Annotated in this window: 45 protein-coding genes and 2 pseudogenes; 21 read left to right on the forward strand and 26 right to left on the reverse strand. The window is 50.1% G+C overall.

Annotated features, from left to right (window positions below; all coding sequences use genetic code 11):
* Window positions 1-46 precede the first annotated feature (46 nt).
* The 8 genes from P304_RS0108755 (at window position 47) to P304_RS0108790 (ending at window position 7,990) form a co-directional block, all read left to right on the forward strand.
* On the forward strand, window positions 47-1,138 hold the full coding sequence (locus tag P304_RS0108755) for a potassium channel family protein (RefSeq protein WP_027390239.1): 1,092 nt from the start codon (window positions 47-49) through the stop codon (window positions 1,136-1,138).
* A gap of 2 nt (window positions 1,139-1,140) precedes the next feature.
* Window positions 1,141-1,500 (forward strand): DUF6394 family protein, encoded by a 360-nt coding sequence (locus P304_RS0108760; RefSeq protein ID WP_027390240.1) that lies wholly within the window; start codon window positions 1,141-1,143, stop codon window positions 1,498-1,500.
* 110 nt (window positions 1,501-1,610) lie between these two features.
* On the forward strand, window positions 1,611-2,573 hold the full coding sequence (gene hemH, locus P304_RS0108765; RefSeq protein WP_027390241.1) for a ferrochelatase: 963 nt from the start codon (window positions 1,611-1,613) through the stop codon (window positions 2,571-2,573).
* Window positions 2,560-3,939, forward strand: a complete 1,380-nt coding sequence (gene hemG / locus P304_RS0108770; RefSeq protein ID WP_027390242.1) for a protoporphyrinogen oxidase — start codon at window positions 2,560-2,562, stop codon at window positions 3,937-3,939. The genes hemH and hemG overlap by 14 nt, the downstream gene beginning before the upstream one ends.
* Before the next feature lie 23 nt (window positions 3,940-3,962).
* Window positions 3,963-5,306 carry an exodeoxyribonuclease VII large subunit gene (gene xseA / locus P304_RS16250; RefSeq protein ID WP_269077605.1) on the forward strand — a complete coding sequence of 448 codons (1,344 nt, stop codon included), beginning with the start codon at window positions 3,963-3,965 and terminating at the stop codon, window positions 5,304-5,306.
* Window positions 5,257-5,730, forward strand: a complete 474-nt coding sequence (gene greA / locus P304_RS0108780) for a transcription elongation factor GreA (RefSeq protein WP_027390243.1) — start codon at window positions 5,257-5,259, stop codon at window positions 5,728-5,730. Before xseA ends, greA begins: the two co-directional genes overlap by 50 nt.
* A gap of 15 nt (window positions 5,731-5,745) precedes the next feature.
* On the forward strand, window positions 5,746-7,110 hold the full coding sequence (locus P304_RS0108785; RefSeq protein ID WP_027390244.1) for a dipeptidase: 1,365 nt from the start codon (window positions 5,746-5,748) through the stop codon (window positions 7,108-7,110).
* 37 nt (window positions 7,111-7,147) lie between these two features.
* Entirely contained in the window at window positions 7,148-7,990 is an 843-nt protein-coding gene (locus P304_RS0108790) for a hypothetical protein (RefSeq protein WP_027390245.1), read from the forward strand.
* Window position 7,991: 1 nt separating this feature from the next.
* Here P304_RS0108790 and ilvA read toward each other — a convergent pair whose 3' ends face one another.
* Genes ilvA through P304_RS14815 form a run of 4 tightly spaced genes read right to left on the reverse strand, consistent with a single transcriptional unit; the run spans window position 7,992 to window position 12,118 of the window.
* Complete coding sequence (gene ilvA, locus P304_RS0108795; protein ID WP_027390246.1) at window positions 7,992-9,233, reverse strand: threonine ammonia-lyase; 1,242 nt, start codon at window positions 9,231-9,233, stop codon at window positions 7,992-7,994.
* A 9-nt stretch (window positions 9,234-9,242) separates the two neighbouring features.
* Window positions 9,243-10,478 (reverse strand): CinA family nicotinamide mononucleotide deamidase-related protein, encoded by a 1,236-nt coding sequence (locus P304_RS0108800; protein ID WP_027390247.1) that lies wholly within the window; start codon window positions 10,476-10,478, stop codon window positions 9,243-9,245.
* A gap of 15 nt (window positions 10,479-10,493) precedes the next feature.
* On the reverse strand, window positions 10,494-10,946 hold the full coding sequence (locus P304_RS0108805; RefSeq protein ID WP_027390248.1) for a phosphatidylglycerophosphatase A family protein: 453 nt from the start codon (window positions 10,944-10,946) through the stop codon (window positions 10,494-10,496).
* The gene (locus P304_RS14815) at window positions 10,943-12,118 is read right to left on the reverse strand and encodes an HD-GYP domain-containing protein (protein ID WP_051321552.1); all 1,176 of its coding nucleotides are present in this window, start codon (window positions 12,116-12,118) and stop codon (window positions 10,943-10,945) included. Before P304_RS14815 ends, P304_RS0108805 begins: the two co-directional genes overlap by 4 nt.
* Window positions 12,119-12,487: 369 nt before the next feature.
* Between P304_RS14815 and P304_RS0108815 the strand changes: the two genes are divergently transcribed.
* The 3 genes from P304_RS0108815 (at window position 12,488) to P304_RS0108825 (ending at window position 17,623) form a co-directional block, all read left to right on the forward strand.
* Window positions 12,488-16,681 carry a P-loop NTPase family protein gene (locus P304_RS0108815; protein WP_027390249.1) on the forward strand — a complete coding sequence of 1,398 codons (4,194 nt, stop codon included), beginning with the start codon at window positions 12,488-12,490 and terminating at the stop codon, window positions 16,679-16,681.
* A 238-nt stretch (window positions 16,682-16,919) separates the two neighbouring features.
* Window positions 16,920-17,444 (forward strand): ATPase, encoded by a 525-nt coding sequence (locus P304_RS0108820; protein ID WP_027390250.1) that lies wholly within the window; start codon window positions 16,920-16,922, stop codon window positions 17,442-17,444.
* Window positions 17,441-17,623 carry a hypothetical protein gene (locus tag P304_RS0108825; protein ID WP_027390251.1) on the forward strand — a complete coding sequence of 61 codons (183 nt, stop codon included), beginning with the start codon at window positions 17,441-17,443 and terminating at the stop codon, window positions 17,621-17,623. Before P304_RS0108820 ends, P304_RS0108825 begins: the two co-directional genes overlap by 4 nt.
* Before the next feature lie 48 nt (window positions 17,624-17,671).
* Here P304_RS0108825 and P304_RS0108830 read toward each other — a convergent pair whose 3' ends face one another.
* The 19 genes from P304_RS0108830 to P304_RS14820 form a co-directional block, all read right to left on the reverse strand.
* On the reverse strand, window positions 17,672-18,307 hold the full coding sequence (locus P304_RS0108830) for a lysophospholipid acyltransferase family protein (protein WP_034764856.1): 636 nt from the start codon (window positions 18,305-18,307) through the stop codon (window positions 17,672-17,674).
* A 4-nt stretch (window positions 18,308-18,311) separates the two neighbouring features.
* The gene (locus P304_RS0108835) at window positions 18,312-18,701 is read right to left on the reverse strand and encodes a flagellar basal body protein (protein WP_027390253.1); all 390 of its coding nucleotides are present in this window, start codon (window positions 18,699-18,701) and stop codon (window positions 18,312-18,314) included.
* Between the two features lie 38 nt (window positions 18,702-18,739).
* On the reverse strand, window positions 18,740-19,438 hold the full coding sequence (locus P304_RS0108840) for an outer membrane protein assembly factor BamD (RefSeq protein WP_027390254.1): 699 nt from the start codon (window positions 19,436-19,438) through the stop codon (window positions 18,740-18,742).
* A 94-nt stretch (window positions 19,439-19,532) separates the two neighbouring features.
* Window positions 19,533-20,138, reverse strand: coding sequence for an L-threonylcarbamoyladenylate synthase (locus P304_RS0108845; RefSeq protein ID WP_034764859.1), 606 nt, complete (start codon window positions 20,136-20,138; stop codon window positions 19,533-19,535).
* Window positions 20,139-20,165: 27 nt separating this feature from the next.
* A complete protein-coding gene (locus P304_RS0108850) occupies window positions 20,166-21,116 on the reverse strand; it encodes a sigma-70 family RNA polymerase sigma factor (protein WP_027390256.1) in 951 nt (316 codons plus the stop codon).
* Complete coding sequence (locus P304_RS0108855) at window positions 21,113-21,793, reverse strand: O-methyltransferase (RefSeq protein ID WP_027390257.1); 681 nt, start codon at window positions 21,791-21,793, stop codon at window positions 21,113-21,115. The genes P304_RS0108850 and P304_RS0108855 overlap by 4 nt, the downstream gene beginning before the upstream one ends.
* Window positions 21,774-22,472 (reverse strand): 23S rRNA (guanosine(2251)-2'-O)-methyltransferase RlmB, encoded by a 699-nt coding sequence (rlmB, locus tag P304_RS0108860; protein ID WP_027390258.1) that lies wholly within the window; start codon window positions 22,470-22,472, stop codon window positions 21,774-21,776. The genes P304_RS0108855 and rlmB overlap by 20 nt, the downstream gene beginning before the upstream one ends.
* Entirely contained in the window at window positions 22,469-23,356 is an 888-nt protein-coding gene (locus P304_RS0108865) for a 1,4-dihydroxy-6-naphtoate synthase (RefSeq protein ID WP_152514513.1), read from the reverse strand. The genes rlmB and P304_RS0108865 overlap by 4 nt, the downstream gene beginning before the upstream one ends.
* Window positions 23,311-24,336 carry a rod shape-determining protein MreB gene (locus P304_RS0108870; RefSeq protein ID WP_027390260.1) on the reverse strand — a complete coding sequence of 342 codons (1,026 nt, stop codon included), beginning with the start codon at window positions 24,334-24,336 and terminating at the stop codon, window positions 23,311-23,313. Before P304_RS0108870 ends, P304_RS0108865 begins: the two co-directional genes overlap by 46 nt.
* 96 nt (window positions 24,337-24,432) lie before the next feature.
* Window positions 24,433-24,993: an epoxyqueuosine reductase QueH gene (locus P304_RS0108875; protein ID WP_034764863.1), complete on the reverse strand. Its 561-nt coding sequence runs from the start codon at window positions 24,991-24,993 to the stop codon at window positions 24,433-24,435.
* On the reverse strand, window positions 24,990-26,042 hold the full coding sequence (gene mtnA / locus P304_RS0108880) for an S-methyl-5-thioribose-1-phosphate isomerase (protein WP_051321553.1): 1,053 nt from the start codon (window positions 26,040-26,042) through the stop codon (window positions 24,990-24,992). The genes P304_RS0108875 and mtnA overlap by 4 nt, the downstream gene beginning before the upstream one ends.
* Window positions 26,024-26,314: a DUF167 domain-containing protein gene (locus P304_RS0108885; RefSeq protein WP_051321554.1), complete on the reverse strand. Its 291-nt coding sequence runs from the start codon at window positions 26,312-26,314 to the stop codon at window positions 26,024-26,026. Before P304_RS0108885 ends, mtnA begins: the two co-directional genes overlap by 19 nt.
* Window positions 26,301-27,074, reverse strand: a complete 774-nt coding sequence (locus tag P304_RS0108890; RefSeq protein ID WP_027390264.1) for a DivIVA domain-containing protein — start codon at window positions 27,072-27,074, stop codon at window positions 26,301-26,303. The genes P304_RS0108885 and P304_RS0108890 overlap by 14 nt, the downstream gene beginning before the upstream one ends.
* A 24-nt stretch (window positions 27,075-27,098) precedes the next feature.
* Complete coding sequence (locus P304_RS0108895) at window positions 27,099-27,386, reverse strand: YggT family protein (protein WP_034764865.1); 288 nt, start codon at window positions 27,384-27,386, stop codon at window positions 27,099-27,101.
* A 3-nt stretch (window positions 27,387-27,389) separates the two neighbouring features.
* Window positions 27,390-28,193, reverse strand: a complete 804-nt coding sequence (proC, locus tag P304_RS0108900; protein ID WP_027390266.1) for a pyrroline-5-carboxylate reductase — start codon at window positions 28,191-28,193, stop codon at window positions 27,390-27,392.
* 17 nt (window positions 28,194-28,210) lie between these two features.
* Window positions 28,211-28,882 (reverse strand): YggS family pyridoxal phosphate-dependent enzyme, encoded by a 672-nt coding sequence (locus tag P304_RS0108905; RefSeq protein WP_027390267.1) that lies wholly within the window; start codon window positions 28,880-28,882, stop codon window positions 28,211-28,213.
* Entirely contained in the window at window positions 28,870-29,658 is a 789-nt protein-coding gene (locus P304_RS0108910; protein WP_027390268.1) for a purine nucleoside phosphorylase YfiH/LACC1 family protein, read from the reverse strand. Before P304_RS0108910 ends, P304_RS0108905 begins: the two co-directional genes overlap by 13 nt.
* Window positions 29,658-30,284, reverse strand: a complete 627-nt coding sequence (locus tag P304_RS0108915; protein ID WP_027390269.1) for a nitroreductase family protein — start codon at window positions 30,282-30,284, stop codon at window positions 29,658-29,660. Before P304_RS0108915 ends, P304_RS0108910 begins: the two co-directional genes overlap by 1 nt.
* Window positions 30,281-30,799 carry a peptidylprolyl isomerase gene (locus P304_RS14820; RefSeq protein ID WP_051321555.1) on the reverse strand — a complete coding sequence of 173 codons (519 nt, stop codon included), beginning with the start codon at window positions 30,797-30,799 and terminating at the stop codon, window positions 30,281-30,283. Before P304_RS14820 ends, P304_RS0108915 begins: the two co-directional genes overlap by 4 nt.
* A 234-nt stretch (window positions 30,800-31,033) precedes the next feature.
* Between P304_RS14820 and rnr the strand changes: the two genes are divergently transcribed.
* Together rnr and P304_RS0108930 are read left to right on the forward strand one after the other, a co-directional pair.
* A complete protein-coding gene (rnr, locus tag P304_RS14825; protein WP_051321556.1) occupies window positions 31,034-33,238 on the forward strand; it encodes a ribonuclease R in 2,205 nt (734 codons plus the stop codon).
* 185 nt (window positions 33,239-33,423) lie between these two features.
* Complete coding sequence (locus P304_RS0108930; protein ID WP_152514515.1) at window positions 33,424-33,627, forward strand: hypothetical protein; 204 nt, start codon at window positions 33,424-33,426, stop codon at window positions 33,625-33,627.
* Between the two features lie 76 nt (window positions 33,628-33,703).
* Here P304_RS0108930 and cydC read toward each other — a convergent pair whose 3' ends face one another.
* Together cydC and P304_RS14830 are read right to left on the reverse strand one after the other, a co-directional pair.
* A complete protein-coding gene (gene cydC / locus P304_RS0108935; protein WP_027390271.1) occupies window positions 33,704-35,353 on the reverse strand; it encodes a thiol reductant ABC exporter subunit CydC in 1,650 nt (549 codons plus the stop codon).
* On the reverse strand, window positions 35,346-36,311 hold the full coding sequence (locus P304_RS14830) for a cation diffusion facilitator family transporter (protein ID WP_051321557.1): 966 nt from the start codon (window positions 36,309-36,311) through the stop codon (window positions 35,346-35,348). Before P304_RS14830 ends, cydC begins: the two co-directional genes overlap by 8 nt.
* 134 nt (window positions 36,312-36,445) lie before the next feature.
* Between P304_RS14830 and ald the strand changes: the two genes are divergently transcribed.
* From ald to P304_RS17245, 7 genes and pseudogenes are all read left to right on the forward strand, one after another.
* Entirely contained in the window at window positions 36,446-37,582 is a 1,137-nt protein-coding gene (gene ald, locus P304_RS0108945) for an alanine dehydrogenase (protein WP_027390272.1), read from the forward strand.
* Window positions 37,583-37,851: 269 nt separating this feature from the next.
* Window positions 37,852-37,980 (forward strand): annotated as a pseudogene (locus P304_RS16680) (tyrosine-type recombinase/integrase); the annotation flags it as partial.
* A gap of 237 nt (window positions 37,981-38,217) precedes the next feature.
* Window positions 38,218-38,997, forward strand: a complete 780-nt coding sequence (locus P304_RS14835) for a hypothetical protein (RefSeq protein WP_034764867.1) — start codon at window positions 38,218-38,220, stop codon at window positions 38,995-38,997.
* 101 nt (window positions 38,998-39,098) lie between these two features.
* A complete protein-coding gene (locus P304_RS0108955; RefSeq protein ID WP_027390273.1) occupies window positions 39,099-39,497 on the forward strand; it encodes a nuclear transport factor 2 family protein in 399 nt (132 codons plus the stop codon).
* A gap of 86 nt (window positions 39,498-39,583) precedes the next feature.
* On the forward strand, window positions 39,584-40,567 hold the full coding sequence (locus P304_RS0108960) for a hypothetical protein (protein WP_027390274.1): 984 nt from the start codon (window positions 39,584-39,586) through the stop codon (window positions 40,565-40,567).
* Window positions 40,568-40,682: 115 nt separating this feature from the next.
* Window positions 40,683-41,339: a hypothetical protein gene (locus tag P304_RS0108965; protein WP_027390275.1), complete on the forward strand. Its 657-nt coding sequence runs from the start codon at window positions 40,683-40,685 to the stop codon at window positions 41,337-41,339.
* A gap of 81 nt (window positions 41,340-41,420) precedes the next feature.
* Complete coding sequence (locus tag P304_RS17245; protein ID WP_051321558.1) at window positions 41,421-42,170, forward strand: HNH endonuclease; 750 nt, start codon at window positions 41,421-41,423, stop codon at window positions 42,168-42,170.
* Between the two features lie 269 nt (window positions 42,171-42,439).
* Here P304_RS17245 and P304_RS17680 read toward each other — a convergent pair.
* Window positions 42,440-42,559 (reverse strand): annotated as a pseudogene (locus P304_RS17680) (IS91 family transposase); the annotation flags it as partial.
* Window positions 42,560-42,683: 124 nt separating this feature from the next.
* Here P304_RS17680 and P304_RS0108980 point away from each other — a divergent pair.
* Window positions 42,684-43,289: transposase (locus P304_RS0108980; RefSeq protein WP_169720915.1), on the forward strand; the 606-nt coding region annotated here is incomplete at its 3' end.

Here is a 43,289-nt window from a genome sequence, read left to right on the forward strand (position 1 = left end):
AGAAGCGTGTTAGATACTTCCATCCCACTGGCAAGGAATGGTTTGTATGGGTATTGCGGACAAGCGTCGTGAACAGATATTCGATACCGTTTCAAAAACCCGCTTCCCGATCATTATTCTGATCATGCTCTGCACGATTGGGACGCTGGGGTTTATGTTCATTGAAGATGCCCCGCCTTTTGATTCTCTGTATATGACCATCATTACGATTGCGACGGTTGGCTATGGCGAGGTTATCGACCTTTCCGATAGCGGCAGAGCCTTTGCGGCATTTCTGATAATTTCTGGTGCGGTCACGTATATCTATGCCATTACGCTGTTAATATCTCTGGTGTTCAATAACAATCTCATCGGCAACATTAAAGAGTTACGATTGGAGCGGTACGTGACAAAGCATTTAAAGGATCATTTTATTCTTGTCGGTTTTACAAAGACGAGTCGTGAAGTGGCGCGGAGCTTCCTGAATCGGGAAATCCCGTTTGTCGTGATCGAAGCCAATGAAGAGTTGGTGAAAATGGCGAATGCCTTTGGCTGCCCGCTGGTGTTGCATCTGGACCGCTTTTCGGTTGATTCGCTGCATCGTGCCAATATCGAAAAATGTCGGGGCGTGATTGTGGCGCTGGAGTCGGACGAAGAAAACATTTCGGTTACCGCCTCGGTGCGTGTTGTTGAGGAAGAACTTGGTCGTGAACTGATGGTCATTAGTACGGCGTTGCAAAGCAATGCGATCGCCAAGCTGCGCGCGGTGGGGGCAGACTATGTGTTATCACCCGCCAGTCTTATCGGAAAAAAAATCGCTGCCTTGGCGACCAATCCACCGGCCTCGGGACATACCAGCGGCTTGCTGGAATCAATTGTCGTTGGTGATCACCCGATGTACGAATCGCGTGAGGTGAAAGTTGATGAGCGTTCCCCTTTCTGGGGCAAGTCGCTCAAAGATTTACAGCTCAGGAATAAATTCGGCGTGACGGTGATCGCGGGGGTTCGCTCGGATGGCGAGCTCGATATGCTTCCGTATGGCGATTATATTTTCGATCGCACTGGATCTTTGGTCATTATGGGGCCGCGCGAAGCGATGCACGATTTTCTTTCCTTCTATCATGAAGGGCAGACGTGCGAACTCACTCAGGAGGCATAGGGATGGAATGGAACAAGGTTTTTTCGGTTTTCTTTATTCTAATGGCACTTACAACGCTGGTTGGGTATATCGTTGATCAGGATGTGTATGCGTTAGTCATTGGTATTTCCATGAATCTGGTGGCAACGACGATCAAGCTTGGCTCGCGCACGACATTGGGGAACGAGCTTTTGGCTGCATCACTGGTGGCCGACTTGCATTTGCTGCCAGCCGCCATGATCCATTTTCTTGCTCCAGAACGCGAAATGCTCGCGATTGCGATGGTGATGGGAGCGGTGGTTGCCAATGTTATCAGTGTGATTTTGGTGATCTGCGAAACCGTACTGGATACAGTAAAACAACAGAAAAAAACCTACTGGTAAGTTACCGCAAGAACGAAGAGCCTCCTATCGTGCTGGTTTTTTCGTGAATTTTGGTGCATGACGTGGTATTCAATCAGCCGAAGAACTTTTTGATAAATATAGGTGATCCCATGAAACTTGGCGTACTACTGCTCAATATGGGTGGTCCCGATTCGATTGAGTCGGTATTGCCATTTCTGCAAAATCTTTTCAATGACCCACGCATTCTTGGGATAAAAAATGGTGTACTTCGCCGCACGTTGGCGAGTTACATTATTTCTAAGCGAATCGCGGGGTCGATTGCAAATTATGAGAAAATTGGTGGGAAGAGTCCGATTTTAGAACATACTCAAGCGCTTGCCGTCACCTTGGAAGAGATCTTGCGCGCGAATGGCTGTGACGCGCTGGTGCGACCCGCTATGCGGTATACGCCGCCGCGCACCCCAGAAGTTGTTGCTGAACTGGTAGCGGCGGGCTGTGAGCATATCGTTGCGGTGAGTTTGTATCCGCAGGAATCAATGACGACCACTGGTAGCTCTATTGATGATGACTTCATGAGCGCGATGGTAGCCTATCCTGAGGTTTCGACCAGCACAGTGCGCCATTATCCTGACTATCCGGGCTATATCGCCGCTTTACAGCAACGGATTGACGAGGCGGTTGCCCCGCTTCCCGAAAAGCCGTTCTTCCTCTTTTCGGCGCACTCGCTGCCACGAAAGATCATTGATCGCGGCGATCCCTACCTCGCGCATATCCATCGGACAGTAAGTGCCGTGATGGCACTGTATCCGAACACATCGCACGAATTGGTATTTCAAAGTAAAGCGACGCGCGGCAAGTGGTTAGAGCCAGATATTGCGAAGGTGCTGCCGCAACTTATTGCTGGAGGGATGAAGCATATTTTGGTCATTCCCATCAGTTTTGTTTCTGACCACATTGAAACACTGTACGAACTTGATATGGAATATCGTGAAATTGCGGAACAGCATGACGTTGCCACGTATACTGTTATGCCGGGGCTGAATGGGAGCGAGTTGTTTGCTCAGGCGTTAGCGGAGATGATTCAGAAGGAGCTTTTGCATGACCGGGAATAAAATAGCGATTATCGGCGGAGGGTTGAGCGGACTTTGTTGTGCGTGGTATTTGAGCCGCAACCCTGAACGTCAATTGACGGTGTATGAATCAGCTCCCGAAGTCGGCGGTAAAATCCAGACTTTTCGCAATGGTGAATTTACCGTGGAATCTGGGCCAAATGGCTTTTTGGACAGCCGCAAAGAGATCCTGCAATTGGCGCATGAAATTGGTTTGGGCGAGCGGATTCTCCCCTCAAACAGCGCCAGTGCCCGTCGCTTTATCTGCTCAGAAGGGAAACTACGCGAAATTTTCGCGAACCCGATCAAGTTTATGACCAGTCCGCTTCTGAGTTGGCCAGCGAAGTTTCGTCTGGCGTTAGAACATTTTGCCAAACCACCACAGGGCGAAGACGAAACGCTAGAAACCTTTGGGACGCGCAAACTTGGCCGTCAAGCGTTTGAACGCTTGATAGATCCAATGGCCAGTGGCATCTATGCCGGCAATCCGGCTACGATGAGTGTCCGTTCCTGTTTTCCGAAAATCTACGAGATGGAGCGGAAGTACGGTTCACTCACTAAAGCATTGTTTTCCATCAAAAAAGAGCGGCGTCAACAAGGAGCGGCTGGTGGTGGCCCTGCTGGTCCGGCGGGTGTATTGACATCGTTTGTTGGCGGAATGAAGGATATGGCCGATGCGCTGCGCGATGGATCACGCGCGGAGTGGAAAACGAATGTGCCAATTCAGAAAGTTGAAAAAACCGCCGATGGCCGCTATTGCCTTACCCACGCCAATGGACAGGAACTCTACGATGCCGTCGTGATTGCGACGCCAGCATGGGATGCGGCGGATATAGTCGAACAGCTCGATCATGAAATGGCAGCGCACTTGCGCAACATTCTCCCTTCGCCTATCCATGTCGTTGCCGTGGCATTTAATGAGCATGAAGTGAACGCCGATACGAATGGCTTTGGTTTCTTGGTGCCCGGCACAGAGAATCGCAAATTGCTCGGATCGCTGTGGACGAGCGCGATCTTTCAACATCGTGCTCCCAAAGGGATTTTTATGACGCGCTGTATGGTTGGTGGAGCGCGCCAAGCCCACCTTGCCGAGCTGGATGATGAGGCGTTAGTCGCACTCGTTCGCCAGGAGTTGCAAGAGATTATGGGGATCGACGCCCATCCGGTTTTCACAAAAGTCTTCCGCTGGCAAAAAGGGATTCCACAATATACTCTTGGGCACCATCAGGTGGTTTCGTGGCTGGAAGAGCGCTGCCGCACCCAGCATCCCGGCTTGCTCTTAACGGGGAATTCGTACCGTGGCATTTCACTGAACGACTGCGTTGTCGATGCCGCTCGCGTGGCGTCAGCCATTGAGGCGACGACATAAGCGAAACGCACAGCGTTGCTTCCCTGCTGCTCAAGGTGCGTTTCGGGTTGCGGCGGGAATACGGCACGCTCAGCGTTCGGGGTGAAGTGTTCAGTGTGAGTCGCGCCCCTTCGGGTCACACCTACTTAACCCTGAAAGAGGGCGACGAAACGCTGAATGTTGCGTTTTTCAAGAATCGCAATTTTGGCGATCAGACGTTTAAGCGTGGCGATATGGTGGCCTGCTCTGGTGCGCTGGATGTGTACAACAGTGGCTTGCAGTTAATTGCTACAGCGATTGAGCCAATTGGTGATGGTGCTTTGTATGAAGAGTTTTTGCAGTTAAAAGCAGAGCTTGCCAATATTGGATATTTTGATACACTCAAGAAAAAAACGATTCCGCCTTTCGTGGAATCTATCGCACTGATTACCAGCGAATCGGGCGCGGCACTACAGGATATCCTGTCGACCGCGTCCGATGTTTTACATGTGCTCACGTGTACCATTTATCATACTTCGGTTCAGGGAAGTGGCGCGGCCATGGAGATTGCTCGTGCTATAAGTAGTGCTTCCCGCTCTGGAGTACAGGTGATTGCCGTCAGCCGTGGTGGTGGTTCGTTGAGTGACCTGCATCCGTTTAACAGCCGTATCGTCGCCGAAGCGATTTTTCGTTCTTCCGTCCCCGTCATTTCTGCCGTGGGACACGAAACCGATGTCACCATTGCTGACTTAGTTGCCGACCAGCGACTGGAAACTCCTACGGCGTTAGGCCACTTTTTGGCAACCCCGTATCGGCGTGCACGTGAGCAGTTACAGCAGGGTCGCCAGCGTTTAGAGCGGGCGATACAGAGCAAAGTGGCTCATGGAACGCAGCTGATTCAGCGTCGAGAAGAGGTGCTTCGGCACCGTTTAGAGCAGCGCCTCGCGAATGCAACGCTCCGCGCCAGCCAGTGTGGTCGCCGGATTGAAAGTATCGCCATGCACCAGTCGCGGCAACGCGAACAACACCTCGCTCACCTGCGGAGTCGCATTCTACCGCTTGACCCGGAAAGTACCATCGACCGGTATGTGTTTCGGATTGAGGGGATCGCCGCACGACTCGAGCGCGCGGCATTGTGGCAGTGGCAGCAACGGGCAAGTCGATTGGAGCGGTTGCGGACAACCATTACGCACCTTTCGCCACAGCGGACGTTAGAACGTGGATACGCGGTTTTACGAACCCCAGATCACAAGATCGTTCGCAGCGTGCAGCAGGCAACACCGGGGCAGGATTTAGAAGTGCTTTTTGCCGATGGAACCGTATCTATAACTATTAAGCAGAATAATAATGAGGTTAGACATGAACAGAATTCCCATGACAAAAAAAGGTCTCGAAAAACTCAAAAATGAGTTGGATCACTACAAAGCGGTGGAACGCCCCCGCGTCAAAGAAGAAGTGGCTGTGGCACGTGCGCATGGTGACTTAAAAGAAAATGCTGAATACCACGCGGCACGCGATAAACAGTCGTTTGTGGAAGGGCGCATCGAAGAGTTAGAAGACAAAATTGGCCGTGCCGAAGTGATAGACTCCAGCAAACTCGGCAACGACAAAGTTGTTTTTGGCGCGACCGTATCTTTGCTCAATTTGGAAACGGACGAAGAAATCCGGTACACCATCGTTGGTGACGATGAAGCGGACTACAAGAATAATATGCTTGCCGTCACCAGCCCCATTGCTCAGAGCCTTATAGGCAAGCGAGTTGGCGATGAAGCAGTTGTCCATGCCCCGAAAGGGAACGTGGAGTATGAAATTTTAGCGATTACTATCGAGTAGTACGAAGGGGGGTATATGCAAGACGCATTGACGTATCTGGCAACCAATCGGGAACGATTTCTCGAAGAGCTCCATCAGTTCCTTGCTATCCCCTCTGTTTCCAGCGACCCGGCGCATGTCGCTGATATGGTGCGCTGCGCAGAGTTTGCCGCCGAACTCCTGCGTCAGGCGGGCATCAACGATGCCGCCGTGCTGCCGACGGCAGGTCATCCCGTGGTGGTTGGGAGCTGGCGCGGTGTACCCGATGCGCCGACTGTCATGATCTATGGCCATTACGACGTGCAACCTGCCGACCCCTATGAACTGTGGCACAGCGATCCGTTTGCGCCATTCGTGGACGGCGAGTATATCATCGCGCGTGGTGCGACCGACAATAAAGGTCAGCTCTTTATGCACATCAAGGTGATTGAAGCCTTGCTGGCGACTACCGGAACCTTGCCTGTCAACGTCGTGTTTCTCCTGGAAGGGGAAGAAGAAGTTTCGAGCACCAATTTACCAGCATTTCTCCAAGAACATCAGGAAGCGCTGCGCGCCGATCTGGTGGTTATTTCTGACAGCGGCATGTATGCCAAAGGGCAGCCGACCATTACGACTGGGCTGCGCGGGTTGTGCTACCTCGAAGTCATTGTGCAGGGGCCGAACCGCGATTTGCACTCTGGCATTTACGGCGGTGCAGTCGCCAATCCCGCCGAAATCCTTTGCCGTCTGATTGCTCAGGCCAAAGATGCGGATGGACGGATACTGATTCCCGGCATCTATGATGACGTGGCGGAACTCAGCTACGCCGAGCGGCGCGACCTCGCACGTGTGCCGTTTGATGAAATGGAATATAAAGCCGATCTCGACGTCGCCGAACTTTGGGGCGAAGCGGGCTATACGCCACCGGAGCGCACCGGCATTCGCCCGACATTTGAAGTGAACGGTATCTGGGGCGGGTTTACTGGCGTAGGTGCCAAAACCGTGCTTCCTGCCGTGGCGACCGCCAAAGTGTCGTGCCGCCTCGTTCCCGACCAGCAGCCAGAAAAAATCGCGCAGTGCGTCGAAGCGTTTTTCCGTGCGCAGGCACCGCAAGCCGTAACGATTACAGTGGTGCACCATTCCGGTGGTTATCCGGTTGTGACACCGAACGACCTGCCTGCGCTGACGCACGCTCGCCGCGCCCTGACGGAAGCCTTCGGTAAAGAACCGTATCTGGTACGTGAAGGGGGATCGGTTCCGATTGTCGCCGATTTTCGCACTATCCTTGGGATGGAAAGCCTCTTGATTGGCTTTTGCTTGCCGGAAGCACGCATCCATTCGCCGAACGAATCGTTCCACCTGCCAACAGCGTGGACGGGCATGGAAGCGCTGGTACGACTGTATCAGTACATGGGGGAGTAGATCGCGAACGTTTTGGCGGAGAAAAAGGAAGGTTGCCATGCACCCATCAGCACTTATCCACGAAATCGAGTCATTCATTCGGCATCATCCGCTCAACCGTTTGCCAGACAGCGATAGCCCATGCGTGGAAACGCCGCTGGTCGGTTTTGCTGCCGCGAATGACCCTCTTTTTACCGAGTACAAGCAAGTGATTGGCGCTTTTCATCTCACGCCACAAGAATGTGTGGCTTCTGTGGGAGCGACGTGGCAAGCACAAACTGTGATGAGTTGGATTCTTCCGGCATCGAAAGCTGTGCGTTTGGCCAATCGTGCGGCAACAGAGTATCCCGCGCAGTATTGGGCTTATATGCGCAATTACGGCGAAGAAATGAATGGCGCACTGCGTCAGCACGTCGTAGCTTTTTTACAGCAGCATGGCGCTCAGGCGCTGGCACCGCAGCGGTTGGCCGCTTGGAAACAGTACAATGATACTCCGGTGGGGATTGCCTCCAGCTGGTCGGAACGTCACGCCGCACATGCGGCCGGACTTGGGACGTTTTCCATCAACGATGCTTTGATCACCGCCAAAGGGATCGCGCATCGCTGTGGCAGTGTCGTGACAGACCTCCCTTTCCCCATTTCCCCACGCCCATATCAAACTCACACGGAGTATTGCCTCTATGCCACGCAGGGGACGTGCTTGGCGTGTGCACAAAGATGCCCTGTCGCTGCCATCGGGCCGCACGGGCATGACAAAGTGAAATGCAGTCAATATGTCTATGGAACGGTTCCCGCTGCCGTTGCCGAAAAATATCAGGTCGCGCAAACGGGCTGCGGTTTATGTCAGACAAAAGTGCCGTGTGAAGCGCAGGTGCCGAAACCTGTTCAGGGCAAAGGGTAACCTACTCCCGCGTTGCCGGATGGTACACGCGATATCCTTGTCCGCGCAGAGCGGCGTAGATGGCTTCGATATGGTCATGTCCACGTGTTTCCAGCGTGAATTCCACAGCAGAGTCCAGTACGCGTAGCGAGTCGATGGAATAGGAATGGTCGTGCAGCGCTTGCACAATGCTGGCTCCCATTTCGCGGAGCACGCCGGTGACGCGGTGTAGTTCGCCGACACGATTTGGCAGGGCAACGATGATTTTCGTCTGGCGACCGGTTTTGGTGAGGCCAAGGTTGATAATCCGCGAAAGCAGGGTGACGTCGATATTGCCGCCACTGATGATCACCGCGGTGTTGGTTCCGCAGGGGATTTTCCCGCTGATGACGGCAGCGAGCGCCGCAACTCCCGCCCCTTCCACAACCATTTTTTCGATTTCGAGCATGTTCAAAATGGCTTTGGCAACTTCGTCGTCGTTCACGGTGAACATGTCGTCAAGGTACATGCCGAGCAAATAGTGGGTGAGATCGCCGGGAGTTTTGACGGCAATACCGTCGGCAATGGTTCCTTCCGACGCGATTTCGACGCGGTTTCCTTCTTTGAATGAGTGGTACATGGCGGGGGCATGCGCGCTTTGCACGCCGTAGATTTTGATGTGCGGAGCTGTTTCGCGTACCGCGATGCCGATGCCGGAAGCGAGCCCGCCGCCGCCAACGGGGATGACGACGGTGTCGATGTCGGGATTCGTGGCAAGAATCTCCAGCCCGATGGTCCCTTGTCCCGCAATGACACTCAGGTCATCAAAGGGATGGACGAAAGTGAGGTTCCGCTCGTCGCCGATGGTGGTCGCTTTCTGGTAGGCATCGTCGTAGCCGCCGCCATGCAGAATCACTTCGGCACCGTGGTAACGGACGTTGGAAACTTTGATGAGTGGTGTGTGTTCCGGCATAACAATGGTACACGGCAGGCCGAGCCGCTGGCAGTGGTAGGCGACGCCTTGGGCGTGATTGCCGGCGCTGGCGGCGATGATGCCGCGTTGCCGCTGGGCATCGTCAAGGGTTAGTATTTTGTTCAGCGCGCCCCGCTCTTTGAAGGCGCCAGTGTATTGCAGGTTTTCCAGTTTTAAGAAAACATTGGTGTGCGCCATGTGGGAAAAGGTTTTTGAGTGGAGCAGTGGCGTATTGATGATTTCGCCGCAGAGTCGTTTCTGCGCCTCGTGTACTAGGTCAAGGCGTGAAGGTTTTTGTGGTGTTTGTGTCATGCTGTCTGGCTACTTTTCCAAGGCATCGTAAAGTTCAAACAGTGCCGCTTGTGTGGCACGGCGACGGATAAGCTCGCGATTGCCCCGCAAAAGAACGTGTTTGACGCGCACGCCGCTTGGCGTGGCAATACCGATATAGACAGTTCCGACAGGTTTTTCTGCGCTACCGCCACTTGGCCCAGCGATCCCAGTTGTTGATACGCCGTAGTCGGCATTGGCCAGCCGTTGGATCGACTCCGCCATCGCTGCCGCCGTTTCGGCACTCACGGCACCGTAGGTTTCAAGGGTGTGTTGTGGGACACCAAGCAGTCGCTGTTTGGCTTCATTGGAATAAAACACCGCACCATACGGGAAAATGGCAGAAGCGCCTGGAACAGAAATGATGGCATCCGCGAGCTTGCCACCGCTGCATGATTCGGCCAGCGCCACCTGTTTTCCAGAGCGGATGAGGCGTTGAACAATCGTTTCGTTCAGATCAAGATTACTGCTCGAAAAAAGGTTCTCGCTAGGGAAAAGCGGAAGGATTTCGCCGACAACGGTTTGTCCAATTTCAGTGGCATCACCTTGTGAGAAGTCAGAACGGCTGACAATGCGTATTCGGACAATACCGTCATTGGGGAGGAGCCCAATCGTGTGGCGCGTTCCTTCCATCAGGTGGGGAATTTTATCCATGATGTCAGACTCGGGTATGCCGTAGTAGGAGAGGATTGTCGTGGCAATGTACGAGCTATCTTCTGGTAAATGCTCGCGGAAAAAGCGATCGGCAATGGCTTGCATTTCAACGGGAACGCCGGGCATGCAAAGGAAACAGCACTCGTTGATGGTGAAGTAAAATCCATCGGCTGCGCCGACGTCGTTGGGGACGATGGTGGCTCCCTGCGGGAAAAAAGTCATGAGCTTATGCGCTTCTTTGACGGCACGGTTGCGACTCGCCATCAGCGCTTCAAGGCGGTCGAGTGAGGCAAAGTCTTGCTGCAGTTCAACGCCGAGCGCCCACGCCACCCCTTCACGAGTTTTGTCGTCTGAGGTTGGGCCAAGACCGCCAGTCACCATGACCAAATGGTGATCCTGAGCGAGTTCGCGAAAAGCATTGGCAATGACGGTAATATCGTCACCGACGACCAAATGGCGCGTGACACTGTAGCCGTGGCTTTCAAGAAGTTCTGAGAGGTATTTTGCATTTCCATTCAGGACGTAGCCGCCCAGAAGTTCATTGCCGATGGCGAAAACGGCGGCATGTTTCATAATCAGCCTCTACCTTTAATACGTTAGGAAAAATGAAAGTAAAAAAAGTACGCCTGCCGCATAGATGCCGGCGACGATATCATCGGCCATAATGCCGAAAGCGCCGGGGAGCGCCTCGGCACGATTCACGGGCCAGGGTTTGAGGATATCAAAAAAGCGAAAAGCCAGAAATGCCAGTATCAGGACGAGCGCACTTGGCGGCCACCACATCCCAGCAACGTAGACGCCAGCAATTTCGTCGATTACGACTTGTTTTGGGTCTTCGTTGTTGTAATATTCAATCCCCTTTTGTGACAAGAAAACACCGACCAGAATGAGGAAAAGTGCCAGTGCAAGCTTGGCGGAGAGTAGCCACGAGCCGGTGAACCATAAAAGGGCAACGCCCGGAAGTGTTCCCCATGTGCCAGGTGCAAAGGGCATTTTGCCGGTATAGCCGCCCGTGGCAAGCATGTCCCACAGTGGTTTCATGCCTCGGGTGCCGTTTCTTTCGTGAAGATATCGCTGAATTTATCGCGGATGGCGACTATTTCTTCGAGACGATCAAAGAAAACATCAGTCAGATGTGGGTCAAAATGTTGGCCGCGCTCTTCGCGGAAGAGATTTAAAATTCTATCGAGCGGCCAAGCGGATTTATAGCAGCGATCACTTCCAAGGGCATCAAAGACATCGGCAATAGCGGTGATGCGTCCGTAGATATGGATTTCCTCACCCTTGGTGCCGTGTGGATAGCCACGCCCATTGTATTTTTCATGGTGTTCGCCAGCAACAATCGCGGCAGCTCGCAGTATCGGTCGGCGTGAGTTTTTCAGCATTTCGTAGCCGAGGCTGGCATGGGTTTTCATGATTTCAAACTCTTCTTCGGTGAGTTTGCCCGGCTTTTTCAGCACGGCATCGGGAATACCGATTTTGCCAATATCGTGCATGGGCGAGGCGAGACAGAGTATTTCCACTTCGCGATCCGGCAACCCGATTCCTTGGGCGAGCACGCGCGAGTACTCCGCAACCCGTTTAACGTGGTTGCCAGTTTCCTTCGAACGGCTTTCGCCGACTTCAGACATGGTAAATATAATTTCTCTTTGAGTGTCTTCAATTTCTTGGTAGAGGATGGCCGACTCCAGTGCCTTCCCAGAATACGAGGCTGCTAGCGCAATATATTCAAGATCTTTCGGGCTGAAGGCAGCGGCTTCGGTCATTTTGTTGATCGCCTGATATGCCCCGATAACTTCGCCATCGTTATTGTGAATCGGCAGCGCGAGAATGTTGCGGGTGCGATAGCCAGTTTTGCGGTCAACTTCCTGGTTAAAACGGGGGTCGGCATAGGCATCGTTCAGGATAATTGGTTCGCGATCAGTAATTGCGTGACCCACAATGCCAGCAGTAGCGGGGATGCGTATGGGAGGGATGCCGTGCGCGACTTTTGTCCACAACTCACCTTTGGCATCATCAAGCAGCCACAGCGTACAACGGTCAGCGACCACCAGCTGTCGGCCAAGGTCGGCCATCAGGACAAGCAGATTATCGACCTGCTTTTCATTCGAAATTTTGGCGACATACTCGAAAATAAGCTTGAGCATCTCATCGGGAGTGAGTTCACGACGAAACGTGCCGGTGGAATCAAATTCATCGTAATAGTCGTGCATGACGCAACCCCCTTATCTACACCCGAAAAAAAGCGGTTTGTGATTCGCAAAATGATGCCAATTTTCGTTGCCTCATCCGGAATAGTCAAGTGAAAAGGGTGCACGCTTTGACGGAAAGTATACTATTTAGTTGCTAGATGTTTCAATGAATCCATTGCGCTCGTAGAACCATGTGCAATCGACATCCATTCTGCGCTTATCGTGTATGCAGTTTCCGGTATAGCTTATGAAGACTACACGCTATCCAGTTGCAGTTTTAATTATCTTGAAAACTTCAGGGCTATCAAATACAAGAGGGCGTGCGGGATTGTACCGTTCTGTATAATAGTTTGTTATGCCTGAGAAGAAAAAATTACCCTGTGGAGTTATATGGCATTGAGATGGCAGGATATCAAATCATTCAATAACTCTCAGAATAATGCTTTTGAGGAGTTGGTCTGCCAATTAGCACGAGAAGAGTCTATTGAAGGTAGAAAAGAATTTTATCGTGTAGCGGCTCCTGATGGAGGGGTGGAAGCTTATTGTGTATTAGAAAATGGTGATGAGTATGGTTGGCAAGCAAAATATTTTTCTTCAATGGGTACTTCCCAATGGAATCAGGTAGAAGATTCCTTTAAAACAGCACTAAGTACACACCCAAGTCTCAAAAAATATTTCATTTGTATTCCATTAGATAGACAAGATCCAAGACGAGAGCAGCAAACTTGGTTTATGGATCGATGGAATGAAAAAACAAAAGCATGGGCAGATTACGTCAAATCACAAGGCGGAGATATTATCTTTGAATACTGGGGTAGTTCTGAACTAATTTATCGACTCTCACAAGAAAAACACGCTGGTAGAAAATTATTTTGGTTCTCTCAAGATGATTTTTCAGACAGTTGGTTCAAAAGCCAGGTTAATACAAGCATTGAGAATCTAGGTAAACGATATACACCTGAGCTTAACATTGAGTTAGAGATTGCAAAGTATTTTGATGCAATTTCTAAAAATGATATCTACCGAGAAGCTGTTAAACACAAATTTCATGAATTGATACTAAGTATAAACAAAGCAGTAAGTAGTTTAAGTAGCTTGGGAGTTGATAATGAAATCAAAGAAATAAAGCAGTCCATATCGGATATTGAGTATCAATTCGCGCTGTCTCAGAATAAAGAGTTGTCTTTAATTGATATTAATTCATTGGAAAGAAGTATAGATACTATAAAGAGGTCTTTAGCAAATTGCGACGATCAAACAAATAAAAATGAAGAAAAAAAGGAGTCCCGTGACTACATAAAACACCACATCAATGAAGCATGGGGAGCTATATATGACTTCATTAACTTTATCCACAGCCCAATATTAAAGCTATTGAATAATCCTTTTGCTCTTCTTTCTGGCACGGCGGGGATCGGTAAATCGCATTTGTTGGCTGATATTGCTTTAAACAGAATCAATTCCAACAAATCCTGCATTCTGCTTTTAGGTCAGCATTTCACATCTGAAGAGCCTCCATGGACACAAATCCTAAGAAGTTTACTCCGGCTTGATTGTAATGAAAAACAACTTCTGGGCGCGCTAAATGCCAAAGCTGAAGCACAAGGAGAAAGGCTGCTATTTATCATAGATGCGATTAATGAAGGAAGGGGTAAATATTTTTGGCGTGACCATATTAATGGGTTTGTATCTGCTTTCAAAAACTATCCATGGATAGGGCTGATTCTGAGTATTCGCTCTTCCTACAAAGAGTTATTGATACCAAAAGAAATTCTCACTAACGAGAAAATGACCATATTGAGGCATAATGGGTTTGAAAGCATTGAATATCAAGCATCCAGTTTTTTCTTTTCCCAATATGGTATCGAGCAGCCAAGCGTACCATTACTTAACCCTGAGTTTAGTAATCCGCTATTTCTTAAATTATTTTGTGAAGGATTAAACCGATCCAATTTAATAAAAATCCCTAAAGGATATGGTGGAATCAGCAGCGTCATTGAGTTTTTTATTAATAGCATTAATGAAAAACTATCCCATCCAAATTATTTTGATTTTCCGTCCACGCAAAACCTTATCAAAAAGGTCATTCATAAAATCATTGCATATAAACTTGAACAAAGTTTAGACCATATCAATTACGAGAATGCCTTCGAGATTGCAGACAATACATTGTCAAAATATAGTAGTAAACGCCGCTTTCTTGACGCACTTATTTCTGAAGGTGTTCTTTCAAAAAACTTATTCTGGAAAGGAAAGAACGAGTATGAAGAAGGTGTTTACTTGGCGTATGAACGATTTGATGATCATCTTACCGTGTCGTATCTGCTCGATAAATACTCGGAAGACGACCTGCAATCACTCTTTAAGGTAGGTGGTGGACTCTATCACTATGTTGAAAAATCATCCGCCAGCCAGGGAATTGTGGAAGCCTTTGCTATTCAAATACCAGAAAGAACTGGTTATGAGCTGTATGAATTGATTGATGATGAGCGTAAAGACAATCTAAATATTATTAACTCATTTATATATAGTCTGATTTGGAGAGACCCAGGAACCATAAAAGATAAGACAATTACATATGTCAATGAGCATGTTTTGCGTTATGTAGAATCTTTTGACCAATTCTTCCAGATGGTTTATTCCGTCGCATTAGATCCAGAACACTTTTACAATGCAGACAGGTTGCATAAGTATTTAATGCAGTTTTCATTACCTGACAGAGATAGTGTTTGGACAACCTATCTTCATAATCAAGATAGCCGTGAAACCTCAATGTTTAGGCTTATTGACTGGGGCGTGCTTGATGAGGACAAATCGTATTTATCAGATAAGTCACGCTTATTAGCAGCTAAAGCATTGGCATGGATTTTTACAAGTACAAATATTTCCTTTAGAGATTCAGCTACAAAGGCTCTTATCGTCTTACTCGAAAATAATATAAAAACAATAACTAGCCTTTTGTCAGAATTTGAAAAAGTTAATGATCCATATGTCTATGAACGCATCTTTGCTGCAGCATATGGGGCAGTTTTGCGCTCAGACGAACTTGGCGATATTGATACACTGTCTCAGTATATTGTAAAAACCATTTTTAGGGCTGAAAAAGTATATGTGAATGTATTGGTGAGGGATTATGCAAGAAACATTGTTGAGTTTGGAATCTACAAAGAACGGTTTTCGCTTGATGATATTTCAATAGTTCGTCCACCATATAAGAGTTCATTCCCTACGACCTTTCCAGCTAATGAGGAAATCGACGCTTATCGATACGACTATAACTCCAAAGAATTCAAAGATTATTATTGGGGACAAAATTCAATATTAAGTTCAATGGTCACTGAATATGGCCGTGGGATGTGTAGTTACGGAGATTTTGGTCGCTACACATTTCAAAGTGCTTTACATGCTTGGGGTGACTTCGACCCAAATGATTTAAGCAATTATGCTTGTAAACTAATTTTTGAAGAATATGGATATGATGTTGAGAAGCACGGAAAATTTGACAGGCGTGCGAGTAGTGGTGACCGACATAGAAATAAAACAGAAAGGATCGGAAAAAAATACCAATGGATTGCTCTATATGAGGTTTTAGCACGTATTTCTGATAATCATAAGATGATCGATGAATCAACACGCTGGGGTGATGACAAACAATATGTATGGTTCCAAGGCCCTTGGAATCCGTTTGTAAGAAATATTGATCCAACCGTAATAATTCGTCCTTTAGAAGATGCATGCAGTCCTATAACGGTTAAGCATAAATATAGTGATTGGAACTATAAGAACGAAGAGTGGTTAGTCCGCGACAGTGATTTACTCAATCCAGAAGATATAATTCCATTAACTGATTCAAAGTCTCATGAATGGATGGTTTTAGAGAATCATCTTTCGTGGGAAGAGCCTGTGCCCATAGGCCAAGATAAATACAACTATCCTCGAAAACATCTTTGGTATCAGATAAGAAGCTACTTTGTAAAAGAAGAGGATGAGGCAGAATTGCTTGCTTATTTGAATGCTCAACATTTCATGGGACGCTGGTTCCCTGAAAGCTATGATCGTTATCAGGTATTTAGTCGTGAATATTATTGGTCACCAGCTTACCAATATTTTGATAAGCCATATTACGGTGGTTATGGCTGGGAAGAGGTTCTTGACGAAAATAGAGATAATGTGATTGCGCATGTTTTGCCTACAGCAGAAAGGCATATCTGGGAATCGGGTGCGGATTATGAAAACCAACCATCGTATCTATCACCTCGAAGGTTAATGTTTTTAGAAATGAATTTGCAGTATTCAAATAATATTGGCGAATGGTTGAATGAAACTGGCGAAGTGACTGTGTTGGATCTATCCGTCATAGACGGTGGGTCTTCAAACTTGATTGTTAAGAAAGACGCTTTACAGAGATTTTTAAAGGAAAATAAGTTGTCAGTATTTTGGACTTGCCTAGGTGAAAAGAATATTTATGGAGCATCATTTAGTGGAATACATTTTTCGCAATGGCTTGAACTTTCTGGGGTCTATACTTTAAAAAATGGTCATATAAAAGGCGAAATTAGACCTGTAATTAAAGATATTCAGTAGGATTTATTGTTATAGGGTGCATGGATAATATTCACTTGACAAAATTAAGTCCCGTTTGGTTCTTCAGCGTTATTTTTTCCGGTTATCGTAAGCGCTATAGCCATACTTCATGGAGTTTGTAATGATATGTTGAGTAATCGGGTAGGTATCCTCACCACCGACCAGATATCTTTGGTCTGCGAATGCGTCGCCTGCAGGCGGTACATAGCCTATGCGAATGTTGACAAAGTTGAGTCACATGCTTGAAAGACCTGAAAAGAAGATTGTGATAATTGCTGGTCCGAATGGGGCGGGGAAGACGAGTTTTGCTCGGGAATTTCTTCCAAATGAAGCGGATTGTCCTATTTTTGTGAATGCGGATTTGATCGCGGCGGGTTTATCCCCGTTTGCGCCGGAGCGGGTGGCGGTGACGGCAGGTCGCCTGATGTTTAAAAGGATCACTAGCCTTGTCAACTCGGGTGAGAGTTTTGCTTTTGAGACGACTCTGGCAGGACGAGGCTACGCAAAATTGATCCCGCAGTGGAGAGCGCAAGGCTATCGGGTAAAACTGATTTTTCTGAAGCTCGCCAGCGTAGAGCTTGCCATTGAGCGAGTCGCCACCCGTGTCGCACAAGGTGGGCATGTAATTCCGGATCCTGTCATTCGGCGTCGCTTTGTTGCCGGTTGGCAGTATTTTGATAATCTCTATCGTCCCTTGTTGGATTGCTGGCAGGTGTATGACAACTCGGGCGAGGAGCCAATTCTCTTGGAGGAAAAACTATGAAAACAGATAAACGTAAAGGAGCAGATAGCGATTTGGCGCAAAGCGCAGCGGCTTTACGTAGGGCGGCTCAGCAAGCGCGCCGCGATGCCGAGCGCACCCGCACTCCACTTGTGACCTATGCTAATGGGATGGTTGTCAAACGGATGGTGGTAAGAGAAGGTGACGAGAAGAATTCATAGGGATATTTGAAAAGCTAGAAACGAAGTTTTGCGATAGCGCAAATTTTATCAGCGCAGGTGGGCATCGGCTTTTTGTGTTGCACGATTCAGCGCCGTTTCAAGGGCTTGGCAGAGTTGTGTTTCGTCTTCGGTTTCGCTGGGATAGAGTGGTGGTTCGACGACAAAATAAAGGGTGGCAAATGGGTATGGGAGGAGAAACGAATCCCAGCTTGCAAAGCGCTTTCCACGTGAAACACCGTAACTGATGGGAAGAATTGGTGTGCCAGTTGAGCGCGCGGCAGCGGCGGCACCGGGTTTAACGTGATGAACGGGTCCCCGGGGGCCATCAGGTGTGATGGCAATGTCGGCTCCTTCGCGCAATTTGCGGATCATCAGGCGAAGAACCGATGCGGCGCCATGGCTTGATGATCCGCGAATGCTCTGGTGGCCGAAGTACTCGATAACACGTGCGATCAGCTCTCCATCGCGATGGTTGCTGATAACGGCAAACACGTTGCCTCGGCGGTACAAAAACAGCGCCCCTAAAAGTCGCCCGTGCCACGAGGCAAGGGTGAAAGGGTGCGTTTCCTGTTCCAGCGCGTCAAGGTATTCAACCCCTTCATAACGCTTGGAGCAGGTGAGTAGGCAGATTTTTAAATAGGCCTGCAAAAGTAGTGGAACGAGAACCTGAGTCAGTCGTTTCATGCCATCAGGAAACGACGTCGAGAAGCGTCCCCACCATCGCGTTCTGGGTTGTCATTACGCTGGTGTTGGTTTTCATTGCGTACCCGAAGATGTTGTTTTGCACCAACTCTTTTGCCAGATCCACATTTGACGTTTCACGATATCCGGTTAGGTTCATGGCTTCTGAACTAAAACTTACTTTGTCTTCTGGAATGCCAGTGGGGCGCAGAGAACCCGGCGAAGTGTCGCGTTCGACACCCGTGAGTTGTGTTCCTCCACGAGGGCCTTCCGTTGCGTTTACGCGCTGCGATTTATACCCATCCGTATTGACGTTCGCCAGATTATTGGCGGTCGCGGAGTGTTGCACGCCGATGTTACGCAAAGCGGAAGCGGTGTTAAAAAATGCGTCTATCATGACAAATCTCCTACCGTTTGGGGAACCCGTTCATCTTGTTACCACGTATCGGAAATTTTCCCTTTTTCCTGCAGTACTTCAATGCGATTTTTTATTGTTTGGATTTTCGTATTGTGCGCGAGTTCGGGATAGGCGTCAAGGGCGGCGTTGAGTCTTTTTTGTGCGGGCAGGGTGCGATTGGTGCGTAGGTAGAAATCAAGCACATAGATTTCGTGGTTGGTAATGACTTCTAATGCTTCACGCTGGAGCTGTAGAACGTTTTCTTTGCGCGTGGAATACGAATAGTTTTCAAGGAACATGAAGGTTGCCGAGTAGGCTTTGCGCGCCTGTGTAATGTCAAGGTCAACCCGTTCGGACTGTTTGAGGAGCGAAATGATCAAGTGTTCGATCGCTTGATCGGCTCTGGGGTGATCGGGATAGCGTCCAAGGAACTGTTCGTATTCGAGCGAGGCTTCCAACCAGTTCTTTTCGAGTTCGTAGCTGCGCGCAATTTCAAGTAACGCTCCGGCGACAACCATTGGGTCGGTGGCGCTATTCGAGAGTGAACGCAATGTTGTGCGGGCATCTTCATATTTGCCGCGCTCCATCAGGCTGCGAGCTTGCTGGCTTTCTGAGCTGGCATCAATCAGGGTGTCGTCTTGTGGGCCGAAATTAAAGATACTAAGAACGTCGGAGAAACTAAATCCGCAGCCACTCAGGCTGAGTGCAAGAAAAAGGGTCAGTATACTGTGTTTCATGTTCCACCTTGTTCAGGATTTTGCGGGGCATTGTAAGGGAGCAATGTTGGTTTGTAAACGGCTGATGCAGTATGGCTGGTTTTTCAGCCAACGCTTACAGATCGACTTCGCCCAGCCCCTGACGGATCACTTCCACTTCGCCATTTTCAAACAGCAATACGGTGGTTTGTCCTTCTTCTATGTAGCCGCCGTCGATCAGTGCATCGAGCTGTCCATCGAATTCCTGATAGATATGCCACGGGTCGCCTGTCGGCTCACCGTCAATTTTGGCCGTGGTCGAAATGATTGGTCGGCCAAGTGTCTGTACGAGCGCGTGGCAAATGGGATTATCTGGGATGCGAATGCCGCACCGTTTCCGTTTGGGATTTTGCACGGCTTTCGGTGTGAGTTTGGTGGCATCGAGTAAAAAAGTATACGGGCCAGGGGTCAGGCGGCGAATAATGCGGTAGCTGGCATTATCGATAACCGCATATTCCGACGCGTCTGAAAGCGAGCTGCAGACAAATGTCAGCGGTTTTGTGTCGTGCAGCTGTTTAATGCGTCGTACTTTGGCGATAGCCTCTTTGTTCATGATGTCGCAACCAATACCGTAGGCGCTGTCGGTGGGGTAGGCGATGATGCCGCCGGATTTGAGTATTTCGACGACTTCATTGATATAGCGCTGATCGACGTTGTGGGGGTGAATAGAAAATGTTTTCACGCCAATGGCTCCTTGTCTGGGAATGTATTATTGTTGGAGATATTCTTCGAGGTGACGTTTTTTCGCGCGTCGGCGTAGCGTTGTCAATGCCCTTTCTTCCAGTTGCCGCACTCGCTCTTTTGAGAGGTGTAAAATCTGCCCGATCTCATCAAGTGTTTTGGGAACCCCTTCGGTAATTCCAAACCGGAGGTCGATCACGTGTGCATCACGCTCGTCGAGCCCTTTGAGGATATCGTGGATTTCTTGGGCGATCATGTGGCGTGAATAGCACTCTTCGGTTAATTGTTCTGGTGGGGCTTCAAGGTGATCTTTCAGAAAATAATCATCGCTATCGCCCACAGGGCTTTCAAGGCTCAGGTAGGTTCGAGTGGCGCGAAGGATATCTTCAATATGTGAAGTGTCCAAACCGTATTCGTCCTGCAGCTCTTTTTCGGTTGGTTCACGCCCGTTGTCGCGCAGGAAATCCCGTTTGGCATGATTGATTTTCGACGCCATGCGTGCTTGTTTACTTGGAAGTTTAACGGTGTTGTTGTTGGCAATAATGGCTTGAATAATCGCCTGCTTGATCCACCACACGGCGTAGGTGATAAAGCGGGTGCCACGTTCGGGGTCAAAGCGTTTGGTGGCTTCGATGAGCCCAACATTCCCTTCGTTAATGAGGTCGAGCAGGTTCATGTCGATATCGCGATATTTCATAGCGACTTTCACGACAAAGCGTAAATTTGATTCGACCAGACGGTGAAATGCTTTTTGGTCACCGGCCGCAATCTGGCGCGCCAGCGACTTTTCTTCGTCAGCGGTTAGGAGGTTTATCCGGCTGATTTTACGCAGATATTCTTTGAGGCTATCAACCGATGGGTTGGCGGCGCGATACACTTCCTCGCCAACGTCGCGGGTTGTGCTCTCTTCGTCGCTTGCCTCTGCGGCAACCTCTTCTTCGTTGACGTGGGTGTCGTCGCTTTGCTCGTTGCCGCTCATAGCTCTCTCCTTCGCGCGAGTATCATGCCATCACCAATAGGCAGCAGTGTGGTGGTATAGGCTGCGTGATGCGTCAAAAATTGAGTGAATTCTGCAATTTCGCTCACCCCTTGATGGTAGCGGGTGGGCAATTCGGCTTTTTCTTTCGCTACCATGCCGCGAAACAGCATGTTATCAAAAACGATAACGGCGTGTGGTGTGCACGGGAGCACGTGAAAGTAGCGCGGGTAGTCCCGTTTGATGGCATCAATGAACACAAAATCAAAAGGGTCGCCATTCAGTGTCGCGATCACATCCAAAGCTTTTCCGCAGCGCAAATCGAGTTTTTCACTGTGCGGTGTGCCATGCAAAAGGGTTTGCGCCAGCGCAAATCGCTGCGGATTGCTTTCGATGCTGAGTAGGGTTTCCAGCGAACTGCCCGCCCCTTGCAACATGGCATAGGTGGAATAGCCTGCGCCAGTTCCAATCTCAAGTATTCTTTTCGGACGTAATGCGGCTGTCATAAAGGTTAAAAATCGTGCTACGTCGGGACGAACTGAAGGGACGCCAGCGATTTGCGCCTGTTTGATGAAGTGCGCTTCGCTCTGGTTGACGGTTGTTTTCCAGAGCGTTTCCATATAGGCATCAACATGGGGCAGAAGGATTTCGTCGTGTCGTTCAAGTGGGTAGGTCTGCATGGGGCCATTGCCGTTCGAGTTCGTACAGTGCTATCGAAGTGGCCATAGCGGCGTTCAGGCTTTCGACTTTTGGTGCCATGGGGATGCGGCCGGTAAAATCAGCATTCTGTTTCAGGATTGGTTTGACGCCCGTCCCTTCGTTGCCGATAATCAGCCCGATTTTTCCGTCCAACTTGAGCGATGCTAGTGGTTTGCCACCCATATCAAGGCAAAGAATCCAAAAGCCGGCGGCTTTGGCCTGCTCGACAAAGCGGGTGAGGTTGGCGACCCGTGCCAGTGGAACGTGGTGAATCATCCCCGCGCTGGCTTTGGCAACCACGTCAGAAAGAGGGGCGGTCTCGTGTTCGCTCATCACTACGGCGGCACCAAAGGCGGCGGCACTGCGAATCAGAGCACCAAGATTGCCGGGATCTTGCACGCGGTCGACAATGACTAAACGACTTGCCTGCTTTAAGATGTCTGCCGGATGCATTTGAGGAATTTCGGCGATAAAGGCACCGACTCCTTGATGATTATCACCAAACAGCTCGTCAATTTTTACTCGTGGTAACACTTTACAAGGAACATTGATGGCTTTACAGGCGGCAGTCAACTCTTCAACATTGCGTGAGCAGAATACCTTTTCGACGCTTGATTCGCGTAAAGCGGCCATCACATTATTCAACCCTTTGATCTTCATTGTGTCACCCATATTTCGTCAGTCGTTGTTGTCGTGTTGCTGGCATGTTCTTGGCCGAGAAAGTGGCGAATCGCTTTTTCGCCATCTTCACCGATATCAAAAGAGAAGTCGTTGACGTAGAGTTGGATGTGACTTAGCATCACATGATCGTCGAGTTCTTGTGCATGTTGGCGGCAAAACGCCAGCGTTTCGCCCATGGTGCGTGTGGCGGTGATGATGCTCTGGCGAATATCGTTCTGCAGTGTTACCGCCAGCGCATGACCTAAGCTGCGGCGCATCACAATGCCGCCAAGTGGGATGGGAGCGCCCGTGGTTGTTTCCCACCACGTGCCAAGGTCGGCAATACGGTGGAGTTTCTGCTGTTCATACGTAAAACGACTTTCGTGGATCAAGATGCCGAAATCGGCTTCACCGTTGATGAGAGCGGGCATGATAGTTTTGAAAGGGCGATATTCGATACTCGTATCGATGGTACTGTAGGCGGAAAACAACTTTTGGGCGGTTGTCCGTGCGCCGGGCGAAAGGACGCGCGCGCCAGCAAAGAGTTGACGCGGCTGCGTGCTGACCAGTAGTGGGCCAACACCGTATCCGAGTGCGCCACCGCTGCGTAAGAGCACGTAGCGGTCGAGCAGGGAATCGAGTAACGCGTACGACACTTTTACGATATCAAATTTTCCCGCGCAGGCGAGTTCGTTCAGCGTTTCAATGTCGTGGTACTCCACTTCCAGATCATAGCCTCGCTCTTCGAGGCCATGAATCAGGTGGTGGAAGATATACGTGTCATTCGGGCATGGGCTAATGCCCAGCAACAGGGTTGGTTTCATGGTGTGGGTAACGGTTAATCGATAGCGATGGATTTCAGCAGAGCAATACTGTCTAAGCACCGCCCGACGCCACGCACGGCAGCGCGCAGTGGTTCTTCGGCAATCGAAACCGGCAGATTGGTCTCTTCACGAATCAGTTGGTCGAGTCCACGAATCAGCGCCCCGCCACCTGCCAGCATAATCCCTTTGTCAACGATGTCCGCTGCCAGTTCCGGTGGTGTTTTTTCAAGTGCCACCTTAATCGCATCAATGATGGTAGAGATGGTTTCGCGCAACGCTTCGCGGATATCGTCACTGCTGACATCAACATGCTTGGGGATGCCGGCAATCAAGTCGCGCCCTTTTACCTGCATAATCAGCGGTTCGGGGAAGACATCATAGGCCGAACCGAGTTCAATTTTAATTTTTTCAGCAGTCCGGTCGCCGATCAGCAGGTTATGCTTTTTGCGGATGTATTGAATGATCGCTTCGTCCATTTCGTCACCGGCCACCCGCACACTTTTGGCGTACACAATTCCAGAAAGCGAGATAACAGCGACTTCGGTGGTTCCGCCTCCGATATCGACGATCATATTGCCGTTTGGTTCTTGGACGGGCAGATCGGAGCCAATCGCAGCGGCCATCGGTTCTTCTATCAAGTACACTTCGCGCGCACCGGCTTGGCGTGCGCTATCTTTGACGGCGCGCTTTTCCACCTGTGTGATGCCACTGGGGACACAGATAACAACGCGAGGGCTAACGAGTGTTTTACGGTTGTGAACCTTTTGAATGAAGTATTTCAGCATCGCTTCGGTTACTTCAAAGTCAGCAATAACTCCGTCTTTCATCGGGCGAATGGCGGTAATCGATCCGGGGGTTCGCCCCAGCATTTCTTTGGCTTCTACCCCGACCGCAAGCACCGATTTCGTCCGTTCATCTATGGCTACAACGCTCGGTTCGCTGAGTATTTCGCCCCCGTTGTAATAGACAAGAGTGTTGGCTGTCCCTAAGTCAATAGCAAGATCTCGGGAAAAAACCCCGACTATGGCATCAAATATCAATGGAGTCCTCCAAGCGGATAATAGGAAAATGAAAGAGATACCGTTGGAAATTACCGTAGTTTACCCTATTTGGCAATTATTAAACCTGTGAATGATCTATCTTTGAGAATAAATGCATCCGCAATACGTTTGCCGATAGAAATTGTTTTCACGTGAGATGACCAAAGAGCGTTGAAATCCCCCTTCTTTTTTGAAGTTTGCTTGGTAAAAAGGAATTGTAAATTGTTCGCCGAGTGCTGTGCCAAGAGCATTGATACGCGTCGCATCTTTGTGTGGCGAAATAGAAAGCACCGTACTAAAGCTATCATACCCATGCTCAGCAGCATAACGCGCTGTTTCTTCAAGGCGTAGCGCGTAGCATTGCGTGCAGCGTTCCCCTTTTTCGGGTTCATGTTCCAGTCCGGCCACGCGTTGAAACCACTGGGTGGGATTGTACGGCGGGACGATAAGTGGAATGTTGATAGTGTCACGACACCATCGTTCAAGTTCGCCAAGTCGCTTGGTGTATTCGGCTGCTGGGTGGATGTTGGGGTTAGCGTAGTAAAGGGTGATAGATACCTGCTCTTTCAGTCGTTCTATCACCGTGCCGGAGCACGGTGCACAGCAGGAGTGGAGCAGCATTCGTCCCTTGGGCGGTGGTAGCGCGGTTGATTTCATAATGACTGATTGAGGTGTTCCCGCAGGCTTTCGTCAAAAGGGGCTTTTGCAATCCCATGTTGCGTGATTATGCCGCTGATATAACGCGCTGGTGTGACGTCAAAGGAAGGATTGAAAACCGCCACGTTGTGCGGTGCGATTTGGACACCACCGCAGTGTGTCACTTCGCGTGGGTCACGCTCTTCGATGACGATATCGGACTCATCGGCCGCCTGAGGGTCGATGGTCGAAACGGGCGCGGCAACGTAAAAAGGGATGTTATTTTCGCGAGCGAGCACGGCGACGGTGTAGGTTCCAATTTTGTTGGCGGTGTCGCCATTCATGGCGATGCGATCAGCACCAACAACAATGGCCTGTACTTTTCTCTGACGCATAACGACGCCTGCCATGTTATCGCAAATCAGTGTGACGGGGATGTTGTCTTCCATCAATTCAAAGGCGCTGAGGCGAGCTCCTTGAAGGAAAGGGCGCGTTTCATCAGTAAAAACATGAATCCGTTTGCCCTGCTCAACTGCTGCACGAATAACGCCTAGTGCGGTTCCATAGCCTGCTGTTGCCAGTGCGCCAGCATTGCAGTGCGTCAGTACGCCGCCATGATCCGGCAGCAGGGCGGCTCCATGCGCGCCAATGCGACGGTTGATGGCAATGTCCTCTTGATGGAGTTGACACGCGTGTTGCCAGAGCGCGTTCGCAACGGTTGCGGTGTTCGTTGCGGTTGGTATGAGCGCATTGCATGCCTTTTCCATTGCTTCCAGCGCCCAAAAAAGATTGACGGCGGTCGGGCGGGTGGCGGCCAGCGTAGTACGGACGGATTGCATGTGGTTGGCCAAGGTTTCAAGTGGGTGGCTGGTGACTTCGTGCGCGCCCAGTGCGTAGCCGTAGGCTGCACTGACACCGATAGCTGGAGCGCCGCGCACGACCATGGTACGGATGGCATCGGCGACATCATTGTGTGTGCGGCACGCGATATATTCGACCTTGAGTGGGAGAATGCGTTGATCGAGAAGTTGTAAAACAAAAGGGGCAGTAGTTACGATTGCGTCAGCCATGGGAAATATTCCTTTTTCTGGTTTGCGGTTATCCCCGTAATGCGGAGAGTTTTTTGTCGCCCGAGCTCACCGCGCAGAATGGTGATGCTCGATCGTGGGATGCGCAAAAGTGCCGCAAAGTAGGCGATCACCTGCTCGTTGGCTTTGCCATCAACGGGCGGCGCGGTGATTTTTAGTTTTACAAAACCCGCTTCATGCACAAGTTGTTCTTTGCGGGAGCGTGGTATAACCCGCAAGTCAAAGGTGACTTCTTCGTATTCATCCTTTGCCATCGCCACCTTCGCGCAAGGAACGGAGAAAGCGGTCGAGTTCTTCTTCGGAATACTCGCCATCATCACTTTGTTTTTCTACTTTTTTGCGATAGAGCGAAAATTCAGCATCGCTATCATTTGATTTCGGTGCGTTCGGTTGAGCCGTGTTGGCTGGCTGGGCATGAGCTTTATCGATTTTTGCGAGAACATCAGCAGCCTGATCCGCGACAGTTTTTTTGGCGCTCGCTTTGTTTTTTTGTGTGGCAGTGTTGGTTTTTGGGGCAGATGGGGGGATGGGATCCACCAGCGCAAAACGGGTTTCGTCATCAACACGTTCTTCCGTCTGGCTTTTTGCTACAAGCCGTTGGTATTTCCCTTCCATTTGTTCGGTAAAGACAATACCAGAGTTAAAGACAAACTTTATCTCTTTGAGCGCAGCGCTATAGCGATCCATCATCTCTTGCAAGCCCTGCTCTAAAAATGCACGCCGCTCCGCTATGTTGGCTTCAATTTCGGCGCGTTGTTGATTGGTTTCGGCCATCATTTCATCACGATGCTTTTCTGCTTCCTGGCGGGCGCTGTCAGCAAAAAGTTGTGCTTGGTACAGCGTGGCGTGTAGCATTTCTTCTTTGCCGGAAATCTGGTCGAGTCGGCTTTGTGCTGTGTCAGCACGCTCTTTGTGCGCCTCAATTTCGCTGAGCAGGTTCGCAATGTACGCATCGACCTGCTCTTTGTCGTACCCTCGAAATCCGGTATCAAAGCGTTGGGTCTCTTCTCCCATTTTTTACTCCTCCCTCACTGCCTGTCAAAAACCACGGAACAAATTTGCTAAAAGCCGCTGGAGAAACTGAATCGCTATAAAAACCACGATAGGCGAAAAATCAATCCCCGAAATAGGTGGGATGATCCGGCGAAACGGAGCCAGTACTGGCTCCGTAATGCGATAGATAAACTGGACGATAGGATTGCTGGGATCAGGGCTAATCCACGACATGAACATGCGAGCGATGAGTACCCATGTGTAGAGGTTAAGCAGAAACATCAGCGTGCCAAAGAGTGCACCAATAAAGCTTCCCGCGACAGTATGACCCATTTCTCAGCTCCTCCCGAGTTCTTTTGATCGTGCGCACGCCGTTTCCGCCGCCGCAATAAAGGCCGAACGGACGCCCGCTGCTTCCAGTGCGGCAAGGCCGGCAATCGTTGTCCCTCCCGGGCTGGTGACTTTTTCGCGGAGCAGTGCAGGGTGTTCGCCAGTTTCAAGAATCATTTTGCCTGTTCCATACACGGTTTGCGCAGCGAGTGTTTGTGCCAGTTGACGTGGGAGGCCAAGCTTGACACCCGCGTCGGAAAGGGCTTCTACTACAAGGCAGAGGTATCCAGGGCCGCTGCCAGAAAGAGCCGTAACGGCGTCAAGCTGTGATTCTTCAACTTCAAAAACGAGGCCAACGGCATGCAGTAGTTGTGTGACAGCGGTGCGATCGGCTGCTGTCGCAAGGGTGTTCGTGCTAAAACACGAGACACCCGCCTGCACGAGTGCCGGAGTGTTGGGCATAACGCGGACAATTCTGGCCAGCGGGAGCGCATGTGTGAGTGTGCTGAGGCTGACGCCAGCAGCGATAGAAACAATCAGACTGTTTTCGCGGCACTCCTCAGGCAACTGACGGGCAACATCGATGATTTGCCCTGGCTTCACGCAGAGGATAACGACCTGACTTGGCGCTATCTTGCTTGCCGATACAGCGGTTTCTATGCCCTGAAAACGCGCGCTCACACTTTGAAGTCGCTCTTTGTTGGTATCGCAGCAGAGTATTTCAGCAGGCGTCGCAGTGCCAGACGTTATTAGCCCTGTGATTATTGCTTCAGCCATGTTACCAGTGCCGATAAAAGCGTATTTGAACATAGAGTCTTTTCTCCTTTTTATCGTGCTCCAAAAAGAGCAGAACCAATCCGTACCATCGTCGCTCCGTGAGCGATAGCGGCTTTAAAGTCGTCGCTCATCCCCATAGAAAGAGTCGTTCCGGCAAGTAGCCCTTGCGTGTGCCATTCCCGTGCCATCGAACTCAGTAACGCAAAGGCGCGATCACTTTCCCAGGCTTGTGGTGGAATGCACATCAACCCTGCGGTATGGATATGGGGCATGGTGCTTTGAATCTCGCAAAGCAGTTGTGGCGCATCGGCGGGTGAAATTCCCCCTTTTTGGGGTTCATCGCCGAGGTTTATCTCAACAAGGCAAGGTTGGATAACGTTGCGCTTGGTTGCCTGTTTTTCGATCTCCTGCGCCAGCGAAAGGCGGTCAAGCGTATGAATCAGGGCAACGTTGCCAATCAGGTATTTTACTTTATTACGCTGCAGTTGACCAATAAAGTGCCAGCGAATATCGGATGGCAGTGCGGGTATTTTATCAAGTAATTCTTGTACGCGATTTTCGCCGAAGTCACGACATCCGGCATCGTAAACCAGCTGAATATCAGCCGTAGGAAAAGTTTTTGAGACCGCAATCAGCGTAGGTATTTGTGGCGCTTCACTATGCTGTGCGGCCTGAGCGAGCGCTTGAAGTAAGGCATGGTAGCGTTCTTTCAGGGCATACATACCAGCGACAGGTTCCTTCCGGTTTGTGGCGAACGTCGATACGAAAAATACCCCGCATCGTGCCGAGTACAGTGCCCTACTGTTGCAATATGGTGTGTTTGCAACGAGCAAGCGCGCAATTGTAGACTGGTAAGCGCCCAGAGATCAAGCGAATAAACGCCGTTATGAAGATGGATAATGGCGTCATAGCCTTTTTCTCGAAATTGATCAGCCACGTCGGCGCCGACTTCAAAACATGTGGTACAGATCGAAGCGCCAATAAGTGCACGACTGGTGTGAGGCGAAAGTTCCGGTAATGCTGCGCGCATTTGTGCAAGAGTTTGCCCAACGATATTTGCCAATGCGCCGCGCCAACCAGCATGAATAGCCGCAACGGCACAGACAGTGTTTGCGTCATCACGCATTTCCAGCAGTATAGGGACGCAATCGGCGGTCAAGATGCCGACTGCCATGCCAGATGTTCTTGTCCACAGCGCGTCGGCTTCTGGTGCTTCGCTTGGGGTGACCTCGGCGATTTCTTGACAGTCGCATCCATGGACTTGGCGCGGAATGGCGAGTTGGGTGTAGCCTACAGCTCGTTTGAGTGCGGCATAATTTGCATCAACGGCTTTGGGATCATCTTCCACGCGATAAGAGAAGTTCCCCTGCGCAAACGCTCCTTGGCTTGCGCCATGGGTTGCTTGTGTCAGCGCGTGGCTCGTTGACGGCGAGAAGAGCGGGCTTGTGAGGTAGGCCAATCCATCGTGCTGGTGTTGAAGAAATGGTTTGCTCTGCATCAGTGAAGGTAGGTAACGATATCGTCGAGTAAAAGGCGGTGGCGTGCGGGCTGCCCCTTGGAGCGATAGCCAAACGGGAGTAGCATTGCGATGGTGTAATCATCATCTGTGTTGATTTCGAGCGCGTTTTCTACCAGTTGCGGATGAAACCCGCCGATAGCGCACGAATCGATACCAATCGCAGCCGCAGCGTTCATCATATTGGCGGCTGCAATATGGCACTGTGCAATGCTCCATTCTTTGGCATTGGTAGCTGCTATGTAATTGCGGTACATGTTTTTAACGGCAGTATACGCCTCCTGAGGCAGCCCCCAGCGAGCAAACATATCAGAGACATACGCGCCATCAGCATCAAGAAACTTTCCCGTTTTAGCCAGAATAGCAACGAGCTCGGCGCATTCGCCAATCTGGCGTTGGCCATAGCAGGCTGCCATCAGCTCTTGACGCTTAGAAGGGCTTTTGACGACGATAAACTGCCATGGCTCAAGACCAAAAGAGGAAGGGGCCAGTCGGCCCGCTTCCAAAATGTAGCGAAGATCATCGGGAAGGATTTCGTGATCTGCTTCGAAAGATTTACAGGAATGGCGCACGGCTAGCGCCTGTGTAAACGCCTCCCGAGGGGTCATTGTTTTTTCCCGTCGACATTTGCTTCTGGAGCTTGAACGCGACGAATGCTCAAGATTTGCACGGCTTCACGTGGTACATCTTGGTGACCGCCTTTATTGCCGGTTTTGACGTTGGCAATGGCGTCTACCACTTCCATACCGCTGCTGACTTTGCCGAATACGGCGTAACCGAAATCGCGCGAACCGTGATCAAGGAAGGAGTTGTCGCTGAGGTTGATGAAAAATTGTGATGTTGCACTGTTGACGTTCATGGTACGAGCCATTGCGAGCGTACCACGCTCATTTTTCAGACCGTTGTCGGCTTCGTTTTTGATTGGCTCACGGGTTGCGCGTGGTGTCATGCTCGCATCCATTCCGCCACCCTGAATCATAAACCCGTTAATCACGCGGTGAAAAATAAGCCCATCGTAATGTCCATCGTCAGCGTACTGCAGAAAATTGGCCACCGTGACCGGCGCTTGGTCTTCAAATAACTCAACCGTAATGTCACCGTGATTCGTAGCGATAATAACCATGAATAAAAAACTCCTTAGAAAAATTGCAAAATGTTTCATTGTTGATACCCTATTTCTTTGGCAGTAAATGTGAAAAAGAATACCATCCGTTGCGCTGCGCGTATAGGGGGAAATGTACTTGTTTTTGAGGGTCGTTGATAGAATATTTCGCAGTTAGCCATGTTACTCGACTTCGTGTTATGTTTTGGTAATTCGATACAGATACCATGGTGAAAACAGAGAAGGAGTCGCACAATGACTGATGACGTAGCGCCACTGAAAGAAACATTGAGCCATCTCCTCGCCCAGCATGCGTCGCCTCTTTCGTTAAAACAAATTCGTACCCTACTGGGGTGTAATAAATCGCAATTTTGGAGTGTCGAGCGGGTGCTCATCGCAATGGTGCAGCAGGGCGAAGTGGTGCGTGCTTCGCACGATACGTATGCATTGCAGCAAACGACCCCGCTGGGAATTGTCAGTGTCAGTGGCGGCGGCGCGGTTTTTGTCCGTAGCGAAGCGGGCGAGGAGTATCGTGCCGAACCCGCCGACGAACTGGGTCTGATGTCGGGCGATACCGTGCGCTACTGGATTCTTCCAAGCGGCAAGGCGCACATCAAAGCGGTCGTTGAAAGGGCGTTTCATACGATAGCCGGAACCGTCGTTGCCGAGCGCAACCGCTTTTGGCTCCGTGCGGCGCGCAAAGGGGTTCCCAATATCCATCTGGCGGTCGAAGAACTGGCCGGAGCCGTGGAAGGTGATGGGGTTGTTGCCAAAATTACCCGCTATCCCGAATTCCGTAAAATGGCTGAAGGCTCCGTGCTGGAAATTCTTGGAAAAGCCAATGATGCCACCGTCGAGCGGATGTTGGTGCTCGAAGCGTACGGCTTACGGCGCAGTTTTCCCGATGATGTCATGGCGGAGGCGCATGCCATCTCGACGGAAGTTCACCAGACACTTGGCCGCGAAGATTTTCGCCATCTGCTCACGTGCACCATTGATGGTGAAACGGCGCGCGACTTTGACGATGCTATTTCGCTCGAAACGATTCAAGGCGGTTTCCGTCTTGGTGTCCATATTGCCGATGTTGCCCACTATGTTCCGGCCGATTCGGCACTCGACCGCGAAGCGTTTGCCCGTGGCACGTCCGTTTATTTTCCGGCCTATTGCATTCCGATGCTGCCGGAGCAGCTTTCCAACGGGATATGCTCACTGAATCCCGGTGAAGATCGCTATGCGATGAGTTGTTTGATGGATATTTCCCCCGACGGCATCGTGCTGGATGCGCGGATTACCCCTTCGATTATTCACAGTGATCGGCGCTTTACCTACACGGCGGTTCAGGAAATACTGGACGGTGCCGCGAGTGACCTTGATTTCGGCACGGTGTTGCCGCGCATGGCGACGTTAGCGAAGAATCTGCGTAAGCGCCGTTTCCAGCAGGGAAGTATTGATTTTGATAAACCGGAAATGGAAATTATCGTCAACGACCATGGTGCGCCAATTGATATCCGTCCTGCGGTGCGTCTTTTTGCCCATAAAATGATCGAAGAATTTATGCTGGCCGCCAATGTGTGCGTGGCGCGTCACCTCCATTTTCACGGCTATCCCGGCATTTACCGCGTACATGAAGAACCCGACAAAGCAAAACTGACGCAGTTTGCAGCACTGATTGGTCGTTTTGGCTATAAGTTGAAGGGGAAGGAATTCCACTCACACGAACTCAACCGCCTGATGGAGTCTAGCTCGAGTCGCCCCGAAGGCTTTATTATTTCGACACTACTGCTGCGCAGCATGAAGCGCGCGCTCTACAGCGCCGAGCCAGCGTTGCACTACGGCCTCGCGTTTTCCCACTACTGCCATTTTACCAGTCCGATCCGTCGTTATCCCGACTTAATGGTGCACCGCATTTTGTGGGCGACCTTCCAAACCTCAAAGCAAGAACAACGGCTGGCCAAAATCGCCGAACAAACCGAGGCTATCGCGCGTCAATCCAGCGCTCTGGAACGACAGGCGCAGGAAGCAAGCTATCGCATGGACGCCATCAAAAGCGTGCAGTTTCTCCGCCCGTTTGTTGGCGAAGAGTTTGATGGCATTATTTCCGGCATCACCGGCTTTGGCTTTTTTGTACAACTGAAAAAATATTTTATCGAAGGGTTGGTGCATATTTCGCGCCTCGATGACGATCATTACACCTTTGACGAAGAGCGTCACGAGCTGGTGGGCGACCGTCGCAAAAAACGGTATTGCCTTGGGCAGGGTGTGCGGGTGCAATTGGTGCGCGCCAATGTCGAAGAAGTGCAGCTCGATTTTGATCTGATTTCGGCGCAGCGAGTGCAAACAACAGAACCCGAATTTCCATCGCGAAAACCGAAACGGGTAAAGAAACTGCCGATACCAAAAACAAAATCCAAAAAAGGGGCGCAAGGGAAAGGGAAGCCAAAGCCGAAACCGAAGTCGTAGCTGGAAGTGTAGGAGCTATTGATGTGGCATATTCATCCATTGTCCGCTCTTATGACCGCTTGTATTGTCGTGCATAGTGCAGTTTAGCAATGACTTAACGTGAGCTTGAGCCGAACCATGTCCGGATAAATGTCCGCTTACATGATGATCCGCATTCCCATACGTAATCCGCTGAGGAGAGATTCATGAGCACACTTGTCGATACCAGATGGGCGATGCAGCCCAATGTCCGTTATATGGCGATCAATCAGGCAAAAACCTGGGATTACCTTTTCCGTCTGGTGGAGGATGGAGAGTTTCGATTGCCGGTTCGGCGTATGTGCCACCTGCGCCAGAGCGGCTTGATGAAAAATGGCAGGAGCTTGAGCAGCTTGTGGAAAAGAGGATAATCAAAAACTTTACGATGAATTTAGCTGGTGACGCGTAGTTTGGATCGGTGGATGCGCCGACGCTTTGTTGGGCGAGTTACGCCATTTTTACCACCGCATCAGCGCGGAGTAGATCGTCTTGATCGTGGGTAATCAGCAGGACGGTTTGGCCGTCGATATTGTCCCATACGGTTTGCATAAATTCGGCACGGGTGAGTGGATCAAGCCCTTCGGTTGGTTCATCTAAGATAATAATCGGTGGGCGTTTCAGGAGTGTGCGCGCCAGCACCAGTCGCCGCCCTTGTCCACCGGAAAGGGTCGCACCGCTTTCGCCGACCCACGTTTCGAGCCCGTGTGGCAAGGTGCGAACAAATGCTGCGAGTTTCGCGCGCTCCAGCGCTTGCCACAGTTCGTCGTCGTTGGCGTCCGGTTTGCCGAGCAGGAGATTGTCGCGGATGGTAGCACCGAAAAGGTCACTTTTTTGCGAAACAACACCGATGAGGGTGCGCAGTGTCGCTTCGTCAAAGTGGCGTACATCAATCCCGTCGATGGCGATTTCTCCTTGCTGCGGGTCGTACAAGCGGGCAAGTAGATGGGTGAGCGTTGATTTTCCAATGCCGGAACGTCCGGCAATAGCGACGGTTTTCCCTTGATCTATGCGGAGTGAAAAATCCTGCACGATCGGTTTTGATGGGTCATAACCAAATGTTACATTTTGGAAAACAACATCATATCGATTGGGTAGGGCAATTGATTGTTCGGGAAACGTAACGGCGGGTGTCGCGCAAACTATTTCATTCAGCCGAGTTGCGGCATTAACGGTTTTTCCGAGTGATTGCCATGCGAGTGGTAGCCCCATAACGGCTTCGAAGGCGGCGAGTGACCCGAAGGCTATCAGCGCGATGTGCGCACCGTCAAAGACTCCGGCTTGGCTGAGGGGAATGGCTATTATGAGCAGGATGACGACGGCGAATCCAGCGAGACAGGTGTTGGTGGCACTGCCAAAGGCACTGGCGTAGGCAAATTTTCGCTGCCCTTGCAGGAGTTGCGCGGCATATGCTGCAATTCGCTTTTGGTGTTTTCTGTAAGCACCATACGCGAGCAGATCAGCCATCCCTTGAATATCTTCGACTAAAGCGGTACGCAGTTGATTTGATGCTACTAAGGTCTCCGTTCCGGCACGGCTGCCGAAGCGTGACGCGATAAACGGTACAAGCACGCCTGCGGCAACGTAGAAAAGCCAAAACGCGACGGCGAGCGGTGGCGCCAGCCACCACAGAAAGAGGCCGACGAAACTACCAACGCCTAGCGCCACTATACTTGGCGAAAGGAGGCGGATGAAAAGGTTGTCGAGCGTGTCGATATCGCCAACGATCCGCCCGAGTAGGTCACCACTGCGGCTGCGAGCGAGCCTGGCGGGAGTAAGTGGTTCGATGCGGTCATAAAACCAGACACGCAGTGATGCGAGCAGCCGGAATGTCGCTTCGTGCGCCAGCACCCGTTCGGCGTAGCGTCCACCGGTGCGAACGATGGCAAAGCCGCGCACTCCGGCGCTGGGGGTGAAAAAGTTGAAGGTGTGCGCGGTCGCGGCACTCATTCCGGCAAAAGCTGCCGCGCTCAGAAACCAGCCGGAAAGTGCCAGCAGGCCAATGCTGGCCATGGTCGCCGCAAGGCTGAAAAAGAGTCCCCAGAATATCCACAGGCGACTGGGCCAGAAAAGTCGCAGGAACGGAACAAGCTCATTCATGCCGCGCTCTTCGTTCTTGTTTATGCCCGAGCAGGTTGCACACGTGTTCGTTGGCATCGCAGTAGTTATTGGAACACGGGTCGATGTGGATAACCACGTCGGCATTTGGGACACCATTTTTGATGCGCGCTTCTACTTTGTCGGCAATGCGGTGTGCCTGTTCAATGGTAAAAAAGCGGCAGACGGTAATATGCAAATCCATGACGTTGATCGATCCGCTTTTGCGGGTGCGTAAATCATGAAAATCGATCAGAGCCTTTTCGTCGTTAATAATGGCTTCGATTTCCTGTTGTAGCTCATCGGGCAGAGCCGTTTCCGTCAATTCCTGAAAAACCCGCCACAGCATCATAACCGCTTCTTTCATAATGTAGACGGCTACAACCAGCGAAATCACGGGGTCGATCCACGGAATGGGCAGGAAATACATGATCACGAGCGCCACAAAAACGCCGCCGTTCGACCAGACATCGGTGGAGTAGTGCAGCGCATCGGTTTTCAGGGCAATGGAGTCGGTTTTGAGCGCCACACGGTTTAAATAGCGGCTGAGGAAAAAGGATATGATAGTGCTGAGTGCCATAACCGCTATGCCGAACTCCAGATGTTCCATAACAAACTCGCCACTGATAAGTCGGGCAATTGCTTCTTTGCCGATAATGATGCCGATGGCAAAAATAATCGCTGACTGAATCAACGCGGCCATTGTTTCGAATTTTCCATGTCCGTAAGGGTGTCTGGCGTCGGCGGGCTCTGCCGCAAAACGGATTCCAATGTAGTTGATGGCACTCATCAGAATATCCATCACGGAATCTATCGCCATGGCTATTACGGCAATGGAGTTGACGGAAAACCCCGTCACCATTTTTAAGAGTGCCAGCAGCGTCGCCACGGTTATGCTGAGGCGCGAGGCGCGGAGTTTGGTGGAACTATCAGTGCTGGATGTGTCGATGCGCGGGGCCATGAGTGCTCCTGAGTCTTGCGCGCAGGTCGGAAAAAGAAGCGCGCTTTTCTTGTGATTTTTGGTACAGTATAGTGATTGGAAGCATACCATACCACCCATATAGGAACATCGATTTTCTCTACAGGAGGTGCCCCATGATTGTTGGAATATTGCGTGAAATAAAAACGGCAGAAAGTCGTGTCAGCATGACTCCCGCTGGAGTCGAAGCGATGGTTGCACATGGTCATGAGGTGTTGGTCGAGCAACATGCAGGACGTGCCAGCGGTTTTGACGATCAGGCCTATTGTGACGCGGGTGCGCGGGTACTCACATCATCTGCCGAAATATACCGTCATGCTGAACTGGTGATGCATGTCAAAGAGCCGCAACCATCTGAATACGAACTGATCCGTAAGGGTCAAGTGGTGTTTACCTATTTTCACTTTGCTGCTTCAGAAGCACTGACCCGCGCCATGATTGCCAACCGTTCGGTTGCCATTGCCTATGAAACCATTACCGACGTCCACGGTACACTGCCGCTCCTGACGCCAATGAGCGAAATTGCCGGTCGCATGGCGACGCAGCAGGCAGCGCATTATCTGGAACGCTCATCAGGTGGGCGCGGAATTTTGCTGGGCGGCGTCCCCGGCGTGGCACCAGCCACCGTGGTCATTCTCGGTGCTGGCGTGGTAGGAACCAATGCCGCGCAGATGGCGTGCGGTTTGGGGGCGCGGGTGGTGTTGCTGGATACGTCGCTGGCGCGATTGCGTCATCTGGCGGAAGTAATGCCGAAAAACTGTACCCTTTTGCTGGCCACAGCGGAAAATATCCGTCAACTCCTTCCTGAAGCCGACGCCGTTATCGGCGCGGTGCTCATCGAAGGGGGCAAGGCACCGATGCTTATTCGTCGCAGCCAATTGGCGCTGATGAAGCGGGGCGCACTCTTAATTGATGTGGCAATTGATCAGGGGGGATGTTTTGAAACCTCACGCATGACCACTCATCAGGAGCCAGTCTACGATGTTGACGGAATACTGCACTACTGCGTGGCGAATATGCCGGGAGCGGTGCCGCTGACATCAACGATCGCGCTGACCAATGCCACCCTCCCGTATGCATTGGCCTTGGCCGATCATGGATGGGCGCACCGAGCGAAAAGCGATGCTGGCATGCGCAACGGAGTCAATATTGCGTGGGGAGCGGTGACACACCAAGCCGTGGCCGAAGCGTTTGGCCTGCCATTTACACCGGTGGAAGCGGTCGTCAATACGCTGCTCCCTTCGGGCGGGTAGGGTTGTGGGAAAGACAGTTAAGAGAGCTGCCCTTGGCATGACGATAAAAAATTGACAACGAGCTTATCGATAAGGTACTAACTGGCTTGTTGCGTTTCCATGGAGTTGAAGGTAAATGGATCATTGTAGTGGATATTGAATGCCACAGCATCGGCACAAGTCGGTTGGTGGCTTTATTATCCAATGGTTTAATTTGTGAGGGGGAATGACAAGCCGGAGGGAAACTTCAGATCAAGCTGATAACGGCAAAAGACCACCAAAACTGCTGGATCAGATGCCACACGTTCCGTCATTCTTTTGCTCCCCATTTATTGGAAAGCGGTTATGATATTCGCACGATACAGGAGCTACTTGGTCATAATGACGTCAAAACGACCATGATCTACACTCATGTATGAAACCGTGGGCCCGCAGGTGCACGCAGCCCGATGGATGGACTGTGAACGGCTTTTTATCAGGATCCTCATAAAAAGCTGCGCTACACGGTAGGGAATATCGTAACTGTATAAAAATATGGGGATTTTAGTGTTTTATTAATAAAATCGAATGGTGTCTTATGCGGATAAGGACGCCTGAAACGTCATCTTATACGGATCCGCCTAAAAACAAGTTATGTTTTACCAAGGAGAATGTGATTGGATTCTAAACTGTTTGAGTTCACTGGTAGGTTGGAAAATGTGATAAGAGATTCGATCAGTGGCGTCTCTGGACATGAGTGGGACGAAGATTTTATTACCCGAAATTTACTCAGAGATCTTAGAAACGAATTATCTGGCTCACGGTTTATTGGCCGAGATAGGAAAAGCAGTATCAACTGGCAAATTTATAAGCTCAAGGGGACTTTTGAGAATAACTTTGGTGATGTTGCTTTAATTGTAAATATTAATTATCAAGATGGAACATCGATTAATGGGGCTGCTTTTTTAGAGGCCAAAAAACGGGATTGGCGAAAGATAACTTTTGGGGCAATGAAATTGCCTCAAGCCAAGAAAATTCTAAAGAATGCGCCGCGCTCACAGTATTTACTTTATGACTATGAAGAGATAACCGGCTTCTTAAATGGCTCTTTATATTTGGAGGAGTTGAGTTACTACTACCACCATCGTGGGGGGAATGTTCCGTTCGCTCCAGTGACAAGAGCCGTTTGTGTGCCGCTTAATCTGGCAGTAGCAACTACTTCTAAGGATACTCTTCTATACCGTCACAGCGTTCCGTTTTCTCAGATGCTGTCAAACAGGTATTTCCAAGGTCTGGATTTAGAATTCGATGATACATCTAAGAAAGTAGCTACCGGGTTTTTGAAAAAGTTTGGACTTCCAAAGTTTATCGTAAAAATAGATATCGCTGAGCCAGGTTCAGATGGCGGAGATAATGACCTGCGCGTTAATCCGCAGGAATACCAGCAGATAGACTAAAACATAACAAAGTGCTGCTCTGGGGCAAAACTACGCTGCGCTTCGTTTTGCCCCAGAGCACAGCGTTAGGCCGTTCCCACACACTTTCCAAGGAGGTACCAATGGTCTCTTTTGCTGATCCAGTAGAACAAGAAATCTGGTCCACCGTCCGTGCAATGAATGACGCCTGGACGAAGGGTAACCCCGACGACCTTTCGAAGTTCTTCCACCAAAATATGGTTGCTATCACTGCCACTGATCGCAACCGCCTAGATGGTGGGGCTGCCTGTATTGCTGGATGGAAGGGTTTCTGCACCGCCGCTCGTACCCATCGCTGGGAGGAAATCGACCCTACCATCCAGGTCTACGGCAACTCGGCAGTCGTTGCGTACTACTTCGACATGTCTTTTGAGATGGGTGGTCAAACAATCAACATGGGCGGCAGAGACATGTTTTTCTTCGTCAAGGAAGGTGAAAGGTGGTGGGCTGTCGCCGACCAGTTTTCTCCATATCCGGCCTAACCACTAGTTGCAGGGGACGCTGTGCGATAAAGCCGCGCAGCGCCCATGAACTCAAACGTTAGCGCACAAAACACAAGGGGAAACTCATGAACAAAAAACTTACCTTGATTGGTGTTCTCGTTACTTCGGCTTTAATATCTGGGTGCGCCAGCTCGATAAAAAAAGAGGTTGCTGGTTATGAATACCACATTCAAGACAGCGCACAAAAGTCCAGTAGATTAGAGATGGAAATTAAAGGTATTGAACAAAAAATAGCAGCTACCAATAGCGAAATATCTGAAGCAAAACAAGCAAAAGCTAAAAAAGAACGGATGCTTCGAGAACTGTCAAACTCAAAGGATAGTTCAAAAAGGTGGCTATCCAATAATAGGGATGTTTATGTAAATGGCCAGTGCATTACTCCAGACCATGGGAAAAAACCTGAACCATATTGTCCTTCACGCGAAAGTTCCAGAAAGCACGCCTTAGCATACTGTTCTTTATCAGTAGGTTGCGACGTTGCCATGCTAGCCGTTGGAGATGAGCTTGATACTTTTTCCAAAAGGTTTTTAGCTAGTGAGGCATGTTCAAGGTCTGTGGCCGCTCTCCAAAATAAAGGCTATCGAGCTGATCAAACAGTATTAAATGCTATAGAAGCCTTGTCAGATACAGGATGCAGAAACGATGGCGAAGGCTTTTGGGCAGGCTTGGCAGCCTTCGGAGGATGCATGATGAGTGCATCAATTAAAATAACAAAGATCAATGCTTTTAAAAACTGCGTCACAAATAATCAAAACTCTTGCTATTCAAAATACACAGAATGGTATCAAGAGCCAAGTCAGCGAAAATCAAGTTGTTCATCGAGCGTCAATAGCATTACAGAATACGAAAGAAAAACCCCAATATACAGGCGTGAAGTGGCACAATATGGCAACACCATATCCGAACAAAACATTGAGGTTAGCCGCCTTAATACAGAGCTTACAAGAAAGCGCAGTCAGCTTTCTGAGCAAAACGAACGCAATAGAAGGTACTCCGAATTGCTTCAAGAAAAAAAGAAAACACTTGCGTACAAATTGATAGGCAAGTAAGTGCGCTAACATACGGGTAACCTGCCAGCCAAAGCGGTAAGCCGATAGGCTTNCGATAGGCTTACCGCTTTGGCTGGCAGGTTACCCTTGACGTTAGCCATTTCCGGAGGTGACTTTGCAACGAGAACGAATTTACCGGGTACTGCTTGATAGCGAATGGCAGCTCGATGACCTTTATGAATTCCCTCAAGCCTTTGCGAAAAGCTACGCGTTCATTTACTGCTTGGATTCTGAGCTTGCCCCTCGTGATCGAGACAGAATCAATCGCGCGTTAGCCGAGTACCCTTGGCGGGGCGGTTTCAGCTACGTGAATATCAATACGGTGCTTCACAACCAGGTACCGATCCATGACCGTCCGAGAATCCGCTCCATTCAATATGCATCGCCTGGTTGGCTTGATCTCTTCCTTAATGTCGATGTTGCGATTCAGGTAGCAAAATCGGTCGGGGTCTTATTGGGTGCTGCTGGCAGCGCCGCTTTGACGTACAAGGGCATATACAAGACTCTGGCTAGCATTAAGGTCGAAAGGGAGAAAGCGAAGCTCCAAACCTTACAACTCACGCAGGCGCAGGCGAAAGTTGTATTGAGCCTTTGCGACGACATGGCGAAGTTCCTTGGATTCAAGAATGTCAAAGAGCTACATCAGTTCACTGGCAATCCCGAAACCAGCATGAAACTTCTAGCCGCCCACTACCGACGCACGAAGACACTGACCGAGTTCGTTGAGAACGGCAAAGCTGAGCTACCATCCGCGGAGTATGACAATGGCTAACCCATCATTCCACCGGATCTTGCGCATAAAGCCGCGCAAGGCCGGTGAATTCAGACGTTAGACCAGAAGAGGGGAAGTGCATTGGCAAGTCTTATCAAAGTATCCGATATCTCTTGGCGGCAGCCTTTTGTTGACCGGAGGAGAGAATTTCACCTGTGGGGTGTCCAGCCTGATGTCAAAAAACATTGTCGTTTCGAGGACGGCACCAAAAGGCTCCTTCGGATAGCGTTTGATAGTAATCTGGGCCTAGACATAGATGTGCTGGACTATTTCCAGATCACGAGCAGAAGAAAAGTTAGTTTCCCTAAAGCGCTGCAAGAGGTTGTCAAACTGGTTGTTATTGATAATCCTGATTCGTACTTCACTGTTACCGTGATGGATGCTCAGGCAATTCCTAAGGAGGCTGCCTCGCCGAGTACTGAGGGTGTGGCCAGCATAAAAACAAGGGTGGGTCAGCAACAGTTCCGGAAAAGCCTTTTAAACTACTGGGGTGGCTGTGCGCTTAGCGGTTTGGATTTCCCGGATATATTGAGGGCATCTCACATAAAGCCTTGGTGCCTGTCCGACGACCGCGAGCGTATTGATTTTTTTAACGGACTTCTTCTGTCGCCTACTTTTGACGCCCTCTTTGATAAAGGTTTTATCTCCTTCGATAATGAAGGAGATATTCTGATCGGGGATTCGGTGCGAGGTATGGCAGGGGAGCTTGGTCTTAGTGATGGGATGCGCCTCCGTAAAATTGAAGAAGCGCATAGGAAGTATCTGCGCGAGCACAGGAATATTTTTGGGTTTTCCTCGCAGGAGGTTGCTTGCGGGGAGTCTAACGGATAAGGTTAGATCGTGATCGCGAAGCGAGCCACGATCTGAACCGTTTGTTGGACAAGCCCAGCGGCGACCGCCATGTTACATGAAAATATCTTTTAGGATCTGGGGTTGCTAGATCAGTAAATTGAATCGTCGCGAGGTTGGAAGTAGTTGCGGATCATTTGCAGCCATGATTTTGTTATTTTATCGTTTTTTATCGCCCTTTTGGTTGTTTTTTAGGCACAGCTATCCCATAGCATGTAGGTTGATTGACTCTCTCTGGCACGTAGTGCGGTTTACATAGATAACGCCTCTTTGTTTGTCCGCTGGTACAGAATCTGTGGGCGGGAAACCATGGTCGCAATGATTGTCATCTTTGCTCCGCAAGCCGGACAAGCGATTACCGGTCGCGGCTTTGGTTTTGATAATCTAAAATTGACCAGTTTAGAGGCCTTGTGATTACTGAAAATTGACCATCCTAATTATCCCTTCGCTACTATGGTGCTTACCATAGCAATCGAAGGAGAGAGGATGCTTAGGATGGATCAATATGAACATATTCGCACGGCTCATCGGGTCTATGAGCAAAGCATAAGTGAGATATCTCGGATTACCGGCCATTCGCGCAACACTATACGTAAGGCGCTCAGTGAGCCGTATTCTGGTTATTCACTGCGCCATTATCAGCCGTTTCCTGTTTTGGGGCCATTCCAGAAGATCATTGACACTTGGCTTGCCGATGATCGTGATCGTCCTCGCAAACAGCGCCACACCGCCAGACGCATTTATGATCGACTGGTTTTTGAACACAACTTTTCCGGCAGCGAATCCAATGTCCGCAAATACGTGCGTGAAGCGAAAGAACGACTGGGCATCAGCACCATAAAAGCCTTTTTGCCTTTGGAGCCTGATCTTGGTCAAGAAGCTGAGGTAGACTGGGGAACAGCGGTGGTCGTTATTCAAGGCCAGACACTGAAGGTCAAGATTTTCTGCATGCGCTCCAAGGGGTCTGGCAAACCGTTTTTACGTTTGTACCCCTGTGAAAGACAACAGGCCTTTTTCGATGCACTCATGCGTGGGTTCTTTTTTTACGGCGGTGTCTTCCCACGACTGATCTTTGATAATCTGACCACCGCTGTGCGCAAG

The sequence above is a fragment of the Chrysiogenes arsenatis DSM 11915 genome (genome assembly GCF_000469585.1).
In the GTDB taxonomy this organism is placed as follows: Bacteria; Chrysiogenota; Chrysiogenetes; order Chrysiogenales; family Chrysiogenaceae; genus Chrysiogenes; species Chrysiogenes arsenatis.

Bases quoted from the DNA above. Each gene is read 5' to 3' on its own strand.
- greA (WP_027390243.1), top strand. From the start codon at position 5,257: ATGAACAGAATTCCCATGACAAAAAAAGGTCTCGAAAAACTCAAAAAT.
- P304_RS0108825 (WP_027390251.1), top strand. From the start codon at position 17,441: ATGAAAACAGATAAACGTAAAGGAGCAGATAGCGATTTGGCGCAAAGC.
- P304_RS0108815 (WP_027390249.1), top strand. From the start codon at position 12,488: ATGGCATTGAGATGGCAGGATATCAAATCATTCAATAACTCTCAGAAT.
- P304_RS0108850 (WP_027390256.1), bottom strand. From the start codon at position 21,116: ATGAGCGGCAACGAGCAAAGCGACGACACCCACGTCAACGAAGAAGAG.
- P304_RS0108960 (WP_027390274.1), top strand. From the start codon at position 39,584: ATGAACAAAAAACTTACCTTGATTGGTGTTCTCGTTACTTCGGCTTTA.
- P304_RS0108855 (WP_027390257.1), bottom strand. From the start codon at position 21,793: ATGCAGACCTACCCACTTGAACGACACGACGAAATCCTTCTGCCCCAT.
- P304_RS0108830 (WP_034764856.1), bottom strand. From the start codon at position 18,307: ATGAAACGACTGACTCAGGTTCTCGTTCCACTACTTTTGCAGGCCTAT.
- P304_RS0108820 (WP_027390250.1), top strand. From the start codon at position 16,920: ATGCTTGAAAGACCTGAAAAGAAGATTGTGATAATTGCTGGTCCGAAT.
- P304_RS0108905 (WP_027390267.1), bottom strand. From the start codon at position 28,882: ATGTATGCCCTGAAAGAACGCTACCATGCCTTACTTCAAGCGCTCGCT.
- P304_RS0108760 (WP_027390240.1), top strand. From the start codon at position 1,141: ATGGAATGGAACAAGGTTTTTTCGGTTTTCTTTATTCTAATGGCACTT.
- P304_RS0108790 (WP_027390245.1), top strand. From the start codon at position 7,148: ATGCACCCATCAGCACTTATCCACGAAATCGAGTCATTCATTCGGCAT.
- rnr (WP_051321556.1), top strand. From the start codon at position 31,034: ATGACTGATGACGTAGCGCCACTGAAAGAAACATTGAGCCATCTCCTC.
- P304_RS14815 (WP_051321552.1), bottom strand. From the start codon at position 12,118: ATGCACGACTATTACGATGAATTTGATTCCACCGGCACGTTTCGTCGT.
- P304_RS0108915 (WP_027390269.1), bottom strand. From the start codon at position 30,284: ATGACCCCTCGGGAGGCGTTTACACAGGCGCTAGCCGTGCGCCATTCC.
- P304_RS0108785 (WP_027390244.1), top strand. From the start codon at position 5,746: ATGCAAGACGCATTGACGTATCTGGCAACCAATCGGGAACGATTTCTC.
- ilvA (WP_027390246.1), bottom strand. From the start codon at position 9,233: ATGACACAAACACCACAAAAACCTTCACGCCTTGACCTAGTACACGAG.
- P304_RS0108910 (WP_027390268.1), bottom strand. From the start codon at position 29,658: ATGCAGAGCAAACCATTTCTTCAACACCAGCACGATGGATTGGCCTAC.
- ald (WP_027390272.1), top strand. From the start codon at position 36,446: ATGATTGTTGGAATATTGCGTGAAATAAAAACGGCAGAAAGTCGTGTC.
- hemH (WP_027390241.1), top strand. From the start codon at position 1,611: ATGAAACTTGGCGTACTACTGCTCAATATGGGTGGTCCCGATTCGATT.
- P304_RS0108805 (WP_027390248.1), bottom strand. From the start codon at position 10,946: ATGAAACCACTGTGGGACATGCTTGCCACGGGCGGCTATACCGGCAAA.
- proC (WP_027390266.1), bottom strand. From the start codon at position 28,193: ATGTTCAAATACGCTTTTATCGGCACTGGTAACATGGCTGAAGCAATA.
- P304_RS0108930 (WP_152514515.1), top strand. From the start codon at position 33,424: ATGAGCACACTTGTCGATACCAGATGGGCGATGCAGCCCAATGTCCGT.
- hemG (WP_027390242.1), top strand. From the start codon at position 2,560: ATGACCGGGAATAAAATAGCGATTATCGGCGGAGGGTTGAGCGGACTT.
- P304_RS0108895 (WP_034764865.1), bottom strand. From the start codon at position 27,386: ATGGGTCATACTGTCGCGGGAAGCTTTATTGGTGCACTCTTTGGCACG.
- P304_RS0108890 (WP_027390264.1), bottom strand. From the start codon at position 27,074: ATGGGAGAAGAGACCCAACGCTTTGATACCGGATTTCGAGGGTACGAC.
- P304_RS0108835 (WP_027390253.1), bottom strand. From the start codon at position 18,701: ATGATAGACGCATTTTTTAACACCGCTTCCGCTTTGCGTAACATCGGC.
- P304_RS14830 (WP_051321557.1), bottom strand. From the start codon at position 36,311: ATGGCCCCGCGCATCGACACATCCAGCACTGATAGTTCCACCAAACTC.
- P304_RS0108955 (WP_027390273.1), top strand. From the start codon at position 39,099: ATGGTCTCTTTTGCTGATCCAGTAGAACAAGAAATCTGGTCCACCGTC.
- cydC (WP_027390271.1), bottom strand. From the start codon at position 35,353: ATGAATGAGCTTGTTCCGTTCCTGCGACTTTTCTGGCCCAGTCGCCTG.
- P304_RS0108755 (WP_027390239.1), top strand. From the start codon at position 47: ATGGGTATTGCGGACAAGCGTCGTGAACAGATATTCGATACCGTTTCA.
- P304_RS0108800 (WP_027390247.1), bottom strand. From the start codon at position 10,478: ATGAAACATGCCGCCGTTTTCGCCATCGGCAATGAACTTCTGGGCGGC.
- P304_RS0108875 (WP_034764863.1), bottom strand. From the start codon at position 24,993: ATGAAATCAACCGCGCTACCACCGCCCAAGGGACGAATGCTGCTCCAC.
- P304_RS14820 (WP_051321555.1), bottom strand. From the start codon at position 30,799: ATGGTTATTATCGCTACGAATCACGGTGACATTACGGTTGAGTTATTT.
- mtnA (WP_051321553.1), bottom strand. From the start codon at position 26,042: ATGGCTGACGCAATCGTAACTACTGCCCCTTTTGTTTTACAACTTCTC.
- P304_RS0108840 (WP_027390254.1), bottom strand. From the start codon at position 19,438: ATGAAACACAGTATACTGACCCTTTTTCTTGCACTCAGCCTGAGTGGC.
- P304_RS0108885 (WP_051321554.1), bottom strand. From the start codon at position 26,314: ATGGCAAAGGATGAATACGAAGAAGTCACCTTTGACTTGCGGGTTATA.
- rlmB (WP_027390258.1), bottom strand. From the start codon at position 22,472: ATGAAGATCAAAGGGTTGAATAATGTGATGGCCGCTTTACGCGAATCA.